General features: G+C 71.6%; 51 protein-coding genes, 1 tRNA gene and 4 pseudogenes (2 of these 56 running past the window's edge). 39 read left to right on the forward strand and 17 right to left on the reverse strand.

The features are described from left to right. A protein-coding gene (gene fdnG / locus FPZ22_RS12535; protein WP_144893468.1) for a formate dehydrogenase-N subunit alpha crosses the window boundary here: on the reverse strand, nt 1–2,696 show its 5' portion. 373 nt of this gene lie to the left of the window's left edge; 2,696 of the gene's 3,069 nt are visible here — the first part of the coding sequence; the start codon lies at nt 2,694–2,696; its stop codon lies off the left edge, out of view. 278 nt (nt 2,697–2,974) lie between these two features. Between fdnG and FPZ22_RS12540 the strand changes: the two genes are divergently transcribed. After that, nucleotides 2,975–4,009, forward strand: coding sequence for a histone deacetylase family protein (locus tag FPZ22_RS12540; RefSeq protein WP_144893469.1), 1,035 nt, complete (start codon nt 2,975–2,977; stop codon nt 4,007–4,009). 21 nt (nt 4,010–4,030) lie between these two features. Here the strand turns inward: FPZ22_RS12540 and yghX are convergent, their stop codons facing one another. After that, complete coding sequence (yghX, locus tag FPZ22_RS12545; RefSeq protein WP_144893471.1) at nt 4,031–4,918, reverse strand: YghX family hydrolase; 888 nt, start codon at nt 4,916–4,918, stop codon at nt 4,031–4,033. A gap of 203 nt (nt 4,919–5,121) precedes the next feature. Here yghX and FPZ22_RS12550 point away from each other — a divergent pair, with 203 nt between their 5' ends. Next, complete coding sequence (locus FPZ22_RS12550) at nt 5,122–5,358, forward strand: hypothetical protein (RefSeq protein WP_144893473.1); 237 nt, start codon at nt 5,122–5,124, stop codon at nt 5,356–5,358. Nucleotides 5,359–5,457: 99 nt separating this feature from the next. Next, nucleotides 5,458–5,988 (forward strand): riboflavin biosynthesis protein RibA, encoded by a 531-nt coding sequence (locus FPZ22_RS12555; RefSeq protein WP_144893475.1) that lies wholly within the window; start codon nt 5,458–5,460, stop codon nt 5,986–5,988. Nucleotides 5,989–6,025: 37 nt separating this feature from the next. On the opposite strand, the gene FPZ22_RS12560 is transcribed toward FPZ22_RS12555, so the two are convergent. Then, the gene (locus tag FPZ22_RS12560; protein WP_144893477.1) at nt 6,026–6,943 is read right to left on the reverse strand and encodes a LysR family transcriptional regulator; all 918 of its coding nucleotides are present in this window, start codon (nt 6,941–6,943) and stop codon (nt 6,026–6,028) included. Nucleotides 6,944–7,027: 84 nt separating this feature from the next. Here FPZ22_RS12560 and FPZ22_RS12565 point away from each other — a divergent pair, with 84 nt between their 5' ends. Further along, the gene (locus FPZ22_RS12565; protein WP_210412676.1) at nt 7,028–7,885 is read left to right on the forward strand and encodes a DODA-type extradiol aromatic ring-opening family dioxygenase; all 858 of its coding nucleotides are present in this window, start codon (nt 7,028–7,030) and stop codon (nt 7,883–7,885) included. After that, nucleotides 7,870–8,059 (forward strand): annotated as a pseudogene (locus FPZ22_RS14145) (aldo/keto reductase); the annotation flags it as partial. The gene FPZ22_RS12565 and the pseudogene FPZ22_RS14145, both read left to right, overlap by 16 nt. Here the strand turns inward: FPZ22_RS14145 and FPZ22_RS14250 are convergent. Both FPZ22_RS14250 and FPZ22_RS12580 read right to left on the reverse strand, forming a co-directional pair. Then, the gene (locus tag FPZ22_RS14250; RefSeq protein ID WP_342779184.1) at nt 8,005–8,298 is read right to left on the reverse strand and encodes a DUF6522 family protein; all 294 of its coding nucleotides are present in this window, start codon (nt 8,296–8,298) and stop codon (nt 8,005–8,007) included. The pseudogene FPZ22_RS14145 and the gene FPZ22_RS14250 overlap by 55 nt on opposite strands. A 95-nt stretch (nt 8,299–8,393) precedes the next feature. Beyond that, a complete protein-coding gene (locus tag FPZ22_RS12580; RefSeq protein ID WP_210412677.1) occupies nt 8,394–9,239 on the reverse strand; it encodes a patatin-like phospholipase family protein in 846 nt (281 codons plus the stop codon). 63 nt (nt 9,240–9,302) lie between these two features. On the opposite strand from FPZ22_RS12580, the gene sstT reads away from it, so the two are divergent. Then, nucleotides 9,303–10,550: a serine/threonine transporter SstT gene (gene sstT, locus FPZ22_RS12585; RefSeq protein ID WP_144893481.1), complete on the forward strand. Its 1,248-nt coding sequence runs from the start codon at nt 9,303–9,305 to the stop codon at nt 10,548–10,550. A 49-nt stretch (nt 10,551–10,599) separates the two neighbouring features. Here the strand turns inward: sstT and FPZ22_RS12590 are convergent, their stop codons facing one another. Both FPZ22_RS12590 and FPZ22_RS12595 read right to left on the reverse strand, forming a co-directional pair. After that, nucleotides 10,600–10,881, reverse strand: a complete 282-nt coding sequence (locus tag FPZ22_RS12590; RefSeq protein WP_246120750.1) for a hypothetical protein — start codon at nt 10,879–10,881, stop codon at nt 10,600–10,602. 242 nt (nt 10,882–11,123) lie between these two features. Then, a complete protein-coding gene (locus FPZ22_RS12595) occupies nt 11,124–12,839 on the reverse strand; it encodes an EAL domain-containing protein (RefSeq protein WP_168199007.1) in 1,716 nt (571 codons plus the stop codon). Nucleotides 12,840–12,972: 133 nt separating this feature from the next. Here FPZ22_RS12595 and FPZ22_RS12600 point away from each other — a divergent pair, with 133 nt between their 5' ends. Both FPZ22_RS12600 and FPZ22_RS12605 read left to right on the forward strand, forming a co-directional pair. After that, nucleotides 12,973–13,641: an AzlC family ABC transporter permease gene (locus tag FPZ22_RS12600; RefSeq protein WP_144893486.1), complete on the forward strand. Its 669-nt coding sequence runs from the start codon at nt 12,973–12,975 to the stop codon at nt 13,639–13,641. Beyond that, entirely contained in the window at nt 13,641–13,943 is a 303-nt protein-coding gene (locus FPZ22_RS12605; RefSeq protein WP_144893488.1) for an AzlD domain-containing protein, read from the forward strand. Before FPZ22_RS12600 ends, FPZ22_RS12605 begins: the two co-directional genes overlap by 1 nt. 4 nt (nt 13,944–13,947) lie before the next feature. Here the strand turns inward: FPZ22_RS12605 and FPZ22_RS12610 are convergent, their stop codons facing one another. Beyond that, nucleotides 13,948–14,496 carry a peroxiredoxin gene (locus FPZ22_RS12610; RefSeq protein WP_144893490.1) on the reverse strand — a complete coding sequence of 183 codons (549 nt, stop codon included), beginning with the start codon at nt 14,494–14,496 and terminating at the stop codon, nt 13,948–13,950. 113 nt (nt 14,497–14,609) lie between these two features. Here FPZ22_RS12610 and FPZ22_RS12615 point away from each other — a divergent pair, with 113 nt between their 5' ends. Together FPZ22_RS12615 and FPZ22_RS12620 are read left to right on the forward strand one after the other, a co-directional pair. Further along, on the forward strand, nt 14,610–17,450 hold the full coding sequence (locus tag FPZ22_RS12615; RefSeq protein WP_144893492.1) for a cation-translocating P-type ATPase: 2,841 nt from the start codon (nt 14,610–14,612) through the stop codon (nt 17,448–17,450). After that, on the forward strand, nt 17,447–18,439 hold the full coding sequence (locus FPZ22_RS12620; protein ID WP_168199008.1) for a calcium/sodium antiporter: 993 nt from the start codon (nt 17,447–17,449) through the stop codon (nt 18,437–18,439). The genes FPZ22_RS12615 and FPZ22_RS12620 overlap by 4 nt, the downstream gene beginning before the upstream one ends. A gap of 69 nt (nt 18,440–18,508) precedes the next feature. Here FPZ22_RS12620 and FPZ22_RS12625 read toward each other — a convergent pair whose 3' ends face one another. Next, a complete protein-coding gene (locus FPZ22_RS12625; protein ID WP_144893496.1) occupies nt 18,509–19,117 on the reverse strand; it encodes a mechanosensitive ion channel domain-containing protein in 609 nt (202 codons plus the stop codon). A 208-nt stretch (nt 19,118–19,325) separates the two neighbouring features. Between FPZ22_RS12625 and FPZ22_RS12630 the strand changes: the two genes are divergently transcribed. Then, nucleotides 19,326–21,458 (forward strand): M13 family metallopeptidase, encoded by a 2,133-nt coding sequence (locus FPZ22_RS12630; RefSeq protein ID WP_144893498.1) that lies wholly within the window; start codon nt 19,326–19,328, stop codon nt 21,456–21,458. Between the two features lie 111 nt (nt 21,459–21,569). On the opposite strand, the gene FPZ22_RS12635 is transcribed toward FPZ22_RS12630, so the two are convergent. After that, nucleotides 21,570–22,385: a BON domain-containing protein gene (locus FPZ22_RS12635; protein ID WP_144893500.1), complete on the reverse strand. Its 816-nt coding sequence runs from the start codon at nt 22,383–22,385 to the stop codon at nt 21,570–21,572. A gap of 193 nt (nt 22,386–22,578) precedes the next feature. Between FPZ22_RS12635 and FPZ22_RS12640 the strand changes: the two genes are divergently transcribed. Genes FPZ22_RS12640 through FPZ22_RS12650 form a run of 3 tightly spaced genes read left to right on the forward strand, consistent with a single transcriptional unit; the run spans nt 22,579 to nt 24,580 of the window. After that, nucleotides 22,579–22,860: a hypothetical protein gene (locus FPZ22_RS12640; RefSeq protein ID WP_144893502.1), complete on the forward strand. Its 282-nt coding sequence runs from the start codon at nt 22,579–22,581 to the stop codon at nt 22,858–22,860. Nucleotides 22,861–22,920: 60 nt separating this feature from the next. Continuing rightward, the gene (locus FPZ22_RS12645; protein WP_144893504.1) at nt 22,921–23,265 is read left to right on the forward strand and encodes a zinc ribbon domain-containing protein YjdM; all 345 of its coding nucleotides are present in this window, start codon (nt 22,921–22,923) and stop codon (nt 23,263–23,265) included. Between the two features lie 7 nt (nt 23,266–23,272). Continuing rightward, a complete protein-coding gene (locus tag FPZ22_RS12650) occupies nt 23,273–24,580 on the forward strand; it encodes a TIGR03862 family flavoprotein (RefSeq protein ID WP_144893506.1) in 1,308 nt (435 codons plus the stop codon). Here the strand turns inward: FPZ22_RS12650 and FPZ22_RS12655 are convergent. From FPZ22_RS12655 to FPZ22_RS12665, 3 genes are all read right to left on the reverse strand, one after another. Further along, nucleotides 24,577–24,810, reverse strand: a complete 234-nt coding sequence (locus FPZ22_RS12655; RefSeq protein WP_144893508.1) for a hypothetical protein — start codon at nt 24,808–24,810, stop codon at nt 24,577–24,579. The two genes, FPZ22_RS12650 and FPZ22_RS12655, sit on opposite strands and share 4 nt — an antisense overlap. Before the next feature lie 201 nt (nt 24,811–25,011). Further along, nucleotides 25,012–26,367 (reverse strand): mechanosensitive ion channel family protein, encoded by a 1,356-nt coding sequence (locus tag FPZ22_RS12660; protein WP_144893510.1) that lies wholly within the window; start codon nt 26,365–26,367, stop codon nt 25,012–25,014. 46 nt (nt 26,368–26,413) lie between these two features. Then, nucleotides 26,414–29,524, reverse strand: a complete 3,111-nt coding sequence (locus FPZ22_RS12665) for a ligand-binding sensor domain-containing diguanylate cyclase (RefSeq protein ID WP_144893512.1) — start codon at nt 29,522–29,524, stop codon at nt 26,414–26,416. 110 nt (nt 29,525–29,634) lie between these two features. Between FPZ22_RS12665 and FPZ22_RS12670 the strand changes: the two genes are divergently transcribed. From FPZ22_RS12670 to FPZ22_RS12690, 5 genes are all read left to right on the forward strand, one after another. After that, nucleotides 29,635–29,901 (forward strand): DksA/TraR family C4-type zinc finger protein, encoded by a 267-nt coding sequence (locus FPZ22_RS12670; protein ID WP_144893514.1) that lies wholly within the window; start codon nt 29,635–29,637, stop codon nt 29,899–29,901. A 79-nt stretch (nt 29,902–29,980) separates the two neighbouring features. Further along, a complete protein-coding gene (locus FPZ22_RS12675; RefSeq protein WP_144893516.1) occupies nt 29,981–30,760 on the forward strand; it encodes a spermine/spermidine synthase domain-containing protein in 780 nt (259 codons plus the stop codon). Then, nucleotides 30,748–31,380 (forward strand): HD domain-containing protein, encoded by a 633-nt coding sequence (locus FPZ22_RS12680; protein WP_144893518.1) that lies wholly within the window; start codon nt 30,748–30,750, stop codon nt 31,378–31,380. Before FPZ22_RS12675 ends, FPZ22_RS12680 begins: the two co-directional genes overlap by 13 nt. Before the next feature lie 65 nt (nt 31,381–31,445). Continuing rightward, nucleotides 31,446–31,823: a DUF6164 family protein gene (locus FPZ22_RS12685; protein ID WP_144893520.1), complete on the forward strand. Its 378-nt coding sequence runs from the start codon at nt 31,446–31,448 to the stop codon at nt 31,821–31,823. Nucleotides 31,824–31,921: 98 nt separating this feature from the next. Beyond that, nucleotides 31,922–32,542, forward strand: a complete 621-nt coding sequence (locus tag FPZ22_RS12690; RefSeq protein WP_144893522.1) for a hypothetical protein — start codon at nt 31,922–31,924, stop codon at nt 32,540–32,542. Nucleotides 32,543–32,551: 9 nt separating this feature from the next. Here FPZ22_RS12690 and FPZ22_RS12695 read toward each other — a convergent pair whose 3' ends face one another. After that, the gene (locus FPZ22_RS12695; protein WP_144893524.1) at nt 32,552–33,733 is read right to left on the reverse strand and encodes a BaiN/RdsA family NAD(P)/FAD-dependent oxidoreductase; all 1,182 of its coding nucleotides are present in this window, start codon (nt 33,731–33,733) and stop codon (nt 32,552–32,554) included. Between the two features lie 915 nt (nt 33,734–34,648). Here FPZ22_RS12695 and FPZ22_RS13710 point away from each other — a divergent pair. Continuing rightward, nucleotides 34,649–34,825 carry a hypothetical protein gene (locus FPZ22_RS13710; RefSeq protein ID WP_168199009.1) on the forward strand — a complete coding sequence of 59 codons (177 nt, stop codon included), beginning with the start codon at nt 34,649–34,651 and terminating at the stop codon, nt 34,823–34,825. A 63-nt stretch (nt 34,826–34,888) separates the two neighbouring features. Here the strand turns inward: FPZ22_RS13710 and FPZ22_RS12700 are convergent. From FPZ22_RS12700 to FPZ22_RS12710, 3 genes and pseudogenes are all read right to left on the reverse strand, one after another. Continuing rightward, nucleotides 34,889–36,710 (reverse strand): annotated as a pseudogene (locus FPZ22_RS12700) (DEAD/DEAH box helicase). A gap of 69 nt (nt 36,711–36,779) precedes the next feature. Next, nucleotides 36,780–37,625: an archaetidylserine decarboxylase gene (gene asd, locus FPZ22_RS12705; RefSeq protein WP_144893526.1), complete on the reverse strand. Its 846-nt coding sequence runs from the start codon at nt 37,623–37,625 to the stop codon at nt 36,780–36,782. Beyond that, on the reverse strand, nt 37,622–38,266 hold the full coding sequence (locus FPZ22_RS12710) for an SCO family protein (protein WP_144893528.1): 645 nt from the start codon (nt 38,264–38,266) through the stop codon (nt 37,622–37,624). Before FPZ22_RS12710 ends, asd begins: the two co-directional genes overlap by 4 nt. Nucleotides 38,267–38,374: 108 nt before the next feature. On the opposite strand from FPZ22_RS12710, the pseudogene prmB reads away from it, so the two are divergent. The 19 genes and pseudogenes from prmB to FPZ22_RS12805 form a co-directional block, all read left to right on the forward strand. Further along, nucleotides 38,375–39,290 (forward strand): annotated as a pseudogene (gene prmB / locus FPZ22_RS12715) (50S ribosomal protein L3 N(5)-glutamine methyltransferase); the annotation flags it as partial. Nucleotides 39,291–39,405: 115 nt separating this feature from the next. After that, nucleotides 39,406–40,515 carry a chorismate synthase gene (gene aroC / locus FPZ22_RS12720; protein WP_144893530.1) on the forward strand — a complete coding sequence of 370 codons (1,110 nt, stop codon included), beginning with the start codon at nt 39,406–39,408 and terminating at the stop codon, nt 40,513–40,515. Next, nucleotides 40,508–41,497 (forward strand): 2-hydroxyacid dehydrogenase, encoded by a 990-nt coding sequence (locus FPZ22_RS12725; protein WP_144894183.1) that lies wholly within the window; start codon nt 40,508–40,510, stop codon nt 41,495–41,497. Before aroC ends, FPZ22_RS12725 begins: the two co-directional genes overlap by 8 nt. A gap of 9 nt (nt 41,498–41,506) precedes the next feature. After that, nucleotides 41,507–42,249, forward strand: a pseudogene (locus FPZ22_RS12730) (sulfurtransferase). Nucleotides 42,250–42,295: 46 nt separating this feature from the next. Further along, nucleotides 42,296–43,312, forward strand: a complete 1,017-nt coding sequence (locus FPZ22_RS12735; RefSeq protein ID WP_144893532.1) for an aspartate-semialdehyde dehydrogenase — start codon at nt 42,296–42,298, stop codon at nt 43,310–43,312. Nucleotides 43,313–43,396: 84 nt separating this feature from the next. Continuing rightward, the gene (locus FPZ22_RS12740) at nt 43,397–45,289 is read left to right on the forward strand and encodes a FimV/HubP family polar landmark protein (RefSeq protein WP_144893534.1); all 1,893 of its coding nucleotides are present in this window, start codon (nt 43,397–43,399) and stop codon (nt 45,287–45,289) included. A gap of 51 nt (nt 45,290–45,340) precedes the next feature. Then, complete coding sequence (truA, locus tag FPZ22_RS12745) at nt 45,341–46,174, forward strand: tRNA pseudouridine(38-40) synthase TruA (RefSeq protein ID WP_144894184.1); 834 nt, start codon at nt 45,341–45,343, stop codon at nt 46,172–46,174. 1 nt (nt 46,175) lies between these two features. Continuing rightward, nucleotides 46,176–46,862 (forward strand): phosphoribosylanthranilate isomerase, encoded by a 687-nt coding sequence (locus tag FPZ22_RS12750; protein ID WP_144893536.1) that lies wholly within the window; start codon nt 46,176–46,178, stop codon nt 46,860–46,862. Next, a complete protein-coding gene (gene trpB, locus FPZ22_RS12755) occupies nt 46,859–48,073 on the forward strand; it encodes a tryptophan synthase subunit beta (protein ID WP_144893538.1) in 1,215 nt (404 codons plus the stop codon). Before FPZ22_RS12750 ends, trpB begins: the two co-directional genes overlap by 4 nt. Next, nucleotides 48,070–48,912 carry a tryptophan synthase subunit alpha gene (trpA, locus tag FPZ22_RS12760; RefSeq protein WP_144893541.1) on the forward strand — a complete coding sequence of 281 codons (843 nt, stop codon included), beginning with the start codon at nt 48,070–48,072 and terminating at the stop codon, nt 48,910–48,912. The genes trpB and trpA overlap by 4 nt, the downstream gene beginning before the upstream one ends. 45 nt (nt 48,913–48,957) lie before the next feature. After that, entirely contained in the window at nt 48,958–49,848 is an 891-nt protein-coding gene (gene accD, locus FPZ22_RS12765; protein ID WP_144893543.1) for an acetyl-CoA carboxylase, carboxyltransferase subunit beta, read from the forward strand. Further along, entirely contained in the window at nt 49,845–51,224 is a 1,380-nt protein-coding gene (glmM, locus tag FPZ22_RS12770; RefSeq protein ID WP_144893545.1) for a phosphoglucosamine mutase, read from the forward strand. The genes accD and glmM overlap by 4 nt, the downstream gene beginning before the upstream one ends. A gap of 87 nt (nt 51,225–51,311) precedes the next feature. After that, the gene (locus FPZ22_RS12775; protein WP_144893547.1) at nt 51,312–52,265 is read left to right on the forward strand and encodes an isopenicillin N synthase family dioxygenase; all 954 of its coding nucleotides are present in this window, start codon (nt 51,312–51,314) and stop codon (nt 52,263–52,265) included. 112 nt (nt 52,266–52,377) lie between these two features. After that, nucleotides 52,378–53,130, forward strand: a complete 753-nt coding sequence (gene tpiA, locus FPZ22_RS12780) for a triose-phosphate isomerase (RefSeq protein WP_144893549.1) — start codon at nt 52,378–52,380, stop codon at nt 53,128–53,130. A gap of 27 nt (nt 53,131–53,157) precedes the next feature. Then, complete coding sequence (gene secG, locus FPZ22_RS12785) at nt 53,158–53,607, forward strand: preprotein translocase subunit SecG (RefSeq protein WP_144893551.1); 450 nt, start codon at nt 53,158–53,160, stop codon at nt 53,605–53,607. Nucleotides 53,608–53,671: 64 nt separating this feature from the next. After that, nucleotides 53,672–53,756, forward strand: a tRNA-Leu gene (locus tag FPZ22_RS12790). 87 nt (nt 53,757–53,843) lie between these two features. Next, nucleotides 53,844–54,200 (forward strand): NADH-quinone oxidoreductase subunit A, encoded by a 357-nt coding sequence (locus tag FPZ22_RS12795; protein WP_144893553.1) that lies wholly within the window; start codon nt 53,844–53,846, stop codon nt 54,198–54,200. Further along, a complete protein-coding gene (locus FPZ22_RS12800) occupies nt 54,191–54,778 on the forward strand; it encodes a NuoB/complex I 20 kDa subunit family protein (protein ID WP_144893555.1) in 588 nt (195 codons plus the stop codon). The genes FPZ22_RS12795 and FPZ22_RS12800 overlap by 10 nt, the downstream gene beginning before the upstream one ends. Beyond that, a protein-coding gene (locus FPZ22_RS12805) for an NADH-quinone oxidoreductase subunit C (protein WP_144893557.1) crosses the window boundary here: on the forward strand, nt 54,771–55,429 show its 5' portion. It continues 130 nt past the right edge of the window; only the first 659 of its 789 coding nucleotides appear in the window; the start codon lies at nt 54,771–54,773; its stop codon lies off the right edge, out of view. Before FPZ22_RS12800 ends, FPZ22_RS12805 begins: the two co-directional genes overlap by 8 nt.

Below are 55,429 nucleotides of genomic sequence, written 5' to 3' on the forward strand. Positions count from 1 at the left end.
CCCACGTACGGGAACTCGTCCACCGTGCCCATGGTCGCCATGTCGGAGTCGAACACGCGCGCGGCCGGGTTGCTGGTGGCGGCGGGCGTGTCCGGGTTCAGCGGGTTGTAGCCCAGCGGAGTCTCGAACGGCTCGTAGTGCTCCGGGAACGGACCCTCGGCCATGCCGCCGCGGGCGAAGAACCGTGCCACGCCCTCGGGGTTCATGATGAAGGGCCCCATGCCACCGGCGGGATCCTCGTCGCCCTTGAAGTCGGGGACGTCGGAGCCGGTCCAGGAGGTTCCGTTCCACCACACCAGCGGCCGCTTCGGGTCGAAGGGCTTGCCGGACGGGTCCGCGGAGGCGCGGTTGTAGAGGATGCGGCGGTTGGCCGGCCACGCCCAGGCCCACTTCAGGGTCTGGCCGATGCCGGTCGGGTCGCTGTTGTCGCGCCGCGCCATCATGTTGCCGTCCTGGGTCCAGGCACCGGCATAGATCCAGCAGCCGCTGGACGTGCTGCCGTCGTCGCGCAGCTCGCCGAAGCCCGACACCTGCTCGCCGCGGCGGCGGGCGATGCGGGTCGGGTCGCGCGGGTCCGCGAGGTCGGTCAGCGCCCGGCCGTTGTACTCCATCGCCAGCTCGGCGGCGGAGGGGTGCAGGGGCTGGGCATGGTTCCAGGTCAGGTTCAGGACCGGATCGGGGAAGGCGCCGCCTTCGGTGCGGTACATCTCCCGCATCCGCATGAACAGCCGGGCCATGATCTCGATGTCGGTCTTCGCCTGGCCGGGCGGCTCCGCGCCCTTCCAGTGCCACTGCAGCCAGCGGCCGGAGTTCACCAGCGCGCCTTCCTCCTCGGCGAAGCAGCTGCTTGGCAGGCGGAAGACCTCGGTCTGGATGGCCGAAGGGTCGACGTCGTTGGCGTCGCCGAAGTTCCTCCAGAACTCGGAGGTGTCGGTGGCCAGCGGGTCGATCACGACCATGAACTTCAGCTTCGACAGCGCCGAGATCATCTTGGCCTTGTTCGGCGCCGCCGCCAGCGGGTTGAAGCCCTGGCAGATGTAGCCGTTGACCTTGCCCTGGTCCATCAGCTCGTAGGTCTGGAGCATGTCGTAGGGCTTGTCGAGCTTGGGCAGGTAGTCGAAGGCCCAGTCGTTCTCCGCGGTGGCGGCGTCGCCGTACCAGGCCTTCATCAGGCTGACGTGGAACTTCGGGTAGTGCTGCCAGTAGCTGAGCTGGTTTTCCCGCAGCGGCTTCTGCGTGCGCGAAGCGATGTACGTGCCGTACTCCTGCTCGTGCTCGCCGGGCAGGGTGAGGTAGCCCGGCAGCAGGTTGGACATCAGCCCCAGGTCGGTCAGGCCCTGGATGTTGGAATGCCCGCGCAGCGCGTTCATGCCGCCGCCGGCGATGCCGATGTTGCCCAGCAGCAGCTGCAGCATCGCGCCGGTGCGGATGATCTGCGAACCGATCGAGTGCTGCGTCCAGCCCAGGGCGTAGAGGATGGTCGCGGCACGGTCGGCGCGGGCGGTGGACGCCAGCATGTCGACCACGGTGTGGAACTGCTCCTGCGTGGTGCCGCAGACGCGCTCCACCATCTCCGGCGTGTAGCGGGCGTAGTGCTTCTTGAGCAACTGGTAGACGCAGCGCGGGTGCTGCAGCGTCGGGTCGGTGACGACGTAGCCGTCGGCGCCGCGCTCGTACTCCCAGGTCGCCTTGTCGTAGCGGCGGCGCTCGGCGTCGTAGCCGGAGTAGATGCCGCCCTCGAAGGCGAAGTCCTCGCGCACCACGAAGCTCATGTCCGTGTAGTTGCGGACGTACTCGTGGTGGATGCGGTCGGTCTCGAGCAGGTTGCTGATCGCCGCGCCCAGGAACACGATGTCCGTGCCCGTGCGGATCGGGGCGTAGTAGTCCGCGACCGACGCCGAGCGGTTGAACCGCGGGTCGACCACGATCAGCTTGGCGCCATTATTCGCCTTGGCTTCGGTGACCCACTTGAACCCGCAGGGATGGGCCTCGGCCGCGTTGCCGCCCATGATCAGCACAACGTCCGCGTTCTTGATGTCGACCCAATGGTTCGTCATCGCTCCACGGCCAAACGTCGGGGCAAGACCTGCCACCGTCGGGCCGTGTCAAACGCGGGCCTGGTTGTCGAATGCGAGCAGGCCGAGCGCGCGCGCGACCTTGTGGGTGATGTAGGCGGTCTCGTTGCTGGTGGCCGAGGCCGCGAGCATGCCGGTGGTGAGCCAGCGGTTGACCGTCCTGCCCTCGGGCGTCTGCGACACGAAGTTGGCGTCGCGGTCGTCCTTCATCAGGCGTGCGATGCGCTCGAGCGCGTCGTCCCAGCTGATCGGCTCCCATGTGTCGGAGCCGGGCGCCCGGTATTCCGGCTGCTTGAGCCGGTTCGGGCTGTGGATGAAGTCGACCAGGCCGGCACCCTTGGGACACAGTGTGCCGCGGTTGACCGGATGGTCGGGATCGCCCTCGATGTGGACGATGCTTGAGGCGGCGTTCTTGGCGCCGTCGCCGAGGCCGTACATCAACAGGCCGCAGGCAACCGAACAGTAGGGACAGGTGTTCCGGGTCTCGGTCATGCGCGCCAGCTTGAACTGGCGGACTTCGGCCATGGCCGGTGCAGGACTTGCACCGAGCAGCGCCAGGCTGGAGCCGGCGAGGCTGGTGCCCGAGACCTTGAGGAACTGCCGTCGATTCATGCTGACCATGAAGCGATCCTCGAGTCGTGGTGGCTGGACGGCCCGGACGATTCCGGGCCCGTCTTGCTGGGATTCCGCGTTCGGCGCCGGGGCGCGAAGAGTGGAATTCCAAAAGGCAGCATAGTCCTCGTTCGAGACAAGGTAAACCGCGGTCGGCGCGTCCAATCGGTCGCATATATGAGGTCGCCGGACGCCATAGGCGGCGCCCCGTCCGGCCGCCTGGACGCGTATTGGAGCGACTCCGCCAGCGGCTAGAATCGCGGGTCCCCGTGCGCTCCGGAAACCCGATGCAGATTGTCCATTCGCCCTTGCACGTCCGCCACTCCGACGGAGTGGAACTCCATCGCGGCGAGCTCGTGCCGTGCTACGAGAAGCCCGAGCGCGCCGAATATATCCGCGAAGCCCTTGTCGACGCCGGGCATGCCTTCGTCGAGCCGCGCAACTTCGCCGTCGAGACGCTGCATCGTGTCCACGACCCAGCCTTCGTCGCCTTCCTGAGCACCGCCCACGCGCGCTGGCGCGAAGAGGGGCGCGACGGGTCCATGCTGCCCAGCGGGTTCCCCGCTCGCAGCCTGCGCCGCGACCGCGTGCCCGAGGGCATCAACGGCGCGATGGGCTATTACGCCTTCGACGCCGGCACGCCGATCGTCGAAGGCACCTGGGACGCGGCCTTCGCCTCCGCGCAGTGCGCGATGACCGCGGCCGCGCTGGTCGCCGAAGGCATGCCGGCCGCCTATGCGCTGTGCCGGCCGCCCGGCCACCACGCCGCGCGGGGTGCCTACGGCGGCTACTGCTTCCTCAACAATTCGGCGCTGGCTGCGCAGGAGCTGCGGGACCGCGGCTTCGGCAGGGTCGCGGTGCTCGACGTCGACTATCACCACGGCAACGGCACCCAGGACATCTTCCAGGAGCGCGGCGACGTGTTGACCGTGTCCATCCACGGCACGCCCGAAACCGAGTACCCGTACTTCCTGGGCTTCGCCGACGAGCGTGGCAGCGGGGAGGGCGAGGGCTGCAACCTCAATCTGCCGTTGCCGCGTGGGACCGGCTGGGAGGCATGGTCGGCGGCCCTGGACACGGCGCTGGAGGCGGTCGCTGCGTTCCGCGCCGAGGCACTGGTGGTGCCGCTGGGCGTGGACACCTACGAAGGCGACCCGATCAGCGCCTTCGGCCTGCGCGAGGAGCACTTCCCCATGATCGGCGCCCGGCTGGCGGCGGCCGGCCTGCCCACGGTGCTGGTGCAGGAAGGGGGCTACGCGGTGAGGGAGATCGGCACCAACGTGGCGGGCGTGCTGGGGGCGTTCGAGCGTGGCGCCGGCTGACGCGGCCATGCCGCGCCGGCTTCAGGCCAGGTGGCGCCGGAACCAGGCGAGCGTACGCTCCCAGGCGAGGTTCGCCGCGGCCTCGTCGTAGCGCGGGGTGGAGTCGTTGTGGAAGCCGTGGACGGTGCCGGGATAGAAGTGCGCCTCGTACGGGGTGCCCGCCGCCTTCAGCGCGGCCTCGTACGCCGGCCAGGTGGCATTGATCTGGGGATCCTCCTCGGCGAAGTGCATCAGCAGGGGTGACTTGATCTTCGGCACGTCGGCGGGATCGGCCTGGCGGCCGTAGAAGGGCACGGCCGCGGCCAGTTCCGGATAGGCGACGGCAGCCGCGTGGCAGACGCCGCCGCCGTAGCAGAAGCCGGTGATGCCGACCCTTGCCGTGGTCCGCGGTTCGCGCAGCAGGAATTCGATCGCGGCGAAGAAGTCGTTCATCAGCTTTTCCGGATCGACCTGGCGCTGCAGTTCGCGGCCGCGGTCGTCGTTGCCCGGATAGCCGCCCACGGAGCTGAGGCCGTCGGGCGCGAGCGCCGCGTAGCCGGCCTTGGCCACGCGTCGCGCGACGTCCTCGATATACGGATTCAGGCCGCGGTTCTCGTGCACCACGACAACGCCGGGCACGGGAGCTTTCGCGCCGGCGGGCATGACCAGGTAGCCGCGCACGTCGCCGTGGCCGTTGGGCGAGGGGTAGGTGATGTACCGGGCCACGATCGCGGGATCGGTGAACGACACCTGGGCCGCCAGCGCGTAGTCGGGGCTGAGCGCGGCCAGCACGGCGACGGCGGACATGCCGCCCAGGGCAAGCGCAGCGGCGCGGTCGAGGAACTGGCGCCGGCTGATGCGGCCGTGCACGTAGCCGTCGTAGAGCTCGAGCAGTTCGGGGGAGAAGTCCTTCGCCGTCAGACGGGTCATGCGCGTGCTCCTCCGGGTCTGGCGATGCCGGGCGGCCCCTTATACCGCGCCGGCGGGCACGGAATCGTCACCGGCGCGGTCTCGCGGTCGGGCAGCGCCGGACCGGACCGCCCCGCGCTTGATCCCGGTCAATGACCTGGCGAGCGCCCGACGCCGATCATCGCGGCGGCCGGGCATGCCGGCGACATCCCCAGGAGATCCCGATGCAGTTCGAACTCACCGGCAAGCCGGACCCCGCCATGCTCGCGACCGCCCTGCGCCCGCTCGACCCCGGTGCGAAGCTCGCCCTCGACGCGGAGAGCGGCCGCCTGGAAGTGCTTGCGAACGCGAGCAGCGAGCAGGTGGTGGCGGCGCTGCGCCAGGTCGGCTACACGGCCACGCCGCTGGAGCACGACGTCCACATCAGCGGCGGCAGCACCTGCTGCGGCGGCTGCGGCTGAGGGACCTCAGGGGGAGGGCGCGTGCGATGCGCGCGCCCGCTCACGCCGGAGGGACGGGCGTCCTGCAATGATCGGTCCGGGCCATCAGGAACCCGGGCCGTGTCCGACAACCCCCTGACCGGAGAGGTCTCGAACAGCAAGCTCGCGGCGGTCTTCGACAGCGCCGCGGCGGCGCGGGATGCGGCCGCGGCCCTCGTCGCCGATATCGGCCTGCAGCAGATGCAGGTCAAGGTGATCGAACCCGACGAGCCCGACGCCAACATCAAGCTCGAGCCGGAGGGCCGCGGCATCTGGCGCACCATCCTGATCGCGCACCTGAGGCTGGGCATCGCCGGCGCGGTGGCCGGCGCCATCGCCTTCGGGATCATGATGTGGGCCGGGCTGCCGTTCGTGACGCGTTCCCCGGTGGCCGCGGCGCTGGTGACGATCTTCTTCGCGACCGTCGGCGGGCTGATGCTTGGCGGCCTGGTCTCGATACGGCCCGACCACGACCGCTATGTCCAGGCCACGCACGACGCGATGGATGCGCGCCGCACCACCGTGGTCGTGCATGCGCTGTCGCACGACGAGCAGCAGCGGGCCCGGTCCTTCCTGGTGCAGCGCGGCGGCGAGGTGACCGGCACGCTCTGACGGCGGAGGCCGGCCCCGTGCCCGGGCACGGAGGTGCTCAGCCCGGTGCGGGAATCACGGGCCTGCCGTTGGCGAAGGCTTCGGCGAGGTAATCGATCATGACCCGCACCTTGGCCGGCGGCCGCCGGTCGGGCGGGTAGAGCACGTGGATGCCGCCGAGATCCATCGCCGGCCGGTCCAGGTCGAGCCTCACCAGTTCGCCGCGCGCCAGCGCCGCGCCGACGATGAATTCCGGCTGGTAGACGATTCCCTGGCCGCGGACGGCCGCGGCCAGCAGGGCGTCGCCGTTGTTCGCAAGCAGGTTGCCGCGGACCGGCACGCGGACTTCGCCCTTGCTGCCGAAGGCCCAGTGATCCCGGCTTTGGGTGCCGGACAGGGTGTAGCCCAGGCAGTTGTGCTGGACCAGTTCGGCCACGCGGCGCGGCACGCCGCGCCGGTCCAGGTAGGCCGGGGAGGCGCAGACCAGCATCGGACTGTCGCCCAGCTTCCGCGCCTGCAGCGGACTGTCGGCGAGGCGCCCGATCCGGACCGCCAGGTCCCAGCTGCCCGCGATCAGATCCAGTTCGGCGTCGCTCAGGCCCAGTTCCACCGTCACCTCGGGGTGGCGCCGGCAGAACCCGGGGATCAGCGGCGCCACGAAGCAGCGGCCGAAGGAGAGCGGCACGTTCATGCGCAGCAGTCCGGTCGCCTTGGTGCGCTGCGAGGCCGCGGCGGCCTCGGCCTCGTCGATCTCCGGAAGGATGCGCAGGCAGGCGTCCAGATAGTCGCTGCCGGCCTCGGTCAGGGCCAGGCGGCGGGTCGTGCGGTGGAACAGCTTCACGCCCAGCCGGGCCTCGAGCGCGTTGACATGCTTGGTCGCCATCGCCGGCGACATGCCGAGGTGGCGCGCGGCCGCGGAAAGGCTGCCATCGGTGGCGGCGCGGACGAAGACGCGCATGCTGGTGATCCGGTCCATGCGGCAATCTAACACTCAGAGTGTGAGGTGTTGCTGCCTGCTGCCGGGTTCTCTTGCCCTGGGGCGGAGCAGATACTGTCCGTCATGAACACGAACATTCTTTCGCCGCAGATCCCTGGCAGCACCCCGGCCCCGGGCGGCGGCACGCGCATGCCTGTCCTCTTCGTCCCCCATGGCGCCGGTCCCTGCTTCTTCATGGACTGGAATCCCGCCGACACCTGGGATCGCATGGCCGCCTTCCTCAAGGGCGTCGCCGGTACGCTGCCGGCGACGCCGCGCGCGATCGTGCTGGTGTCCGGTCACTGGCTGGAGCCGGGTTTCAGCGTCACCGGCCATGCCCGGCCGCCGCTGATCTACGACTACAGCGGTTTCCCGGCGCATACCTACGAACTGACCTATCCCGCGCCGGGCGAACCGGCCCTGGCCGAACGTATCGCCGGGCTGCTCGGCGATGCCGGGACCGAGACCCGCGTCGATCCGCAGCGCGGTTACGACCACGGCGTCTTCATCCCGCTCAAGCTGATGTTCCCGAAGGCGGATGTGCCGGTGGTGCAGCTCTCGTTGCGCCGCGACATGGACCCGGCCGCGCACATCGAAGCCGGTCGGGCCCTGGCCGGGCTGCGCGACGAAGGCGTGCTGATCGTTGGCAGCGGCATGAGCTTCCACAACATGCGTGGCTACGGCGACCCGCGATACACGCCGGTCTCGGCAAAGTTCGACGAGTGGCTGACCGCAGCGGTCGAAAGCGACACGCAACAGCGCGAGGCCTTGCTGCTCCAGTGGGCGTCCGCCCCGCATGCGCGCGACAGCCATCCGCCCGGTGGCGAGGAGCATCTGCTGCCGCTGCTGGTCGCCGCCGGCGCCGGCGCCGCCTCCGAAGGCCGCAAGGTCTACTCCGAGGAAGTCATGAAGACCACGCTTTCCGCATTCCGCTTCGGCTGATCGCACCGCTCGTTTTCGGCGGCAATGTCTTCGGCTGGACCGCCGACGAGGCCACGTCGTTCACGCTGCTCGACCGTTTCGTCGAGCGCGGCTTCCAACGCCATCGACACCGCCGACGTCTACTCGTCCTGGGGCCCGGGCCTGAGCGGCGGCGAGTCCGAGACCGTCATCGGCTCGACCGGGCGTCCGTCGGCGTCCACGACCAGGCGCATGCGCCGGCCCTGGTGGTAGAAGCTCGCGCGGTACAGCCCGTCATCCTCGCCGGTGCCGCGCTCGCACAGCACGCTGATCTTCCGGATTTCCATCAGCCGGCGGAACTCGGCCACGTCAAGTCCGAGGCCGCGTGCCACCAGGGCGCCGTCGACCTCGATGGACGGTTGTCCGGCAAGCTCGATCGGAATGGGATTGCGCACGATGATGCCTCCCTGCGGATTCCATCCAGACTCGCCGCGGCGGCGCCGCGGCGCATTGACCTGGGTCAGCCGCTCCCGTCGCTGGCGCCCGTCCTTCAGGCGTCGGGGGCATCCAGGCCCAGACGCGGGCGCAGCGCCGGCAGCGCTTCGCGCACCGCCTGCCGGCCGGCCTCGATCGCCTCGGGGGCGCGGTGGAAGTCGAGGATGCCGATGTGCGCCACGCGCGGGCGGATGATCGCGTCCGGCGGGTCGCCGGCCATGCGGCTGCGGCTGATGCGGATCTGCATGATGTCGATGCTGGACGCGATCACGGCCATCATCGATGGCCAGCCCGCGGCGTCGGTCGCCGCATCCGTCGCACCCTGGGGGGCGCCGCGGGCGGGCAGCTCGCTGGCCAGGTCCACCGCGATCACGACGTCGGCCTCCATCGCCCGCGCCAGCGACACCGGCACCGGGTTGACCAGGCCGCCGTCGACCAGCAGGCGGCCGCCGTACAGGACCGGCGTGAACAGCCCCGGCAGGGCGATCGACGCGCGCACGGCGTCGAGCGTCGAGCCGCTGCGCAGCCAGACCTCGGCCCCGGTGTGCAGTGCGGTGGCGGTGGCCGCGAAGGGCAGTCCCAGGTCCTGGATGTCGCGGTCGTGGAAGCGTGTGCGGAAGAAGTCCATCAGCCGCGAGCCCTTGAGCACGCCGCCGCCGAACTGGAAGTCCATCAGCGAGAACACGGTCTTGCGCGTGAGCCCGGTGACCCAGGCCTCGAACTCGCCCAGCTGGCCGCCGGCGTGGATCGCGCCGACCAGGGCGCCGATGGAGGTCCCGGCCACGAGGTGGACCTCGATCCCGAGTGCTTCCAGCTCGCGGATGACGCCGATGTGCGCCCAGCCGCGCGCCGAGCCACCGCCCAGTGCAAGGCCGACGCAGGGCCGGATACGGTCAGGCAAGGGAAACTCCGCGGGCGCCGAAGCCATATCATGGCGGATTGCTTACCGTCTGGCAGGTCGAACATGCTCCTCCCCGGTGTCCTGCGGCGGCCCAGCCTGGTCACGCAGATCGTGATCGGCCTCGCCGCCGGCATCCTCCTGGCCCTGGCTTCGCCCCGCGCCGGCGCGGCCGTCGGCCTGCTCGGCACGGTCTTCATTTCCGCGCTCAAGGCGGTGGCGCCGGTCCTGGTGCTGGTGCTGGTGACGGCCTCGATCGCCAACCATCGCCAGGGCCGGGACACCCGCATGCGCCCGATCCTTGCGCTCTACCTTCTGGGCACGGTGGCGGCGGCACTGGTGGGGGTGGCGGCGAGCTTCCTGTTCCCGACTGCGCTCACGCTTGCCGTGCCCGCCGACACCGCGCTCAGCGCGCCCGGCGGCATCGGCGAGGTGCTGCGCAGCCTGGTGCTGAAGGTCTTCGACAATCCGCTGGCGGCGCTGGTCGACGCCAACTACATCGGCCTGCTGGCCTGGGGCGTCGCCCTCGGCCTGGCGCTGCGCCAGGCGGGCGAAGGCACGCGCCGGGTGCTGCTCGACGTGTCCGATGCGATCACGCGCGTGGTGCGCATGGTGATCCGGCTGGCGCCGCTGGGCGTGTTCGGCATCGTGGCCTCGATCCTGGCCGAAAGCGGCCTGGCGGCGCTGCTCGACTACGCCCACCTGCTGACCGTGCTGCTCGGGGCGATGCTGTTCGTGGCCCTGGTGGCCAATCCGGCGATCGTGGCCGTGGTGACGCGGCGCAATCCCTACCCGCTGGTGCTGCGCTGCCTGCGCGAGAGCGGGATCACGGCGTTCTTCACCCGGTCCTCGGCAGCGAACATCCCGGTCAATCTGGAGCTGTGCCGCAGGCTCGGCGTGCACCAGGAGACGTGTTCGGTGGCGGTGCCGCTCGGGGCGACCATCAACATGGCCGGCGCGGCCATCACCATCTCGGTGCTGACCCTGGCCGCGGTGAACACCCTCGGCATCGCCGTGGACCTGCCCACGGCGATGCTGCTCAGCGTGGTCGCGGCGATCGGGGCCTGCGGCGCCTCCGGCGTGCCCGGCGGCTCGCTGCTGCTGATCCCGCTGGCCTGCGGTCTGTTCGGGATCGGCGACGACATCGCCATGCAGGTGGTGGCGATCGGCTTCATCGTGGGCGTCGTGCAGGATTCGGCCGAAACGGCGCTGAATTCGTCGACCGACGTGGTGTTCATCGCCGCCGCCTGCGGTGCGACCTCGGGGCGCGACGCGACCATGGCCGGGACCGACGGGGCGGCCGCGGAGGCGTAGGCCATCCGCGGCGGCCCGCGCGGCGAGGCGGGGGGCGGAGGACGCCGGGTCAGGACTTCTTCGCGGCCTTCGCGGCCGGGGTGGCGGCCGTCTTGCGGCTGGCGGTGCGCGAGCTGTAGGGCCGCAGCGGCGTGTTGCCCAGCACCTCGATCCGTCCGCCGGCCTTCTTGAAGGCCGCGAGATCGGACGCGATGCGCTGGCTCGTGAGCTGGGCGGCGGAGGTGGCTGCGGCGCCGCTGGACTTGCGGCGGAGCGGTGCGGTGGCGCGCGCGCGCGTGGGCGCGGGCGTGGTGGTGGCGGTGGCGGTCTTCTTCCGGGTGTTGCTGGACATCTCGACTCCTGTGGTTGGGGATCCCGTACGGCGGCGGCCGGCGGGCCTGCGAAGGGCGGCCATGGGCAGTCGGGGGCGCGGAGCCCCTGGGAAACGGTGCGAAAGGCACCCTGGAAGGTGTACTGCCAGACCTGGACGCGACCCGCAGCGGGCGCGTGCTTGACGTACATTTTACAAATCGCGCATTAACAAAGCGTTGCCGAGGGCTTGACACGACCCTCCGGGGCTGCCAGCGCGCGCGTTCAGCCCAGCAGTTCCATGAATCGGGCCGCCGGCATCGGCTTTGCGATGCCGAATCCCTGGCCGCTGTCGCAGCCGGCCGTGGCGAGCCAGGCGCGCGTGGCCTCGTCCTCGATGCCTTCGGCCACCACGCTGGCGCCCAGTTCGTGGCCGAGCTGGATGGTCGCCCGCACGATCGCGCGATCGGAGGCGGAGTCCAGCACCGCCGCCACGAAGGAGCGGTCGATCTTGAGTTCGTCGGGTGCCAGACGCCGCAGGTTCACCAGCGAGGAATGGCCGACCCCGAAATCGTCGACCGAGATCCGGATGCCGTGCGCGCGCAGGCGGGGCAGCGCCACGGCGACCCGCTCGGGCTCGCGCATCACTGCGGTCTCGGTGATCTCCAGCATCAGGCAGTGGCCCTGGCTGCCGGTGGCCTCGATGATGGCATCCACCAGCCGCGGGTCGGCGAGGTCGTTGGCGGAGACGTTGACCGAGACGTGCAGCCGCTCGCCGGCAGCGGCCCATCGGCGGCACTGCTCAAGGCCGCAGCGTGCCAGGTAGAGCGTCATTTCACCGATGGTGTCCGTCTGCTCGGCGATCGGGACGAAGGCGTCGGGCTCCAGCGGCCCGAAACGCGGGTGCTCCCAGCGCACCAGCAGCTCGGCGCCGAGCAGGCGCCCGCTGCGGAGGTCGATCTTCGGCTGCAGGCAGTATCCGAGTTCGCCGCGGGTGATCGCGTCGCGCAGCTCGGCCATCAGCATCGTGTCCCCGGCGGCGGCGTTGCGCATGGCCCCGGCGGTGAGGCGGGAGGACGAGGCCGGGATGGCGTCGGCGACGCCACGGCGCCGGGTCAGCAGCACGACACCGGCGACCGCCGCCGCCAGCAGTGCGATCGCTCCGCTCGGGCGGACGGCCTCGCCGGCGAAACCGGGCGCGCGTCGCGGGGCCGGGTGTCCGATCCACTCCTCGTACAGCCGGTTCTGCACCCCGTCCCGCCGCAGGCGCTGGAGCGAGCGGTTGATGCGGGCCACGAGTGCGGTCTGTCCGGGCCGGACCGCGAACACGTACCGGCGCTCCAGCAGGGGCGGACTCAGCGCCACCACGTCGGACAGGCGCTGATGCCGGAGCATGTAGTGGCCGATCCCGGTCGGCACCAGTGCGTAGTCGGCTTCGCCACGCGCAACGAGGTCCAGGGTCGCGGCTTCGTTGTCGAGCGCGACCACGGTGACCCCGGTGCGGTCGAGCTCGCGCAGGGCCTCCCAGGCCAGGCCCGAGCGCTGCACGGCCACGCGCACGTTGGCGAGCCCGTCCAGCGACTCGACGGTCGGGGTCTCGTAGTGGCCGAAGAGGGCGTGGTGGCGGAGCAGGATGGGCTCGGTGAAGAGGTAGCGCTGTTCGCGTGCCTCCGACCAGAACATCGGTACCGCGTCGAGTTCGCCGCGGGCGAGGCGTTCGAGGGTGGTACTCCAGTCCCCGAGTTCGAACACCGCCTCCATGCCCAAGTCGGCGGCGACCGCGCGGACCAGCTCGACATCGAAGCCGTCGGCGCGGCCGAGCGCGTCGAGGAAATGATAGGGCGGGTAATCGGCGTCGCCACCCACGCGCAGGCGGCCCGGTGTCACCTCGCTTCCAGCCGCCGCCGCTGCAGTCGTACTCGTGACCGCCGTCACGCTCCCTTCCGTCTTCGCGCCAGCCGCGGCGGACAGCAGCAGGGCCAGTCCGAGCAGCGCGTTCAACGCGGACCGCGCCTGGCGGTGCCTTTGTCCGGTGCACTTGCCTTCCATCTGTCCCCCATGGATGGACCGCATCCGGACTATTAGCACGGTTTGTCCGCGTTTTGATCCAGGGGGTGCCGATTAAGATGGCCGCATGAACTTCCAGCCCACACCTGCGGTGCGGATCGGCCTGTCGGTATCCGCCGCCACCGGCTTGTACGGCGTGTCCTTCGGTGCGCTCGGCGTGGCCGCGGGGCTGGACGTGGTGCAGGTGGTGGCGCTGAGCGCCCTGATGTTCACCGGCGGTTCGCAGTTCGCCTACATCGGCGTGGTCGCGGGCGGCGGCAGCGGAGCCGCGGCCTTCGGCGCGGCCACGCTGCTGGGAGTGCGCAACGCGGTGTACGGAATGCAGGTCAACCGCATGCTGCGTCCGCGCGGCTGGCGCCGGCTGCTCGCGGCCCAGGTCTGCATCGACGAATCCGTGGCGACCGCGGTCGGCCAGCGCGATCAGGACGAGCAGCGGCGGGGATTCTGGACCGCCGGGCTCGGCATCTACCTGCTCTGGAACCTCTGCACGGCCGCCGGCGCGCTGCTGGGCGACGCACTGGGCGATCCGCGGCGCTGGGGCCTGGATGGTGCGGCGGTGGCGGCGTTCCTCGGCCTGCTCTGGCCACGACTGTCGGCGCGCGAACCGATCGCGATCGCCGTGGTGTGCGCGCTGGCCACCGTGCTGGCCGTGCCCTTCGTTCCGCCCGGAGTGCCGATCCTGATCGCGGCGTCGGTCGCGGCCGCATGGGGCTGGCGTGGCGGGGAGACCGCCTGATGTCGCCATGGGGCTGGATCCTGCTGGCCAGCGCGGCGGCATACGCGACCAAGTTCGCCGGCTTCCTGGTGCCGCCGCGCTGGCTTGACGCACCGCGCGCGCGCGCCGCGGCGATCGCGCTGACCATCGGCCTGCTGGCCTCGCTGACCGCGGTCAACACCTTCGCCAGCGGGCAGGCGCTGGCCTTCGACGCGCGCATCGCGGCGCTGCTGGCGGCCGGGGTCGCGCTGGCGCTGCGCGCGCCGTTCCTGCTGGTGGTCGTGACAGGTGCGGTGGCGGCGGCGGTGGTGCGGCTGTTCTGAAGCGTCAGTCCGGATCGCCCGGAATGCTCTCGAGCATACGCTTCACGTGCTGCGCCGGGTTCATGTCCGAATGCACCGCGAGTACCCGCCCGTTCCGGTCGATCAGGTAGGAGGTGCGGCTGGACCTCTCCGGATTGCGTTCCATCACGGCGGAATACCGGGCGGAGATCTTCGCGCCTTCGTCGGCGGCGACCGGGAACCGGCCTGCGCAGGTGGCCGTGTCGGCGGAGAACGCGCGCAACTGGTCGATGTTGCCTGCGGTCACTCCGATCACGGACACGCCGCGGGCCTTGAAGTCGTCGATGGCCTGGGAGAACAGTGCGGCCTCCACGTTGCAACCGGGGGTGTTCGCGGCGGGAAAGAAGTACAGCACCACCGGGCCGTCGCGCAGTGCCCTGGACAGCGAGTATTCGAAGGGTTCGCCCGCCAGCCAGGCCGGCGCGGTGAAGTCGGGCGCGGCATCGCCCGGCTGCAGCGTGGCGCGCGCCTGGAACGAACAGGCCGATGCCAGGGCCAGCGAGGCGATGACGAGGCTGCGCTTGAAGCGGTTCATGGTGGGCTCCTCAGGGGGTGGCGGATCGATTATGGACCGGGGCGCGCGCATCGCATCCGGCCGGGATGCGCAGGGATGCGCAGGATGCCACCGTGAGCGGTTATCGTCCGGTCATGGACCCCATCGGGACCGTTGCGCACCCATGGTCCGAGGCTCCGGACGGACTGGCCGCCCGCCTCGGTACCCGGCTCGACGCCGGCCTCTCCGAGGCGGAGGCGGAACGACGCCTCGCCGCGCACGGCCCGAACGAACTCGCCGCCGAGCCGCCCGTGCCTGCGTGGCGCCGGTTCCTGGCCCGGTTCCGCGACCCGCTGGTCTATCTGCTGCTGGCCGCGATCGCGATCTCGGCCGGGGCCTGGCTGGCCGAAGGGGCGCCCGGCTGGCCGGTCGACGCCCTGGTGATCGCGATGATCGTGCTGCTCAACGCGGGGCTCGGCTTCGTGCAGGAGGCGAAGGCCTCGAGTGCGGTCGCCGAACTGGCGAAGATGTCCGCGGTGACCTCGTCGGTGCTGCGCGACGGCGTCGTCCATCGCGTTCCCAGCCGCGAGCTGGTGCCCGGCGACGTGCTGCTGCTGGCCGAAGGCGATGCCGTCGGCGCGGACGCGCGGCTGGCGGTGGCCACGGCGCTGCGTCTGCAGGAGGCCTCGCTGACCGGCGAAAGCGCCCCGGTGACGAAAGACGCCGCCGCGCTGCCGGCCGATACCGCGCTGGCCGAACGGCGGTCCATGGTGTTCAAGGGCACTGCGGTCGCGCAGGGCACCGGCCGCGCGCTGGTCACCGCCACGGGCATGGGCACGGAAATGGGCGCCATCGCCGGCATGCTCGAGGCGACCGGAGACGAGCCCACGCCGCTGCAGCGCGAGGTCGGCCGCCTGGGCAAGGTGCTGGGTGTCGCCGTGGTCGCGGTAGCGGTCGTCGTGATGGCGACACTGTTCCTGTTCGCGGACATCGGCAGCCTCGGCGATGCGGTCACCGTGCTGCTGCTGGGCGTCTCGCTGGCGGTGGCGGCGGTGCCCGAAGGCCTGCCGGCGATCCTGTCGGTGGTGCTGGCGCTGGGCGTGCAGCGCATGGCGCGGCGCCGGGCGATCGTGAAGCGGCTGGCCTCGGTCGAGACCCTGGGATCGGCCTCGGTGATCTGCTCGGACAAGACCGGCACCCTGACGCGCTCGGAAATGACCATCCAGCGGGTGGCGACGGCGTCCGGCACCAGTCGCGTCACCGGCGTCGGCTACGTCCCTGAGGGCGAGGTGCTGGCTGCCGATGGCGAGCTTCCGCCCGCGCAGCGCGCGGAGGGCATCGTGGTCCTCAGCGGCGGCAGCCTGGCCGGCAACGCTCAGCTGAGCGAGGACGACGAAGGCGGCTGGGAGATCCAGGGCGACCCCACCGAGGCCGCCTTCCTGGTCGCCGAACGCAAGCTTGGCGTGCACGAGCGCCGCGGCCGGCGCTTCGAGAGGCTCCGCGAGATCCCGTTCTCGTCCGAGCGGAAGATGATGTCGACCATCGAGGTCGACCATGAGCACGGCGGCGAGCGGGTCCTGATCGCAAAGGGCGCGCCCGACGTGCTGCTGCGCCGCTGCAGCCACGAGCGCGTGGGCATGGCGCTGGTGCCGCTGGACGAGGCCGCGCGGGCGCGGATCCTGGGCGAGGTGGCGGCCATGGGTCGCGATGCGCTGCGCACGCTCGGCGTCGCTTACCGGGCACTGGCCCCGGGCGAGGAGGAGGCCGGTGACGCGGAGCTGGAGCAGGGCCTGGCCTACGTCGGCACCGTCGGCATCATCGACCCGCCGCGCGAGGAGGCGGCGGTGGCGATCGCCGAAGCGCGCCGCGCCGGCATCCGTGTGGTGATGATCACCGGCGACCATCCCGACACCGCCGCGCGCATCGCCGCCGACCTCGGCATCACCGCCGGAAGCGAGGAGTGTGCGCTCACCGGCCGCGACCTGGATGCGCTCGACGACGCCGGTTTCGACGAGGCAGTGCGGCGGGTTTCGGTGTTCGCGCGCGTGGCGCCGGCGCACAAGCTGCGCATCGTCGACGCGCTGCAGGCCCAGGGCAACGTCGTGGCGATGACCGGGGACGGCGTCAACGACGCGCCGGCGCTGAAGTCGGCCGACATCGGCGTGGCCATGGGCCTCACCGGCACCGAGGTCAGCAAGGAGGCGGCCGACATGATCCTTGCCGACGACAATTTCGCGACCATCGTCGACGCCGTGCGCGAGGGCCGCGGCATCTTCGACAACATCCGCAAGTTCCTGCGCTATCTGCTGTCGTCGAACATGGGCGAGGTGCTGACCGTGTTCCTGGGCGTGGTGCTGGCGGGACATATCGGGCTGACCGGCGCCGACGGTGCACTGGTGCTGCCGCTTCTGGCGACCCAGATCCTGTGGATCAACCTGGTCACCGATGCCGGCCCGGCGTTGGCGATGGGCCTCGACCCGGCGGACGACGACGTGATGGCGCGTCCGCCTCGAAGGCTGGACGAGCGCGTGATCGACGGCCGCATGTGGTCGGGGGTGCTGCAGGTCGGCCTGGTGATGGCGGCGGCGACCCTGCTGACGCTGGACATCCATCTGCCGGGCGGCCTGATGGAGGGCTCGCGCGACTTGGACAACGCCCGCACCGCGGCCTTCACCACGCTGGTGTTCGCCCAGCTCTTCAACTGTTTCAACGCGCGTTCCGGCTCGGCCAGCGCGGTCCACGCCCTGTTCACCAACGCCTGGCTGTGGGGCGCGGTGGCGCTGTCGGCGCTGCTGCAGGTGGCCGTCGTCCACCTGGGCGTCCTCAACACCGCCTTCAACACCGTGCCGCTCGACGCAGGGCAGTGGGCGGGATGCATCGCGATGGCGAGCTCGGTGCTGTGGTACGGCGAGCTGCGCAAGCTGGTACTGCGCTCAGTGGCCGCAGGACGCGGCGGCGATGCCGGTCGACGGGGGAGCGCGGGGGCGGGTGCGTGATCGCGAACGTCCTGTGGCTGTCGACCGGGTTGGCGGCGCTGATCGCCGGTGCCGAGCTGCTGACCCGCGGCGGCACCCGCCTGGCCTGGCGCCTCGGCATCCGTCCCGTGCTGATCGGCCTGACCGTGGTCGCGCTGGGCACCAGCATGCCGGAGCTCGCGGTCGGGCTCTGGTCTTCGGCCGACGGAGAGGGTTCGTTGGCGGTCGGCAACATCGTCGGTGCCAACATCATGAACATGCTGCTGATCCTGGGCCTGAGCGCGCTGCTGTTGCCGCTGTCGATCGAGATGCACAGCCTCCGCTTCGACCTGCCGATGATGACCGGCGCGGCCCTGGTGCTGCTGATCGTGGCCTGGGATCTCCACGTCACCCGTACCGAGGGGCTGGTGATGCTGGTGATGGGCGCGGTCTACATCGCGGTGCTGGTGCAGATCTCGCGCAACGAAAGCCGGGCGGTGAAGGCCGAGTTCGAGCGCGAGTACGGCCCGCGGGCGATGGCCGACGTGCGGCCTGCGCCGCGCGGCCGTGTCACGCTGCTCAACGACCTGGCGTGGCTGATGGGCGGGATGGCGATCGTGGTGGTGGGCGCGGAATGGCTGGTGGAGGGCGCATCGGGCATCGCCCGTGCGCTGGGCGTGACGGAGGCGGTGATCGGGCTGACCATCGTCGCCCTCGGTACCTCGTCGCCGGAGCTCGCGACCACGGTGGTGTCGACGCTGCGCCAGGAGCGCGACATCGCTATCGGCAACCTGCTCGGCAGCTGCGTGCTCAACACCCTGGTGATCCTCGGCGCTACCGTGGTCTCGGTGCCCGGCGGCATCGGCGTCGATCCGCTGCTGGTGCGGGTCGACATCCCGGTGATGGTGCTCGCGACGATCGTCTGCATCCCGGTGTTCGTGACCGGGCGCAGGGTGGGGCGCCTGGAGGGCCTCGCCCTGCTCGCGGCCTACCTCGCCTACATGGCCTACCTGCTGGCCGTGCGCGCCTGACCGCGCGACGACGGTGCCCGGATCACCGGGCTTCGCCCGAGGTCGGTCCCGCCGGACGGAGCGCCCGGATCAGACGCCGGGCTCCGGTGCCGGTCGCCTGCGTGCGAGGGCCTGGCGCCGGTGCTCGGCGCTGCTCCAGCGGCGCACGCTGCGCTGGAAGAACAGGCTGTTGGGCACGCGCAACACGCTGCCCGCCGGCTCGCCGGCGTCGTCGACCTCCTGCAGGGTGGTGTAGACAAGGTTGATGTCGGTGACCCGGCCGCCGAGCCCCGGCTTGTCGCCGCCTTCGAGCAGCTCCACGTGGTCGTGCAGCCGGAACGGTCGCGTGGCGAGGATGAGCATCGTGCAGAAGATGTTCGACAGCACGCTCCATGCGGCGAAGAACGCCACCGCGGCCACCGCGGCGAACCCTGTGAAGGCAGTCCACAGCACGGTGCCGGACACGCCCAGGCGTTGCAGGATGAGCAGCAGGGCCGCGGCCGAGATCAGGAAGGTGACCACGCGCCGCGAGCCCACGACAAGTTCCCGTGGGGCGTCGTAGCGCTTCCAGAGGCGGTCGCCCAACCGGCGGGCGGCCAGCCGCAGCAGCCAGGCCAGCAGGATGATCAGGACCACGTGCACGAACGGCACGATCACGCCCAGCCATTCCTGGATCCAGACGGGAAGATGTTCCTTCATGCCGGCTCCATGCGGCGACGCGGCGGCTGATTCTCGCAGATCGGTCCGCGGGCGTGGCGCGCGGCGCCGGCCCGCGGGAGTCCGGGAGCATGGCGCCGGGGCATGACCACGGGCACGTCCGGCGGTTCAGGCGCGGGCGGTAGACTGGCCGGCGGCCCCGCCTCCGCGGGGCATCCCACCCGCATCCCTTGCGCCGGAGATTCCCGCCTTGAAGAAGTCGATCCTCAGCCTCGCCACCGTCCTCGCGCTCAGCATCGGCGCCCCAGCGGCCGCGCATGACCGGAATGGGTCCTGCCTTGACGACGCCTGCAGCATGAGCCTGCTGTTCGCCGCCACCGAAGACGGCGCCGCGGGTGCCGCGGGCGCCGCCACGGTCGCCGCCACCCGCTATGGCAGCTGGGGCATCGACACCGCCGGCATGGATACCGGGACGAAGCCGGGCGCCGACTTCTTCGCCTACGTCAGCGGCACCTGGGCGGAAAACACCGGAATCCCGGCCGACAAGTCCATGTACGGCTCCTTCCTGATCCTGCGCGACCTGTCCGAAGCGCGCGTGCGCGGCCTGGTCGAGGGCTACGTGGCCCAGGGCGATGCGGCCAGCGGCGACGCCGCCAAGGTCGCGACCCTCTACCGCAGCTACATGGACGAGGCCGGGATCGAGGCGAAGGGTGCCGCACCGCTGGTCCCTCACCTCGATGCCATCCGTGCCGCCGCCGACAAGGACGCGCTGGCGGACCTGATGGGCAAGGCCGCCGGCGGCGCCGGCGCCACCCTGTTCCGCCTGGGTGTGTCCGACGACCAGCTCGACCCCGACCGCTACACGCTCTACATGAGCCAATCCGGCCTGGGCCTGGGCGACCGCCAGATGTACCTGGACGACAAGTTCGCGCCGCAGCGCGAGCGCTACGTCGCCTACATCGCGCAGATGCTCGAGCTGGCCGGCTGGGTCGACCCGAAGGGCAACGCGCAGCGCGTCTTCGACTTCGAGAAGGCCGTGGCCGGAGCGCACTGGACCCGCGCCGAGAGCCGCGACCGCAGCCGCACCTACAACCCGGTCGAGCGTGCCGCGTTCGCGACCACCGCGCCGGGCTTCCCGTGGGAGCGCTACTTCGTCGCCTCGGGCGTGGGCCAGGCCACGCGTGCCGTTGTCCGCCAGGACAGCGCGATCCCGAAGCTGGCGCAGATCTTCGCCGACGCCGACCTCGGCACGCTCCAGGCCTGGCAGGCCTTCCACGTCACCGACCAGGCCGCGTCGCTGCTGTCGAAGGACTTCGTCGACGCCCACTTCGACTTCCGCTCGAAGTTCCTCTCCGGCCAGCCGGAACAGCGCGAGCGCTGGAAGCGCGCGGTGGCCCACGCCGAGGGCGCCATGGGCGAGGCCATCGGCCGCGACTACGTGGCCCAGTACTTCCCGCCGGACGCCAAGGCCAAGATGGACGCACTGGTCGCCAACGTGAAGGCGGCCATGGGCGCACGTCTGGACCAGCTGGAATGGATGGGCGAGGACACCAAGGCCGAGGCTCGCGCCAAGCTGGCCGGGTTCGGCCTGAAGATCGGCCACCCCGACACCTGGCGCGACTACGGTGCGCTCGAGGTCGTGGCCGGCGACGTGGTCGGCAACGCGCTGCGCTCGGCGCAGTTCGAGTGGGACTATCGCCGCGCGCGCATCGGCCAGGAGGTGGACAAGGCGGAGTGGGGCATGACCCCGCAGACCGTCAACGCCTACTACAACTCGGTCAAGAACGAGATCGTGTTCCCGGCGGCCATCCTGCAGCCGCCGTTCTTCGACCCCGAGGCCGACCCGGCGGTGAACTACGGCGGCATCGGCGGCGTGATCGGCCACGAGATCATCCACGGCTTCGACGACCAGGGCCGCAAGTCCGACGGCGCCGGCCTGCTGCGCGACTGGTGGACCGCCGACGACGCCGCCAAGTTCGAGGCCCAGGCCGCGAAGCTCGGCGCACAGTACGAGGCCTACGAGTTCCCGCAGCTGCCCGGCATGCACATCAACGGGAAGGTGGCGATGGGCGAGAATATCGGCGACCTCGGCGGCCTGACCATCGCGCTCGAGGCCTACCGTCGTTCGCTCGGCGGCAAGGACGCGCCGGTGATCGACGGCTTCACCGGAGAGCAGCGCTTCTTCATGGGCTGGGCGCAGGTGTGGCGCACGCTCTGGCGCGACGATGCGCTGCGCCAGCAGCTGGTCAACGGCACGCACTCGCCGGGCCACATCCGTGCGTTCGCGCCGCTGCGCAACATCGACGCCTGGTACGAGGCCTTCGGCGTGAGCGAGGCCGATCCGCTGTGGATCGCACCGGAGGACCGCGTCCGCATCTGGTGACCGGTCCCACGGCGCCGGGCAGGTCCGGTTCCATGGACTGCTGAAGACGGGAGGCAGGCGCGAGCGCCTGCCTCCCGTTGCCTTTGCGGCGGCCCGGGTGGAGGCTCCGGGCTAGGTGGACGCGCCCGGCCTGACGCTGGAGCCCGCGCGCCCGGCGCCGGGCGTCGTGGCGCTGCCGCTGCCGCGCTCCATGGTCCTGGCGTCCGACGACATGGCGGCGCCGGCACCGCGGGATTCGCCACTGCGGGTGACGCGGATCCTGTTCTCCACGTCGCGCACGCCGGCACAGGCCTCGGCCATGTCCTCGGCGCGGTGCTTCATCCAGCGATTGGTGACGGTGCCGGTCAGCGTGACCACGCCGTCCTTGACCTGCACCTCGATGTCGCCGGCGTCGACCGCGTCGTCGTCGGTCAAGCGCTCGTTGAGGTCTTCGGTGATGCGCTGGTCGGTGCGCATGTAGTTCTTCGGGCCCTGGCCGCGGTAACCGCCGCCGCGCGCCTCCCACTGCGGCCGCATGTGCTCGCTGCCGCGGCCCAGATAGCCGCCGCCGGCGTAATCGCTGCCGTAGTCGGAGCGCGCACCAAGAACGCTTTCCCGCTGGTACCGGCCGCCGGAGCGGTAGTCCTGTTCGGCGCCGCCCATGAACACGCCGGTCCTGAAGCGGTCCTCGCCCTGCGAGGCACCGAAGCCGCGGCCCTCGCCGTAGCCGCGATCGCCGAACGCGCCGCGCCAGCCCCGGCCCCTGGTGGCGAGCCCTTCGTCCTCGCGGCCGTAGTCGTCGTCCTGATCCCGGCCGCGCATCCTGTGCGAGCGGCCCTGCTCGCGGTCGGTGTACGGATCCTCGTCCAGCCAGGATGCGCGCATGCGCTCTTCGCGTCCGTGGTCGCGCGGATGGTCTCGACGCGGATGGTCTCGATATGTCGCCATGTCATGCTCCGTCGTTGGGGAAACCGCATCGTCGCCCCGGCCGTGTACGGCGGATGCATTGGAAACGTACAGATTCCGTTGCCGCCGGCTGCCCCCTTTCCCTGCGCGCCCGTTTCATGGCGTAATCGGGACACCCACGTCGTCCATCCATCCGAGGTACGCAGTCCGAACAGCCACGGGAGCCAGGCACGCAATGGAGCCGGAAGTGATCAGCGAGGAGTACGGGATTCCCGCAGCGCAGGCGCGGGAGATCATCTGGCGGGAAACGCGGCGCGCGCTGCTGCGCCGCTGGCAGGCATGGGCATGGCTGGGGACGACCCTGGGGCTGGCGCTGGTGCTGCATCTGGCCCAGCCGGGCAACGGCGTGTATGCGCTGCTGATCGGTGCCGGCGCGCTGCTGGTCTGGTACCAGGTCGGCCGCTTCCTGGCCGAACCGGCGGTGCACGCTGCGGCCCGGAGCCGTTCCGCGGCCTGATCCCGGTCACGGGCCTCCGGCCGTTACAATGAACGGCCCCACGCGTCCGCTGGAGCCGCCATGTCCGCCATTCCCGCCTGCCCGCAATGCGGCCTCGAGAACACCTATCCCGACGGCGCACTGACCGTCTGCGCGGACTGTGGTCACGAATGGGCCGCCGGAGATGCCGCGGCAGGGAGCGGTGGTGGCACGGTGGTGCGTGACGTCAACGGCAATGTGCTCGAGGCCGGCGACAGCGTGGTGGTGATCAAGGATCTCAAGGTCAAGGGTTCGTCGATCCCCCTCAAGCAGGGGACGATGATCCGCAACATCCGCCTGGTCGAGGACGACGCCGAGCACATCGAGGGCCATTCCGACCGGATCCGCGACCTCGTCCTGAAGACCTGCTTCCTGCGCAAGGCCTGAGGCGGCCATGGAGCAGGCGCCCCCGGTACAGGGCGCGTCCGCGGCGGGCAGGCGGGTGGCCGTCGTCGGTGGCGGACCGGCCGGCCTGTTCGCGGCCGAGACCCTGCGCGCGGCCGGCTGCGAGGTCCACCTCTTCGAGGCCAAGGGTTCGGTGGGGCGCAAGTTCCTGGTCGCCGGCAAGGGCGGGCTGAATCTCACCCACTCCGACCCGCCGGCGCTGTTCGCCAGCCGCTACCGCGAGCGCGCCGATGCGGTCGCGCGCTGGCTGGCGGCATTCGACGCCGGCGCCCTGCGGGAATGGGCGCTGGGGCTGGGCGTGCCGACCTTCGTCGGCAGCTCCGGGCGCGTGTTTCCCGAGGACCTGAAGGCGGTGCCGCTGCTGCGCGGCTGGGTGCGCCGGCTGCGCGCGCAGGGCGTTGAGATCCATGTCCACCATCGCTGGCTCGGCTGGGACGGCGACGGTGCGCTGCGCTTCGCCACGGACGCCGATGAACGCAGGTTCGTGCCCGAGGCCACGGTGCTCGCGCTGGGTGGAGGCAGTTGGCCGCAGCTGGGATCCGACGGGACCTGGCAGGAGATCCTGCGCAGGGAGGGGATCGAAGTCGCGCCGCTGCGGCCGGCGAACTGCGGCTTCGACGTCGCCTGGTCGGCGTATTTCGCACAGCGCCATGCAGGCGCGCCGCTCAAGCCGGTGGTCGCGCACTGGCGCGACGCCGCGGGGCGCTGCCACGCCCTGCAGGGCGAATGCGTGGTGTCCGCGCACGGGATCGAAGGCAGCCTGGTCTATGCGATCTCGGCGGAACTGCGCGAGGCCATCGCCCGCGACGGCCATGCCCTGCTTGAACTCGATCTCGCACCGGGCCGCGAGCTTGACCGGTTGCGGCGCGAGCTGTCGCGGCCACGCGGCAAGCGCAGCGTGTCCGAACACCTGCGTCGCGCCGCGGGGCTCGATGGCGCCAAGGCCGGGCTGCTGCGCGAAGTGCTCGATGCCGGCGCCATGCACGATGCCGACGCCGTCGCCAGGGCGACCAAGCGCCTGCCCTTGCGCCTGTCGGCGCCGCGACCGCTGGCCGAGGCCATCAGCAGCGCCGGGGGCCTGCGCCTGGAGGCCCTGGACGATGACCTCATGCTGCGCGCGCGCCCTGGCGTGTTCGCCGCGGGCGAGATGCTCGACTGGGAAGCGCCCACGGGCGGATATCTGCTCACCGCCTGTTTCGCCGCTGGCCGGGTTGCGGCCGAAGGCGCGCTGCGCTGGCTTCGCGTGTCCGCCCGGCCTGCCCCGGGAGGAGAGTCCGGCGCCCGGGCGGGCAGCTAGTCGAGGCGTCGGGTCGCGCGGCCGTCGGCGGCCGCCGGCCCGGGCCCGACCAGCACCATCCCGCCCCAGCCCCGGGGCACCACGATGGCGACCGGATGGCCGCATGCCGTGGCGTCCCCGAGCGCCACGGCGTGCGCGGCCATGGTGGCCTTGAAGCGGCTCTGGAAGATCTCGTCGAAGCCCGGACCCGACACCTGGAACCCCGCTGCGACTTCCTTGATCTCGACCATGGATCTGTCCCGCTGTTGAGGGGGTGCCCCGGCCCAGCTTCACGACTTGCTCAAGGTCGCGGCCAGTTCCGTTGCTGAGCGGCATCCGTGACCGATGCAGGGCCGTGCTGCCGGGGCGGGCAAAGCATGCGCCGACGGCGAAGAAAGGCCCGTCGGTGAGCGGGCGATAGAAGGGTAGGAAAATTCCGAAAATGTGCCTGACTAGCGGTCTCGGCCCGGCCCGGCCTCTCCCGGGAGCAGGTCCTCGCCGGCGTGGGCACGCTGCTCGGCGGCCAGGTGGGCATCGAGGTCGCGGTTGACCGAGGTGTCGCCGCGGCTGGTCCCGTCCGCGGGTGCCTGCGTCATACCGGCGACCGGCGGTGCGGCCACCTCGGCTGCCGGGAGGCTGGCAGTGAACTGGATGTTTCGCGGCGGGCTGATCCCGGCCTGCTGCAGGCGGGTGCGCACTGCGTGGATCGCCTCGCTGCGCACCTTGCCGAGGTCGCTCTCGCGCTGGTCCACCCAGGCGAAGAAGCGCAGGGTGATGGCCGTCGCGTCGTAGCCGTCCACGGTCCACGACGGCCCCGGGTCGGCGAGCACGCCGTCCGTGCCGCGGATCGCCTCCATGGCCAGCTCGTGCACGCAGCGTATGGATTCGGACACGTCCACCGGGACCGCGAATTCGAGCCGTCTCCTGGCATTGCTCGAGAAATTGAGCACCACGGATTTGAACACCAGCGCGTTGGGCAGGGTCAGGCGGTTGCCGTCGTGGGTGACCAGGACCGTGGCCCGCGGGGTGAGCGCGGCCACGCGGCCCTCGTGGGTGTTGTCGATGCGCAGCAGTTCGCCGGGTGCGAACGGGCGCCGGATGCTCAGCAGCACGCCGGCGACATAGTTCTCGGCGATGTCCTTGAACGCGAAGCCCAGGGCGAGGCCGATCACGCCGGCCGAGCCCATCACCGCGCCGACCAGGGCCGTCGCCCCGAGCAGGTCGAGCGCCACCAGCACGCCGCCGAGCAGCGCGAGCCACTGCACCAGCTGCTGCATGAGGCTGGCGAAATAGGGATTCTCGGACTGCCAGTTGCGCCGCGCGATGCGCTGGCCGGCGCGGCGGCCCAGCCACCTGCCGGCCCACCAGGCAAGCGCCACCACCAGCAGGGCCACCAGCAGCAGCGGCAGCGCGGCGATCAGGCGCGTCAGCTTGTCCATGGCGAGCGTGGTCGCCAGGGCGAGGCGTTCGGACAGCCGCGTGCTCAGGATCACGCGGTTCTCGACCCGGGAGATCCCGGGCTGCTGGCTGGCCACCTGTTCGGCTCGTTCGCGATCCCCGGCGTCCAGGACCACGCCCTCGAGCTCGGCCACGCCATCGCGCACGGTGACGGTGACATCGCGCAGCCCGTCGGTCTCCCGCAGCCGGCGCGCCAGATCCCGGCTTCCGGCGAGGTCGGCGTCCGTGGAGGCCTCCGGCGCCGGACCGGCGCCGGCATCGCGGGCCAGTACGTGCACCCCCGCGGCGGACGCCAGCGCCAGGAGCAGGATCAGCAGCGCGGGACGGACGTGTCGCAGGTACGGTCGCATGCCCGGAATGGTCGCATGGATGCGCGAGGCGGATGAGCGCGGCGGCTCAGCACCCGAGCCGGGGCGGCTTCTCGCCCGAGTACAGCATGCGCACCGTGTGCTCGCCGACGTCGTCGGGATGTGCCCCGGCCAGCAGTGCCTGGATCGCCTCGGCCTTCGGGGCGTCCCCGGGCACCACGCCGACCCAGCCGTTCTTGCTGCCGCGCTTGACCGTATACAGGCAGCGGTCGGCCAGGCCCACGCAGGCGCTCCAGTCGCCGATGTCGGGCCATTCGATCGAGAACGGCCAGGGCGCGAAGCCGATCGAGCAGGTCAGCTCCAGCGATACCCCCCGCCCGATGCGGACCGGCTGCCCGGCGATGGCGGCGCGGATGCGCTCGGCCAGCTGGGGGGCGTCCTCGAGGTGGGCGAAGCGCGAGATCAGCAGGAACTCCTCGCCACCCCAGCGCACCAGCAGGTCGTCGTCGCGGCTGAGCAGGCGCAGGCGGTCGGCGAGATGCACCAGGACTTCGTCCCCCGCCTGGTGGCCATAGACGTCGTTGACCTGCTTGAAGTCGTCGATGTCGATCATCAGGAACACCAGGCGGTCGCCGCCGCCGTTGGTGTCCTCCAGCCGGCTGCGCAGCGCAGCCGCCTCGCGGCCCAGCCATTCCTGCAGATCGCGGCGATTGGAGATGCGGGTCAGCGGATCGCGGCGGGTATCGATGCTCAGGCGGGCGTTGGCCCGGCTCAGGCGCTGGTTGGCCAGCTGCAACTGTGCGGTGCGCTCGGCCACGGTGCGCTCGAGCAGCTCGACCTGCCTGCGTTCCCGGCGCACCGCGGCGTCGACGCGGCGCACCACCAGGCCCAACAGCAGCAGCAGGGCCAGGGCGTAGGCGACATAGGCGACGGGATGGCGCCACCACGGCGGCGCCATCTCCAGCCCGAACCTGCGCGGCTGGCCGAACCGGCCGTCGCGACCGGCGGCCTCGACTTCCAGCACGTAGCCGCCGGGTGGCAGGCCGGTCACCGAGAACTCCGCCGTCGGCGCGTGCGGATACACCCAGTCGTCGTGCAGGCCGAGCACGCGGTAGCGGAGCCGGGCCGCGTCCGGCGCGGCGAAATCGATCGCGGTCATGCGCACCGTGATCATGCGGTCGCGATGCGCGAGCTGCGCGGCGCTGTCGTAGACGATGCCGATCTCCCGCGGGCCGCCGCCATCGGCGTCCAGCGGCGACGTGCGCAGCGTGGTCAGGACCGGGCGTGCCGGAGCGCTGTGCCGGGGCAGGCCGGACGGATCGAGGACGTCGACTCCACGGGTGCCGCCGAAGTAGAGCAGGCCGCGGGCATCGCGGTACGCTGAACCGCTGTTGTACTCGCGGTTCGCGAGACCGTCCCGCGGCCCGAGCACCTGGATCGAGCCGTTGCCGGGATCGATCACCGACAGACCGTTGTTGGTGCTGGCCCACAGCCGGCCCAGGTCGTCGGTCAGCATCGAATAGATCACGTCGTTGCCCAGGCCGTCGCTGTGGCGGATGTTGGTCACGGCCGATGTGGCGAGGTCGATGCGGTAGATGCCGCGCGCGTAGCTGCCCGCCCAGAGCGCCCCGTCGTCCGCCAGCAGCGACCACAGCGAGTTGTGCAGGGCCTCGGGGAACACGCGCGCCGGGGCCTGGCCCGGATCCAGTCGCCAGAGGCCGTTGGCATTGGTCGCGATCCAGAGCCGCGGGCCCATGCGCAGCAGCGCCGTCACTTGGCTGTCGCGCAGCGGCGCCAGCGCCGGATCGTCGACGATCTTCCCGGCCTGCATCCGGACCAGGCCGCCGTGGGTGCCGATCCAGCCGTCGCCGCCAGGCTCCAGCAGCAGGGTTTCGACCCGATTGTCAGGCAGCCCGTCCATCGCCCGCGCCGGACCCCGGCCCGACCAATGGAACAGGCCGTCATGGGTGCCGATCCACCAGCCGCCGCGGCCTTCGCCTTCGCGGGCGATGGCGCGCACCGAATGGCCGTCGAATCCGGGCACCTCCCGCCAGTCCACGGCGGTGCCGCGGCGCTCGAGGAGGCCGCCGTCGGTGCCCAGCAGGATGTGGTCGCCGGCGCGCCAGATCGCCCGCATGCTCGCCTTCGGCCAGCCGCCGGGGGCGCCCGCCTCCGAGCGGCCGACGCGGACGGTCGCGGACAGCGGGCGGGCGTAGTGCAGTCCCGAGGTGTAGGTGCCGATCCACAGCGAGCCGGCAGCGTCCTCGTGCAGCGTCGTGACCGAGCTGTCCAGCCGGCGGTCGAGCGACAGAGGGAAGGGTGCGTCGGCCGTGGCGCTGTCCAGCCGGGCCACCCGCCCGTCGCGGAAGCCGATGAGCAGGCTGCCGTCGCCGCGGCGCAGCAGGGTGGTGACCGGCGCGGCCTGCTGCAGCGGCAGCGACCGGCGCATCTTCCCGTCGGCCACGGCGAACAGGAACACGCCGGCGTGCGCGCTCGCCGCCCAGGCGCCCTCGGGACCGGCCTGCAGCGCGACGCAGTCGTCCGCGGGCGATGGCAGGGTGGCGAGCAGGTCCAGGCTGGTGCGGGTCGCGCGCCAGAGTCGGCAGTCGCGGCCCAGCGCGAGCGCGACGCCGGAGCCAGGCAGTGCGGCGAGGCCCGCGATCTCGCCGCCTCCGAGCGACGTCACTGCGCCCGTCTCCGCAACGACATGGTCGAGCCCGCCCCGGGTGCCGATCCAGGCGCCGTCGTCGCCGTCGAGTGCGATGCCTTCGATCTGGTTGTGCGCCAGCCCGGAGCGCGCGTCGAGCCGGACCTGGTCCCAGGTGGGCAGGTGCACCACCTCGAGGCCGCTGTCGTTGGTTCCCAGCCACAGGCGGCGCGTCGCCGGGTCGAAGGCCATCGAGTCGATGCTTCCGCTGGCGAGGTCCTGCGCGTCGTCGCCGGCGCGCCAGACCTGGAACCGGTGACCGTCGAAGCGCGCCAGTCCGTCCTGGGTCGCGACCCAGAGGAATCCCTGGTCGTCATTGGCCAGGGCCCGGACCGTGGATTGCGGCAGTCCTTCGTCGGGGCCGTGGGACTCCAGGCGCAACAGTCCGGGGTCGGCCGCCTGCGCACCGGAGCACGCGGCCAGCGCCAGCAGCGCGAGCGCGACGGCCGATGGCCGGCGGACAGTGGCTTCATTGGTCTGGGTGCAGATCATTGGATATCCACTCCAGCAAGGAACATGCCACGCGGTCCGGAAGCCGGCCTTGCGAAGCGGCCCATGCGCCCCGATCAAGTATCCACCAGGACAGCAGTGGAGCAGACATCATGGCCACCGGTTGGGCCGGCGACGGCGCGGTACAGGACCAGATCGACGCCACCGTGAAGGACGCCATCCAGCGCGCGCGCAGCCGCCTGGGCAGCGGGCCCGGGCGCGAGGACTGCGAGGAGTGCGGCGAGCCCATTCCCGAGGGCCGGCGCAAGGCCGTGCCGGGCGTCCGCCTGTGCCTGGCCTGCCAGTCCGCGCGCGACGCGGAGGAGGCGGCCGCTTCCGGCTACAACCGGCGCGGCAGCAAGGACAGCCAGCTGCGCTAGGCTTCCGGGGATCGCGGCGGAGGTGCAGGTGACAGAAAGCACAGGCTGGTTCCGGAGGTTGGCGGAGCGGTTCGCGCGGATGCGCGGCACGGGACCGTTGGATCCGGACGGCAAGCGGCTGCCACCGGCCCGTCTGCACCGGCATGGCGAGTATGTCTCGCTGCAGTTCCGCCGCGGACAGACCCAGAGCCGGATGCGCGGCGACGCTCCCGAGCGCCTGCTGATCGACTACACGCGGACCATGCTGGCGGCGCTGCTGTGGCAGCCGCGCCCGGCGCACATCGGCATCGTCGGACTGGGGGGCGGCTCGCAGGTGAAGTTCCTCCACCGGCACGTTCCCGGAACCCGGCTGGAGGTAGTGGAAAACCATCCCGGCGTGATCGAGCTGCGCCGCGAATTCGGCATTCCCGACGACGACGGCCGGCTGCAGGTGGTATTCGACGACGGCGCCCGCTTCGTCGCCGCGCGTCCGGGCCGCTACGACCTGCTGCTGATCGATGGCTATGACGCCGGGGGTATTCCGGAGGCGCTGTCGACGCCGGCCTTCCATACCGCCTGCCGCGAGGCGCTGGCGCCCGGCGGCGTGATGGCGACCAACCTCCATGGCGACGATCCATCCCACCATGTCGAACGGCTGCGCGCGACCTTCGGACGGGACCGGGTGCTGGTGCTGGCCGAGCCGAAGATGAGCAACCGCGTCGCCTTTGCCTGGATCGGGGCCACCCCGGCCGGCGATGCCGCCACGGTCGAGGCCGCGCGCGCCGCGCTCGGCGAACAGGGGCGGCGGGAACTCGCCCCGGCCCTGGAACGGGTGGCGGGCGCGCTGCGCCAGCGCCGGAAGGCGGAATGCGCGAACTGATCCCGCTGCCTCCGGACATGCTCGCGGGCCTGCGCGAGGCCCATGCGACGCCGCCGCGCGCCTACCACCACTTCGGCCATGTCCAGGCGGTCCTCGCGCATTACGGGGCGGTGGCCGCCGGGCCGGGCTGGGCACGGCCGCGCGAGGTCTGGCTGGCGGTGCTTTACCACGATGCGGTGTACAAGGCAGGGCGCCGCGACAACGAGGCGCGCTCCGCGGCGCTGGCCGCGGCGGACATCGCGCGCTGGCTGTCCGGCGCGGGCCTGGACACGGGATTCGTGGTCGAGCTGATCGAACTGACCGCGCGCCACGGCGCGCTCGCGCCCGGAGATCTCGGCCCCGGCGCGGAAGGCGACGACCGCCGCCACTTCCTCGACTGCGACATGGCCATCCTCGGTGCCGATGCCGCGACCTTCGATGCCTACGACCGGGCGATCGCCGAGGAATACCGGAGCGTGGTGCCGGCGTGGCTGTTCCGCATCCGGCGCCGCCGCTTCCTGCGCGGGCTGCTGCACAGCGAGCGCATCTACCTGAGCGCCTTCTTCCACGAACGCCTCGACGCTCCCGCCCGCGCCAACCTCCGCCGCGTCCTGGGCGACCCGCCCACCGCCGCGGCCTGACCGCCATCACCCCGGCACGGAGAGCCGCGCCGACCGATGCACGCGGCGCCCGGTATCCTGTGCGCATGGCGAAGCTGCTCCTCAACATGCGCATGGTCCCCGACGACGAGGCCGACGACGTCCGCGGCTTCCTGGACGCGAACGGCATCGGCTGGCACGAGACCCGGCCGAGCCGCTGGGGCATCTCCCACGGCGGCATCTGGATCTCCGAGGACGGTGACTACCCCCGCGCGAGGGCCCTGATGGACGACTATCAGGCCGGCCGGCAGGCGCGCGCCCGCGCCGAGCGCGCCGCGGCGCTGCGCGACGGAAGCGCCGAGACCTTCGCCGACATGCTGCGCCGCGAGCCGGTGCGCGTCGTGGGCCTGCTGCTGGGCATCGCGCTGGGGCTGGCCCTGGTGGCGCTGCCGGTGCTGCTGCTGTGGCGTGCGGGCGGCGGCTGAGCCCGACACGGGGGCTGGCAGCCGCGGACGGCCCCGCTGACGCGCAGTGAATGCCCGGTGTTTATCATCGGCCGTTGCACGAACCCACGGATGCCGACTTGGACCTGCCGATCCGCCGCTTCGCTCCGGCCTGTCTCGCGATCGCCTGCCTCGCACTCGGGAGCTGCGTGCGCGACGACCGGGCGGTCGCTCCCGGTGCGGACCAGCCGCCGGCCACCAGCGCGCCGCCGCCGACGCCCCGCGCGTCGCTCGAACCCGATCCCGCCAATGCACCGATCGAGCGCGCCGCACCGCCGACGCTGCAGGCCGTGGCCCTGGGCCGCTTCGAACCCGTCGATCCGGTGGCCGGGGCGATGACGGGTGCGCTCGAGATCGGGGACTCGCGGATCGCCTGCGACAGCGGCATCGTCTTCGTCACGGAGCGCGTGGCCATCGTCCGTGGTGGCGACGAGTTCAGTGCCGGCCAGCGCTACGCCGACGTGATGATGGTCGACGCCCTGCAGCCGGTCGAGCTGCGCCGGGTGCTCGACGAGACCCGGGCCGACGACGGTCGGGGCCTCTGCGGGAGCATGAAGACCGGCTTCCTGGCGCTGTCCAGCCAGGTCGAGCAGGACGGGCGGGTGGTCAAACTGGTCGCGCTGCAGGGCGACGGCATTCCCGCGGCCACCGCCGAGGACACGGCCCTGTGCGCAGCGGTGACCTACGTGAGCGAGGACTGAGCCGCCGGCTCAGGCGACTCCGCCGGCCGCGTGGCCGGAGGCCCAGGCCCACTGGAAGTTGTAGCCGCCGAGCCAGCCGGTGACGTCCACCACTTCGCCGATGAAGTACAGGCCGGGTACCAGGCGCGACATCATCGTCGATGAGGACAGCCCCCCGGTGTCGACGCCACCGAGCGTGACCTCGGCGGTGCGGTAGCCCTCGGTGCCGCTGGCGACCACCGGCCAGGCGTGGAGTGCCGCGGCCGCGTGCGCCAGCGCGGGTTCATCGAACTGTCGCAGCGGACGGTCGCCGAGCCAGTGCTCGCACAGGCGCTGGGCGAAGCGCCGCGGCATGCATTCCGCGAGTACGGTGCGCAGCTCGCTGGCCGGACGCGCCGCGCGCTGTTCGCGCAGGAAGGCGAGGGCGTCGATACCCGGCAGCAGGTCGATGGCCAGGGGCTCGCCGGCGTCCCAGTACGACGAGACCTGCAGGATCGCGGGGCCGCTGAGGCCGCGATGCGTGACCAGCATGGCATTGCGGAAGGACTGGCCGCGGCTGCAGGCCTCGACCTCGAGCGAGACGCCGCTCAGCCCCTCGAGCCGTTCGGCGTGGCTGCCGGTGAGCACCAGCGGCACCAGGCCGGCGCGCGTGGGCAGCACGGTGTGGCCGAACTGCCGCGCCAGCGCGTAGCCGAGGCCGCTGCCGCCAAGGCTGGGGATCGACAGCCCGCCACTGGCGACCACCAGCGAGTGCGCCACGACGCGGCCGTGCGCGGTGTCGACCTGGAAGCCTTCGCCTTCGCGTGCCACGGCGGACACGTCGCAGTCGACATCGACCGCGACGCCGGCGTCGGCGCACTCGTCGAGCAGCATGCGCACGATCTGCTTCGAGGAGTCGTCGCAGAACAGCTGGCCCAGCTCCTTCTCGTGCCAGGCGATGCCGTGACGGTCGACCATGTCGATGAAGTCCGCGGGGGTGTAGCGCGCCAGGGCCGATTTGCAGAAGTGCGGGTTGGCCGAGATGAAGTTCGCGGGCGTGGTACCGGTGTTGGTGAAATTGCAGCGGCCGCCGCCGGACATCAGGATCTTCTTGCCGGGGCGGTTCGCGCGCTCGATCACGCGCACGCTGCGGCCGCGGCGGCCGGCGGTCATCGCGCACATCAGTCCGGCGGCGCCGGCCCCGATGACCAGCACGTCGCAGGAAATCGTCATCGCGACAGGATAGCGGCAGCGTGCGCCCGCTGCGCCTTGCGGTTGCGCGGCTGCGCCGATGTTCTGTGTCGTGGCGTCCGGTCTCCGGGGCACGGACGTCCTCTTCCAGGGAGTCGGGGAAATGGGCCATCCATGGCCCACTCTCCGCACTCCGCCGCCAGCCACCTCCCGCCCGATCGTCCGCGGCTTCGTGAAGATTCCTCTCCCGACTCGGGGTGGTGGCGTGCAGTTGGCGCGTTGTCGCACTTCTGGCGCACCGTCGCGCCTTGAAATCGCTTCGTCGGGGTCCGCGCAGCCGGTCCCGCGCTCAGGAGCGGCTCCGTTGTGGCCCGCGCAGCCCGTCCCCCGCACAGGAGCGGCTCCGTTGTGGCCCGCGCAGCCCGTCCCCCGCACAGGAGCGGCTCCGTTGTGGTCCGCGCTGCCCGTCCCGCGCACAGGGGGTGTGCTCCCCCGGCCGTCTCCGCGTCCTGCTCCCATCGGCCGGCCGCCGGCCATCCATGGCCGGCTGTCCGCACACCCCCTGTGCGCGGGACGGGCTCCAACGTTCTGCGGCTTCGGGACGGAAGATCAAAAGCGGCGGAGCCGGGCAGCTCCCGGTCATGACGCCCCGTTTCAACGTCGACGTCGACGTGGCCCTCTTCCCGACCGCACGAAAGGTCGTGCCCGCCGCGGATGCAGGGGGGATGCCCAGAGCCGGCCATGGATGGCCGGCGGCCGGATCTGGGAGCAGGACGCGGAGAATCCGCTGGGCATCCCCCCCTGCGTCCGTGGCGGGCGGCCAGGACTCGAACGGAGCGTCAGTGGCGGCCGGCCAGGACTCGAACGGAGCGTCCCCCCGTAGAATGCGCGGATGCGAAACGCAGCCCGACATTCCCTGGAGCCCCCTGCAGCCGCGACTCCCTGCGGAGCGCACGCATGAGCTGGCTCGGCCTGGTCGCGATCATCATCGGCCTCTACCTGGCGTTCAAGGTCGCCGGCATGGTGCTGAAGCTCGCGCTGTGGCTGCTGATCGTGGTCGCCGCCTACTGGTGGCTCGCGCCGCTCTTCGGCTGGCCGGCGCTGGAGGAAGTCATCCACGTCCTCGGTCCCTGAGCGGGATCGCCGCGATGGCGGCTCCCACCCCGCCAGGGCGGCTGCAGGATCGCGGAACAGCGCTTATTCCGGGCGGGGACCCTTGCGGTGCGGCTTGCGTGGCGGGAAGGGCTTCTTGCCGAATCCCTTCTTCGCGAACGGTTTGCGCGCCGGCGCCTTGCCGGCGGTGTCGGGCGCTTCGCCATCCGGGGTGATGCGCAGCTGCTGCCCCGCGCACCGCACGCCCTTGAGATGGGCCATGGTCTGCGGCGGCATGCCCTCGGGCAGGTCGATCAGGCTGTGGTCCTCGAAGATCTCGATGCGACCGATGTGCCGGGAATCGATGTTGGCCTCGTTCGCGATCGCGCCGACGATGTTGCCCGGCTTGACGCCATGGTCGTAGCCGACCTCGACCCGGAAGGTCTGCATGCCCGGCTGCGGCGGACGCGGCACGCGCTCCTTCTTCGGGAAGGCGGGGCGGTCGCCGCGGTCGGCGTACTCGCCGCGTTCGTGGCGGCCCGGACGCTCGCGGAAGCCGCGCTCGTCGCCGAAGGGCGCGGCGGGGCGTGGCTCGCGCTTCGGCGCCTCCATCAGCAGCGGCACGTCGCCGCGGGCCATCTTCGCCAGCGCCGCGGCGATCTCCACCGCCGGCACGTTGAATTCCTGCTCGTAGTCCTCGACCAGGGACTGGAACAGCGCCAGTTCGCCGGCCGCCAGGGTGTCGGTGATCGCCTGCTTGAACTTTCCGATGCGGGCGTCGTTGACGTTCTCCACGGTCGGCAGGTCCATCTGCTCGATCGGCTGCCGGGTCGCGCGCTCGATCGCGCGCAGCAGGTTGCGTTCGCGCGGAGCGATGAACAGGATCGCCTCGCCGCTGCGCCCGGCGCGGCCGGTGCGGCCGATGCGGTGGACGTAGCTCTCGGTGTCGTAGGGCACGTCGTAGTTCAGCACGTGGCTGATGCGGTCGACGTCCAGGCCGCGCGCGGCGACGTCGGTCGCGACCAGGATGTCGATCTTGCCGTCCTTGAGCTGGGCGATCGTGCGCTCGCGCTGGACCTGCGCGATGTCGCCGTTGATCGCGGCGGCGGCGAAGCCGCGCGCCTGCAGCTTCTCGGCCAGTTCCTCGGTCGCGATCTTGGTGCGCGTGAACACGATCATGCCATCGAAGGGTTCGGCCTCCAGGATCCGCGTCACCGCGTCAAGCTTGTTGGTGCCGCTGACCATCCAGTAGCGCTGGCGGATGTTGCGTGCGGTCGTGGTGGCGGCCTTGATCGAGACCTCCACCGGATCCTTCAGGTAGGTCTGGGCGATGCGCCGGATCGGCGGCGGCATGGTGGCCGAAAACAGCGCGACCTGGCGGGTCTCCGGGGTGCGCGCGAGCACCGCCTCGACGTCGTCGATGAAGCCCATGCGCAGCATTTCGTCGGCCTCGTCGAGCACCAGCATGCGCAGCTCGGAGAGGTCCAGCGAGCCCTTCTCGATGTGGTCGATCACACGCCCCGGGGTGCCCACGATCACCTGCACCCCGCGGCGCAGCGCCTGCAGCTGTGGGCCGTAGCCCTGGCCGCCGTAGATCGGAAGCACCTGGAAGCCGGGCATGAAGGCGGCGTACTTCTGGAAGGCCTCGGCGACCTGGATCGCCAGTTCGCGGGTGGGCGCGAGCACCAGCACCTGGGGCTTGCGCGCGGCCGGGTCGAGGCGCGCCATCGCCGGCAGGGCGAAGGCGGCGGTCTTGCCGGTGCCGGTCTGCGCCTGGCCGAGCACGTCGCGCCCTTCCATGAGCGGCGGGATGGTGGCGGCCTGGATCGGCGAGGGGGGATTCATAGCCGACCGCGGCCAGCGCCTGCAGCAGCGGCTGCGGCAGGCCAAGGTCGGTGAACAGCGGAGTGGGGGTGTCGGAACTCATCGGCGGCCTCTTGCGGGCCGGATGGCCTGGCGGGGTGGGGATTCTACGCGCGACGGCGCGCGTGCGCCGTCAGGAGGTGCGCGTGGCCAGTCGCTGGCCGAGCTTCACGGGTGTTTCCGCGCCCAGCCCCGGCGCGAGCGCGGCCACGCCCGGCGGCAGCAGCACGATCACGGTCGAGCCGTAGTTGAAGCGGGCCATCTCGTCGAAGCGCGCCAGTTCGACCGTCGAGTCCGCGTAGTCCTTGCCGGTCACGCGATCGCCGTAAGCCGGGATCTCCTCTCCGCTCCAGACCGTCTCCACGCCCGACACGAGAAGCGCGCCCACCATCACCACCGCCATCGGGCCGAAGTCGGTTTCGAAATGGCAGACCAGGCGCTCGTTGCGCGCGAACAGCCGCGGCACCTTGGCCACCGCGCGTGGTCCCACGCTGAACAGGCGGCCGGGCACGTGCACCGTGCGCAACAGCCGCCCGCTCCAGGGCATGTGCACCCGGTGGTAGTCGCGCGGCGAGAGATAGACCGTGGCGAACAGGCCCCCGTCGTAGGGCGCGGCGGCGGCACCTTCGCCCAGCAGTTCCGCGGCGGTGAACCAGCGTCCCTTGGCCTGGAAGATCCGCCCGTCCTCGATCGGTCCGCACTGGCTGATGCGGCCGTCGGCCGGCATCAGGATCGCGGCCGGATCGGGATCGGGCACGCGCGCGCCGGGACGCAGGGCGCGGGTGAAGAAGGCGTTGAACGTCGGGTAGGCGGCAGGGTCGGCGTCCGCCGCTTCCTCCAGGTCCACCCCGAAGCGCCGGACCACGGTGTCGATCAGCCAGCGGCTGACGCGGGGATGGTCGGACCAGGCCAGGCGGCGTGCCATCGATGAGAGCAGCCTGTGCGGCAGCACATGGGTCAGCGCGGTGACCAGGCTCATCTCGCGGGCGCCCCGGTGAGCGCGATGAGATCGGCGGCGATCGCGGCCGGATCCAGGGGGCCCTGCACCACGCCGGCCATGCGTCCTTCGGGATCCAGTACGGCGAGCGCGGCGGAGTGGTCGATGGTGTAGGCATCCGCCGGCGCACCCTCTGGCCCCGGCGCCTTCATGAACACCAGCGACAGCGAGCGCGCGAAGTCCTCCAGCGCCGGGATGTCGGCGGTGGCCGCCAGGGTGTCACGGTGGAAGAAGGCGGCGTACTCGCCGATGCGGTCCGGGCTGTCGCGCTCGGGGTCCACCGAGACGAACAGCACCCGCGGCCGCTGCGCCTCGGGCAGCGGTTCCCATTCCTTCTGCGCGCGGGAGAGGTCGGCCAGCGTGGTCGGGCAGACATCGGGGCAGTGGGTGAAGCCCAGGAAGACCAGGGTCCAGTGGCCGTGCAGCTCGCCCGGCACCAGCTGGGTGCCGTCGGACTGTTGCAGGGCGAAGGGCGGCAGCTCGCGCGGCTGCGGGAACAGGCGCACCGCGGCGAGTTCCGGGGCGGGCGCGCTCTCGCGGCCGAACCACTGCTGCGACGCCACCAGGCCGAGGCCTGCGGCGAGGGCGACCACGAGCACGATCAGGACGCTACGGTTGAACATGTGGCCTCGGCGGAACGGCAAGGCCGGCCATGATAGCGGCTGCGCGCAGGCCCGGCAGCGGCTCGCCTATACTGCGGAACCCGGCGAAAAGGGCCGCGAACGCGCGCCATGACCACGCACCAGCTCCTGACCATCATCGACCTGATCCGCTATGGCGCCAGCCGGTTCAACGCGGCGGGCCTGACCTTCGGCCACAGCTACGACAACGCCCTGGACGAGGCGACCCAGCTCACCCTCCACGCCCTGCACCTGCCGCACGACCTGAGTCCGGTCTACGGCCAGGCCCGGGTGACCGAGGCCGAAAAGGAAGAGGTGCTGGGCCTGTTCATCCGCCGCATCGAGGAGCGGATCCCGGCCGCCTATCTCTGCGGCGAGGCCTGGTTCGCGGGGCTGAGCTTCAAGAGCGACCGCCGAGCCCTGGTGCCGCGCTCGCCGATCGCCGAACTGATCGAGTCCGGCTTCTGAACCCTGGCTGGCCGGGCGCGAGGTGCGCCGGGCGCTCGACCTCTGCACCGGCTCGGGCTGCATCGCCATCGCCATGGCGCACTACAACCCGGACTGGCACGTCGATGGCGTCGACCTGAGCCCCGAGGCGCTGTCGCTGGCGAAGGAGAACGAGCGCAGGCTGGGGGTACGCAACGTCCGCTTCCTCGAGTCCGACCTGTTCTCCTCGCTGCAGGGCGAACACTACGACCTGATCGTCAGCAACCCGCCCTACGTCACCAATGCCGAGACCGACGCGCTCCCGCGGGAGTATTCGTACGAGCCCGAGATGGGCCTGCGCGCCGGCAACGACGGCCTGGACCTGGTGCTGAGGATCCTGCGCGACGCTCCGCTGCATCTGTCCGAGGACGGCCTGCTGGTCTGCGAGGTCGGCGAGGCCGAGCGCGCGCTGTCGGCCCTGCTGCCGGAACTGCCGCTGATGTGGGTGGAGTTCAAGGTCGGGCAGATGGGCGTGTTCGTGGCCGAACGCCACGACCTGGTGACGCACAACCGGCGCATCGCCGCGCTGGCGGCGGAGCGCCAGGGCGGCGTGGCCGCCGGCGCCGCGGCTCCGGCTCCCGCCCCGGCCAGCGGGCCGGACGGCCTGTTCTGATGGGCGCGCCCGCGGGCCGGTCGCGGCGCCACGGGGCGCGGCCATGAACACCTTCGGGCAGCTGCTGCGGGTCACGACCTTCGGCGAGTCGCACGGACCGGCCATCGGCTGCGTGGTCGACGGCTGCCCCCCGGGCATCCCCCTGGCTCCGGAGGACTTCGCGCGCGACCTCGAGCGCCGCGCCACCGGGCGCACGCGCCACACCTCGGCGCGGCGCGAGGAGGACGCGATCGAGATCCTCTCCGGCGTGTATGAGGGCCTCACCACCGGCACCCCGATCGCGCTGCTCGTCCGCAACACCGACGCGCGCAGCCGCGACTACGCCGCGATCGCCGGGCAGTTCCGTCCGGGCCACGCCGACTACGCCTACTGGCAGAAATACGGCATCCGCGACCCGCGCGGCGGCGGCCGCAGTTCCGCGCGCGAGACCACCATGCGGGTCGCCGCGGGGGTGATCGCGAAGAAGTGGCTGGCCGACCGTCACGGCGTGCGGGTGCGCGGCCACCTGGCGCAGATCGGCGACATCATGCCGCGAAGCCACGACTGGGATGCGGTCGAAGGCAATCCGTTCTTCTGGCCCGACGCGGCCCAGGTGCCGGAGCTGGAGGCGTACATGGACGCACTGCGCAAGTCCGGTGATTCGGTGGGCGCACGCGTCGCCGTGGTCGCCGACGGCGTGCCGCCCGGATGGGGCGAGCCGGTCTACGGCAAGCTCGACGCCGGCATCGCCGCGGCGATGATGTCGATCAACGCGGTCAAGGGCGTGGAGATCGGGGACGGTTTCGCCAGCGTCGCGCAGAGGGGCAGCGCCCACCGCGATCCGATGACGCCCGCGGGCTTCCTGTCCAACCATGCAGGCGGTGTGCTCGGCGGCATCAGCAGCGGCCAGCAGGTCGTCTGTTCGGTGGCGTTCAAGCCGACCTCGAGCCTGCGCCTGCCGGTGGCAGGCCTGGACGTCGACGGGCAGGTCGTGGACATCGTCACCACCGGCCGCCACGACCCCTGCGTCGGCATCCGCGCGACGCCGATCTGCGAGGCCATGCTGGCGCTGGAGCTGATGGACCAGGCGCTTCGCCACCGCGCCCAGTGCGGCGACGTCGGCGAGGTCGCGCCGCGCATCCCGGCGTCGGCCGGCGGCCGGGATGATGGCTGAGCCGCGTCCCCGGGTCTGGGTGTCGCAGCCGCTGTACGCGGACCTCGAGGCGCGGCTGGACGAATGGTTCGAGGTCGCGCGCACGCCGCGGGTCACCGACCACGCGCCCGGGGCGATCGCCGCAGCGCTCGCCGATGCCGATGGTGCCCTGGTCACGCTCAACGACCGGATCGGCGAAACCGAGGTGGCCGGCGCGTCGCGGCTGCGCGCGGTGGCCAACGTCGGCGTCGGCTACGACAACCTCGATGTCGCGGCGCTGGCGGCGCGCGGCATCGTCGCCACCAACACGCCCGGCGTGCTCACCGAAACCACCGCCGACTTCGGCTTCGCGCTGATGATGGCCGCGGCGCGCCGCATCACCGAGGCCGAACACTGGCTGCGCGACGGGCGCTGGCAGGGCTGGGGCTTCCATGAGCTGCTCGGCGCCGAGATCCACGGCAGCACGCTGGGCATCCTCGGCATGGGCCGGATCGGCCAGGGCATCGCCCGGCGCGCGCGCGGCTTCGGCATGCGCGTGCTGTACCACAACCGCCACCGGCTGCCCGAGGCCGTGGAGGAGGCCTGCGCCGCGACGTGGACCACGCGCGCGGCGCTGCTGGCAGACTCCGACCACCTCGTGCTGGTGCTGCCGTACACCGCGGACAACCACCACATCATCGACGCCGGGGCGCTGGCCGCGATGAAGCCGACGGCCACGCTGACCAATATCGCCCGCGGCGGCCTGGTCGACGAGGGCGCGCTGGCCGAGGCCTTGCAGTCCGGCCGCCTGGCCGCCGCCGGGCTCGACGTGTTCGAGGGCGAGCCGGCGGTGGATCCGCGGCTGCTCGCGTGCCGCAACGTGGTGCTGACGCCACACGTCGCGAGCGCCAGCCTGCCCACGCGCCGCGCGATGGTGGCGCTGGCGGTGGACAACCTGGTCGCGGCGATGGGATTCGGCCCCGATGCCGGACATCCGCCGAGCCCGGTGACGCGCATTCCGTAGAATGCGGCGATGTACACCAGCATCGCCGCCTACCACTTCGTTGCCATCGACGACCCGGCCGCGCTCGCGGCACGCCTGCGTGTCCTCGCGGAGGAGCGCGCGCTGCTCGGCACCGTCCTGGTCGCGGGCGAGGGCATCAACCTGTTCCTCGCGGGCGATGGTGGCGATATCGATGCCTTCCTCGCCCGCCTGCGGGGGACGCGCGCTTCGCGACCCTGCATGCGAAGGTCAGCCACAGCCGCACCCGGCCGTTCGCGCGCCTGAAGGTCAAGGTCAAGCCGGAGATCATCAGCTTCCGGCGCGAAGGCACGTCGCCCCTGGGCGGGCGGGCGCCCGCGGTGCCCCCGGAGGACCTCGCGCGCTGGATCGCGAAGGGCCATGACGATGACGGACGGCGCCTGGTCCTGCTCGATACCCGCAACCGCGAGGAGATCGGCCACGGCAGCTTCGCCGGCGCGCTGACCCTGCCGATCGATAACTTCACCGACCTGCCGGCGGCGCTGGAGCCGCACCGGGACGCCCTGGCCGACGCCACCGTGGTTGGCTTCTGCACCGGCGGCATCCGCTGCGAGAAGGCGGTGACCTGGATGCGCGCGGAAGGCTATGCCGGCGCAGTGCAGCTCGAAGGCGGGATCTTGGGCTATTTCGAAGCCGTGGGCGGTTTCGGCTATGAGGGGCGCTGCTTCGTCTTCGACGAGCGGGTGGCCCTGGATCCGGACCTGCGCGCCGCGGCCGACCTCGACGCGCGATAATGGCGTGCTGCGCGGCACCGTCGCGCGACCAGTCAACGGAGTTCCGATGGACAGGAAGTACAAGGTGGCCGTGGTCGGCGCGACCGGCGCGGTAGGCGAGACCATGCTTTCGATCCTGGCCGAGCGCGGCTTCCCGGTCGGCGAGCTCGTGGCCCTGGCCAGCGAGCGTTCCGCCGGCGGCATGGTCGCCTTCGGCGACGACGAGGTGATGGTGCGCGACCTCGCGGGCTTCGACCCCGCCGGCGTCGACATCGCGCTGTTCTCCGCGGGCGGCGCGATCTCGAAGGAATACGCGCCGAAGTTCGCCGCCGCCGGCGCGGTGGTGATCGACAACTCCTCGGCCTTCCGCCTGGACCCGGACGTGCCGCTGGTGGTCGCGGAGGTCAATCCGGAGATGGTGAAGCAGCGCCCGCGCGGCATCATCGCCAATCCCAACTGCTCGACCATGCAGATGGTGGTGGCGCTGGCGCCGATCCACCGCCGGGCCGGCATCGAGCGCATCAACGTGGCGACCTACCAGTCGGTGTCGGGCGCGGGGCGCTTGGCGCTGGAGGAGCTCGGACGGCAGACCGCCAGCCTGCTGAGCTTCCAGGGCGCGGAGCCGGAGCGGTTCCCGGTCCAGATCGCCTTCAACCTGATCCCGCACATCGACGAATTCATGGACAACGGCTACACCCGCGAGGAGATGAAGCTGGTGTGGGAAACCCGCAGGATCCTCGGCGACGAGCGCATCCAGGTGAACCCGACGGCGGTGCGGGTGCCCGTGTTCTACGGCCACGCCGAGGCGTTGCACATCGAAACGCGCGAGAAGCTCACCGCCGGGGAAGCGCGCGCGCTGCTCGAGGCCGCGCCGGGGGTGGAAGTGGTGGACGAGCGCGCGCCGGGCGGTTATCCGACGCCGGTGACCCATGCCTCGGGCAGGGACGCGGTCTTCGTCGGTCGCATCCGCGAAGATCTCTCCCATCCGCGCGGCCTGGACCTGTGGGTCGTGGCCGACAACATCCGCAAGGGTGCGGCCCTGAACGCGGTGCAGATCGCGGAACTGGTCGCAGGCGAAGGCTGATGCGCGGCCTCGCGTTGCCATGCATGGCCCGGGACCGCTAGAGTCCACGCGATGCAACCGGGGGAACGAGTGGCCAATCCGCGCATGAAGCGAGCGATCCGCTGGGCGGGCCTGTGCGGCCTGCTGCTGGTGCTGTTCGCCGGCCAGGCGCTGGCGCTGGGGCTGGGCCGGATCGAGGTCAGGTCGCGCGCCGGCGAGCCGCTGTTGGCCGAGATCCAGGTGATCTCCGGAGATCCCGCGGAGCTCGACGCGCTGCGCGCTCGCCTGGCATCGCCGGACACCTTCCGCCGCATCGGCCTGCCCGCGCCTGACGCGATGCTCTCGGAGCTCGAGTTCGCAGTGGCGATGGACGTCCGTGGCAACCCGGTGATCCGCGTCACCACGCGCGAACCGGTCACCCGGCCCGCCCTGACCTTCCTGGTGGAAGTGGACTGGGGACAGGGCCGTCTGGTGCGCGAATACTCGGCGCTGATCGACACGCCGCAGACGGTGGCCGCGCCCTCGCAGCCCGCCATCGACGCCCCGGTCGCGGCGCCTTCGAACACCATCGTGCGCGGTCCCGCTCCGGCGCCCGCGCCCGCCGCACCCGAAGAAGCCGGGCCGGGGCCGGCCCAGGGACCGGTCGCGGTCGGCGACGCCCGGCAGGGCTCCGCCGGCAAGGACAGGGCTGCTGCGGCGCCCGTGCCAGCGCCCGCCGCGCCCCGGACCGTGCCGGCACCGCCCACGGCCGCCGCCCCGGCGCCGGCCCCCGGAGACCGGCGGGTCGCTGCCGGCGAGACGCTCGGCGAGATCGCCCGGCAGTTGGTCGACGACGGCATCCGCCGCGAGCAGGCCATCGTGGCCCTGTTCCGCGCCAACCCCGAAGCCTTCATCGCCAACAACCTCAATCTGGTGCGCGAGGGCGCCGTGCTGCGCATTCCGGACCGCAGCGAGATCGCGGGGCTGGACCTGGGCGAGTCGCGCGCGCTGATGCGCGAGCAGATCGCGGCATGGCGCGCCATGGCGGGGCCGGCGCCGCAGCCCGAGGCGGCTGCGCTGGCTGACGAAGGCGCTTCCGGACAGTCCGCAGATGCGGATCCGAGGAGCCGGGCGGCCGCGTCGCCGGTCGCGGACGCGCGCCTGGAGATCGTGCCGCCATCGGCCGCCGGCGCGCGGCAGGCAGGCATACGATCCGGCATCCAGGCCGGTGGCGAGGGCGAAATGCTGCGACAGGAACTGCAACAGGAACTGCAACAGGAACTGCAACAGAGCCGCGAGACGCTGGCGGCGAGCAACGCCGAGGTGGAGGAGCTCAAGGCCCGGGTCGCCGACCTCGAGCGACTGCAGGCGCAGCAGGCCCGGCTCATCGAACTCAAGGACAGCGAACTGGCCGCGGCCCAGGAACGGTTGGCGGAGACCGGCGAAGCCGCGGCCGCCGCACCGGAGACGGGGGCCCCGGGCGGCGGCGCGCTGCCCTGGTCCTGGATCGGCCTGGGCCTGGTGCTGGTGGCGGTAGTGGCCTGGCTGCTCGCGCGCCGCGCGCCGAAGCCGACGCCGCGGCCGCGCTTCGATTCCGCGACCCTGGACGCGGCGGCACAGGCCCCCTGGGGTGCGGCCGGGCTGTCCGGTGCAGGCGAGGCGGCGGTCGCCGACAGCGCGATCGAGCCGGGCACCACGCCTTCTCCGCAGCCTGCGGAAGTCGCGGAGCCGGGGCCGGCATGGCATTCACGGGTCGCGGTACCCACTGGCGTCTCCGTCCCGCCCCCGGCGGGCGAAGCGCTGCACGCTTCAACCGCAGCGGCTGGCGAAGACGTTGCCGGCAGCCGCTCCGCTTCGCCGGGAACCCTCCAGGGAGGCAGCGAGCGCATCGAGCTGGCGCGTGCCTACCTCGATCTCGGCGACATCGATACCGCGCGCGACCTGCTGCGCGAGGTCGCCCACGCCGGCGACCCGGTCGACCGTGCCGAGGCTTCGCGCCTGCTGGACGGGATCGCCTGAGGCCGGTTCCGCGCCGCGGCGGTCCGCGGTGCGGCCGGTTCCGTGGACGCCATGCGCTACGCCCTGGGCATCGAGTACGACGGCGGCGGTTTCCTGGGCTGGCAACGCCTGACCCAGCCCGGCGTGGAAAGCACGCAGACCCTGCAGGCGGCGCTGGAAACCGCCCTGTCCAGGGTGGCCGATGCGCCGGTGGCGACCACCTGCGCCGGACGCACCGATGCCGGCGTGCATGCCCGCTGCAACGTGGTGCACTTCGACAGCGATGCCGGGCGCAGCCCGCGCAACTGGATGCTGGGCACGACCTCGCTGCTGCCGCCGTCGATGTCGGTGCGCTGGTGCCGCGAGGTCGCCCCGGACTTCAACGCACGCTTTTCCGCGCGCGCGCGGCGCTATCGCTACAGCATCCTGAACCGCCCGGTCCGGCCAGCGCTCGGCCGGCAGTATCTGGCCTGGACGCGCAGGCCGCTCGACGCCGGGGCCATGCACCGCGCGGCCCAGGCCCTGGTCGGCGAGCTGGACTTCTCCTCGTTCCGCACCGTGCACTGCCAGGCCCCGCACGCGCGCCGCGACCTGCAGGAAATCAGCGTCAGGCGCGAGGGCGACGTGGTCGTGGTCGAAGTGCAGGCCAACGCTTTCCTGCATCATATGGTCCGCAACATCGTCGGCTCCCTGCTCGAGGTCGGTGACGGATCCCGTCCTGGGCACTGGATCGCCGACGTGCTGGCCGCGCGCGACCGCAGGCGCGCCGGGCCCACCGCACCCGCGGGTGGCCTGGTGTTCCTCGGGCCGCTGTACCCGGCCGGATGCGACCTTCCCGCGGAGGTCACGCTGGGCGCCGAAGGCGCCGGCGCGTCGGCCGCTTTCCTGCCGTTTCCAACCCCCTGACATGCCACGCACCCTGTTCCGCACCCGCATCAAGTTCTGCGGCCTGACCCGCGCCGGCGACGTCCGCCTCGCCGGCGAGCTCGGCGTCGACGCCGTCGGATTCGTGTTCGCCCACGGCAGCCCGCGCCGCGTGCACGCCCGCGAGGCGCGCGCCCTGCGCGAGGCCCTGGCGCCGCTGGTGGACGCGGTCGCAGTGTTCCGCGACAACACCGCGGACGAGGTGCGCGAGGTGGTGAGGGAGGTGAAGCCGAGCCTGCTGCAGTTCCATGGCGACGAGGACGATGCCTTCTGCAGCCGCTTCGACCTGCCGTACGTGAAGGCGGTGGCGATGGGCGCGGGTGCGCGGGTCGGCGGAGCGGAGCTGGCGGCCGCGCATCCAGGCGCCTCGGCCTTCCTCTTCGACAGCCACGGCGGGGGCCACGACGGCGGCAGTGGCCGCCGCTTCGACTGGTCCGCGCTCCCGACGGACCTCGAGCGTCCATTCCTGCTTTCGGGCGGCCTGGCGCCGGACAACATCCATGATGCGGTGGCCGCGATCCAGCCCTGGGGCGTGGACGTGAGCAGCGGCATCGAATCCTCGCCGGGGCGGAAGGACGGCGACCTGATGCGCGCCTTCGTGAGCGAAGTGCGCCGCGCGGACTGCCGACCCGACCACGCCCCGGCGGCTGCCCACGGAGCCCTGCGATGACCGACATGCCCACCGACTTCCACGCCTTCCCCGATGCCCGCGGCCACTTCGGCCGCCATGGCGGCCGCTTCGTGGCCGAGACCCTGGCCGGCCCCCTGCAGGAACTGGCCGCGGCCTACGACGCCGCGCGCGCCGACCCGGCCTTCGTCGCCGCCTTCGAAGCCGACCTCGCCGACTACGTCGGTCGTCCGAGCCCGATCTACGAGGCCGTGGGCCTGTCCCGCCACGTCGGCGGTGCGCGCATCCTGCTCAAGCGCGAGGACCTGAACCACACCGGCGCGCACAAGATCAACAACACCATCGGCCAGGCCCTGCTGGCAAGCCGCATGGGCAAGACCCGGATCATCGCCGAGACCGGGGCCGGCCAGCACGGCGTGGCCAGCGCCACGGTCGCGGCCCGCCTGGGCCTGGAGTGCGTCGTCTACATGGGCGCGACCGACATCGAGCGGCAGAAGATCAACGTCTACCGCATGAAGCTGCTGGGCGCGACGGTGGTGCCGGTGACCAGCGGCTCGGCCACGCTCAAGGACGCGCTCAACGAGGCCATGCGCGACTGGGTCACGAACGTGCGCGACACCTTCTACATCATCGGCACGGTGGCGGGTCCGGATCCGTATCCGCGCATGGTGCGCGACTTCAATGCCGTGGTCGGAAAGGAGGCGCGGGCGCAGATGCTGGCGCGACACGGCCGGCTGCCGGACGTGGTCACGGCCTGCGTCGGCGGCGGCAGCAACGCCATCGGCATCTTCCACGCCTTCCTCAACGACCGCGACGTGCGCCTGGTCGGCGCCGAGGCGGCGGGCGAGGGCATCGCCAGCGGACACCACGCCGCTTCGATCTCGGCCGGGCGCGTGGGCGTGCTGCACGGCAACCGCACCTATGTGCTCTGCGACGATGACGGCCAGGTGATCGAGACGCACTCGGTGTCGGCCGGCCTGGACTATCCCGGCGTCGGCCCAGAACACGCCTTCCTCGCCGACACCGGTCGCGCGCAGTACGTGGGCGTGACCGATGACGAGGCCCTGGAGGCCTTCCACCTGCTGGCGCGCACCGAGGGCATTCTCGCCGCGCTGGAATCGAGCCATGCCGTCGCACAGGCGATCAGGCTGGCGCGCGAAATGCCGAAGGACGCGATCGTGCTCTGCAACCTGTCCGGGCGCGGCGACAAGGACGTGCACACCATCGCCGCGCGCGAGGGGGTGGAGGTATGAGCGCCGCGGCCGAGGTCGCACCGCGCATCGCGCGCCGCTTCGCCGCGCTGCGCGCCGCCGGGCGCAAGGCCCTGGTGCCCTTCATCACCGCCGGCGATCCGGGCCTGGACGACACCGTGCCGGTGATGCATGCGATGGTCGGGGCCGGGGCCGACGCAATCGAGCTGGGCGTGCCGTTCTCCGATCCGATGGCCGACGGTCCCACGATCCAGCGCAGCTCCGAGCGCGCGCTGGCGCGCGGCGCGGGCATGGCCTGGGTGCTGGAGCGGGTGCGCGAGTTCCGCCGGCGCGACGACGACACGCCGGTGACCCTGATGGGCTACCTGAATCCGATCGAGATCCGGGGCGCGGAGACCTTCGCCGCCGCGGCCGCCGATGCCGGCGTGGACGGCGTGCTGCTGGTCGATTTGCCGCCCGAGGAGGCCGCGGAGTTCCGCGACGCCTTCTCCGCCCACGGCGTGGCCCTGGTGCTGCTGGCTTCGCCGACGACGGACCCGGCGCGCCTGGAGATGCTCTGCGGCCTGGCCCAGGGCTACCTCTACTACGTGAGCATGGCCGGGGTGACCGGCGATCCGGCCCGTCTGGACACCGCCGCCGCCGCCGCCCACCTGCGCGCCATCCGGGCCCGCAGCCCGGTGCCGGTGGTCGTCGGCTTCGGCATCCAGGACGCCGCCAGCGCCGCCGCCATGGCCGTCGACGCCGACGGCGTCGTGGTCGGCAGCGCCCTGGTCAAGGCCATGGACGCGGCCGGAAGCGGCCTGGCCGCCGCCGCGGCCGCCGACTTCCTCGCCCCGCTGCGCCGGGCGCTGGATGCCGGCGCACCCGGGTCGGTGGGCTAAACTCCCCGGGTTCGCGGCCCGGCCCGCAAAGGATCAGAGCAACGCATGTCCTGGCTGAAGAAACTCATGCCCGCCCGCATCCGCACCGAAGGCGGCCCCTCACGCAAGCGCAGCGTGCCCGAGGGGCTGTGGGAGAAGTGCGACGGCTGCGGCGCGGTGCTTTACCGCCCGGAGCTCGAGGAGAACCTCGAGGTCTGCCCGAAGTGCGCCCACCACCGGCCCATCCGCGCCCGCGCGCGGCTGGCGGCCTTCCTCGACGCCGGCAGCGGCCGCGAGATCGGCGCCGCCCTGGGGCCGGTCGACGTGCTCCGCTTCCGCGACCAGAAGAAGTACGGCGACCGCATCAAGGCGGCGCAGAAGGCCACCGGCGAGCGCGATGCGCTGGTCGCGATGGAGGGCCGGCTCAAGGGCAGGCCCATCGTCGCCAGCTCGTTCGACTTCGCCTACATGGGCGGTTCGATGGGGTCGGTGGTCGGCGAGCGCTTCACCCTCGGGGCCGAGCGCGCACTCGAGATCGGCTCGCCCTTCGTCAACTTCTCCGCCAGCGGCGGTGCGCGCATGCAGGAGAGCCTGTTCTCGCTGATGCAGATGGCCAAGACCTCGGCCGCGCTCGGCCGCCTGCGCGCGGCGGGCCTGCCCTACATCTCGGTGATGACGCACCCGACCACCGGCGGCGTCTCGGCCTCGTTCGCGATGCTGGGCGACATCAACATCGGCGAGCCGAAGGCGCTGATCGGCTTCGCCGGCCCGCGCGTGATCGAGCAGACCGTGCGCGAGACTCTGCCCGAGGGCTTCCAGCGCTCGGAGTTCCTGCTCGAGCATGGCGCCATCGACCAGATCTGCGACCGGCGCGAACTGCGCGAGCGCATCGCCACGCTGCTGGCGATGCTGATGCGCCAGCCGGCTCCGGAGCCCGACGAGGCGGCGGCGACGTGAGCGCGGCCGGGGACGGGACCGGCAGGCGCCGCTGGTTCGGTACCGACGGCATCCGCGGTCGCGTCGGCGAGGGCCCGATCTCGGCGGACTTCATGCTGCGGCTTGGCAACGCCTACGGCCATGCGCTGACCGCGGCGGTCAAGAACGGCGGCGAGTGGCGCAAGCCGATGGTCATCATCGGCAAGGACACGCGCATCTCGAACTACATGTTCGAGGCCGCGCTCGAGGCGGGCCTGGTCGCGGCCGGCGTGGACGTGCAGCTGATGGGGCCGATGCCGACGCCGGCGGTCGCGCACCTGACGCACTCGATGCGCGCCGACGGCGGCATCGTCATCTCGGCGTCGCACAACCCGCACCACGACAACGGCATCAAGTTCTTCTCCGCCGAGGGCGAGAAGCTCGACGACGCCACCGAGCTGGCGATCGAAGCGGCGCTGGAACAGCCTTTCCGGACCGTGGCTTCCGGTGCGCTGGGCAAGGCGGTGCGCACCCGCGACGCCGTCGGCCGCTACGTCGAAGCCTGCAAGGGCTCGGTGCCGCGCAGCTTCGACCTCGGCGGCATGCGGATCGTGGTCGACTGCGCGCACGGCGCGACGTACCAGATCGCGCCTATGGTGCTGCGCGAGCTGGGGGCGCGGGTGGACGCGATCGGCGTGGACCCTGACGGCACCAACATCAACGACGGCGTCGGCTCGACGCACCCGGAGGGCCTGGCCGCGCGCGTGCGCGAGACCGGCGCGGAACTCGGCATCGCCTTCGACGGGGACGGCGACCGGGTCATGTTCGTCGACGGGGACGGCGTGGTGCGCGACGGCGACGACCTGGTCTATCTGCTGGCCTGCGACTGGCAGGACAGCGGCCGCCTGCGCGGCCCGGTGGCCGGCACGCTGATGACCAACTTCTCCCTGGAACAGGCGCTGGCGAAGCGCGGCATCGGCTTCATGCGCACCCGGGTCGGCGACCGCTACGTGCACCAGGCGCTGGTGGAGCACGGTGGCATCCTCGGCGGCGAGGCGTCGGGCCACCTGCTGTGCCTGGACCGCGCCACCACCGGCGACGGCATCGTCAGCGCCCTGCAGGTGCTGGAGGTGCTGCGCCGGCGCGGCGTGCCGCTGGCCGAGGCCCTGCGCGAGCTGCGCAAGGTGCCGCAGCGCACGGTCAACGTGCGCGTCACCAAAGGCGCGCGGCCGACCGAGGATGCGGGCGTGATGTCGGCCCTGGCCGAGGCCGAGCGCGCCGTCTCCGGGCGGGGCAGGGCGTTCCTGAGGCCTTCCGGCACCGAGCCGGTGGTCCGGGTGACCGTCGAAGCCGACGACGAGGCGCTGGTCTCCGCCACCCTGGAGCGGCTGGCGGAGGCGGTGCGGGCAGCCGTTTGACCGGCGGGATCCGCAGGGCTGCCGCCGCCGTGCGGGGTATCATGTGCGGCCCGTTTCCCGCCGAAACCGCACGTCCCCGAGCACGCCATGGCCCCGCGCATCCCGACCCTCGACATCCGCCGCTTCACCCATCCCGCCGGCCCTGCGGAGCGCCAGGCCTTCGTCGATGAGCTCGGCGCCGCGTACCGGGAGTGGGGCTTCGCGGGCATCCGCAACCACGGCATCCCGCAGACGCTGATCGACGAGGCCTACGCGGCCTTCAAGGCCTTCTTCGCGCTGCCGGAGGAGACCAAGAAGAAGTACCACGTCCCCGGTGGCGGCGGTGCCCGGGGCTACACGCCGTTCGGCATCGAGACCGCCAAGGACTCGAAGCACTTCGACCTCAAGGAGTTCTGGCACGTCGGCCGCGAGATCCCGGACGATTCGGGCTACCGCGACGTGATGCCGCCCAACCTGTGGCCCGACGAGGTGCCGGAGTTCCGCGCGAAGGGCTATGCCCTGTACCAGGCGCTGGACCACCTCGGTTCGCAGGTGCTGCGCGCGCTCGCGCTGCACATCGGCCTGCCCGAGGACTACTTCGCCGACAAGACCGACTCCGGCAACTCGATCCTGCGTCCGATCCACTATCCGCCGATCACCGCCGACGACATCCCCAACGTGCGCGCCGGCGCCCATGGCGACATCAACCTGATCACGCTGCTGGTCGGCGCCAGCGCCGCGGGCCTGGAAGTGCTGTCGCACGACGGTGAATGGGTGCCCTTCACCTCCGACGAGGACACCATCGTGGTCAACATCGGCGACATGCTGCAGCGCCTGACCAACCACGTGTACCCGTCGACCATCCACCGCGTGGTCAATCCCCCGGGCGAGCTGGCGCGCCAGCCGCGCTATTCGGTGCCGTTCTTCCTGCATCCGAACCCCGACTTCCTGATCGACGTGCTGCCGTCGTGCGTGACCGCGGACAACCCGAGCCGCTATCCCGAGCCGATCACGGCGCAGGCTTACCTCGAGGAGCGGCTGCGCGAGATCAAGCTGGCCTGAGTCGCGGACCGGGCCAGGCACCGCGCGTGCTCCGTGGAAGCGGCGCGCGCATGCAGGAACCCGCGCGAACGCCTAGAATCTCCGGCCCCGCCACACACCCCGAGGTCTGAACATGCGCGCACGCATCGTCGCCGGCAACTGGAAGCTCAACGGCAGCCGCGGCTTTGCCGATGGCCTGCTGTCGGACGTGGCGGCGGGGCTGCCGGTCGCGGGCGTGGAGGTGGTGGTGCTGCCGCCGGCCACGCACCTTGCCGCGCTGGTGGATGCGTATGGCGGCCGTGGCATCGGCTTCGGCGGCCAGGACGTCAGCGAGCACGCGGAGGGCGCGTACACCGGCGAGGTCTCGGCCGCGATGCTGGCCGACGTCGGCGCGCGCTTCGCCCTGGTCGGCCACTCCGAGCGCCGCCAGTACCACGCCGAGGACAGCGCCCTGGTCGCGCGCAAGTTCGCCGCCGCCCTGCAGGCCGGCCTCCGGCCGATCCTGTGCGTGGGCGAGTCGCGGGCCGAGCGCGAGGGCGGCGCGACCGAGGCGGCCATCGCCCGCCAACTCCGGCCGGTGCTTGACCTGGCAGGCGCGGACGGCTTCGCCGATGCCGTGGTGGCCTACGAGCCGGTCTGGGCGATCGGCACCGGCCTGACCGCCAGCCCGCAGCAGGCGCAGGACGTCCATGCCTTCATCCGTAGCGTGGTTGCTTCGCGGGATGCTAAGATCGCGAATTCCCTGCCGATCCTCTACGGCGGCAGCGTGAAGCCCGCCAACGCCGCCGAGCTGTTCGCCAGGCCCGACGTCGACGGAGGCCTCATTGGCGGTGCATCGCTGGTGGCCGCGGACTTCATGGCCATCGTGGCCGCGGCGGCCCGCTGACCGCCCGGCGCAAGAGAACCCGAGAACATGCTGCAGCTCATCCTCAACATCGCCTTCGTGCTCATCGCCATCGCGATGATCGCGCTGATCCTCATGCAGCGCGGCGCCGGCGCGCAGGCCGGCTCAGGCTTCGGTGGCGGGGCTTCGGCCACGGTGTTCGGCGCGCGTGGCGCGTCCAGCTTCCTGACCAAGTCCACCAAGTGGCTGGCCATCACCTTCTTCGCGCTGACCCTGTTCATGGCCTGGCAGGCGACGCGCACGGCGCGAGACGCCGGTCCCGTCGCCACGGACCTGGGCGTGATGTCCGAGGTGCCGGCGGCCCCCGCTGCACCGGCCGCGAACGGCGCGGTCCCCGCGGCGCCCGCCGCCACGCCCGCGCCGGAATCCACGGTCCCGGCCGTGCCCGAGGGCCAGCCGCCCGCCGCATCGCCCCCTGTGCAGGGGGAAGCGGGACAGGAAGTCCCTCAGGGCGGCTGATAGCGATTACAATGTCGCGGCTCCGCGCAGCGATCGCAGCGCGGGGATCAAGAACGAAAAAATTGCCCAGGTGGCGGAATTGGTAGACGCACTACCTTGAGGTGGTAGCGGCTTCGGTCGTGGGGGTTCGAGTCCCCCCTTGGGCACCAAACACAGCGTCGGGCGGACCGGTCACGGTCCCGCCCGGCAAAAGCAAGCACAGGGTCGCGAATGCGGCCCGCAGTCGAGAGAACATCGTGCTGGCCGAGTACCTGCCGTCCCTGTTGTTCCTGTTCGTCGCCACCGGAATCGGTGTCGCCCTGATCCTGATAGGCAATACCCTCGGGCCGAAGTTCCACTTCGACGAGAAGTACACTGCCTTCGAGTGCGGCTTCCCCGCGTTCGAGGATTCGCGGATGCAGTTCGACATCCGCTACTACCTGATCGCCATCCAGTTCATCGTCTTCGACCTGGAAATCATCTTCATCGTGCCCTGGGCCACAGTGTTCCGTGAACTGGGCGTGCTCGGCCTGATCGAGATGGGCATCTTCGTCGGCATGCTGCTGATCGGTTTCATCTACGTGTGGAAGAAGGGAGCGCTCGAATGGGAGTGATCCAGGCTGCGCGCAGCCTTGCGGATGCAGCGAGCAATCCGCTGTCCGAAGGTCGCGTCGACGACATCCTGCGCCCCGAGGGCGAGAACCCGGTGCTGGAGCAGGGCTTCGTCACCACGAGTTCGGACATTTTGCTGAACTGGGCGCGGACGGGTTCGATGTGGCCGGTGACCTTCGGCCTGGCCTGCTGCGCGGTGGAGATGATGCATGCGGGCGCCGCACGCATCGACATGGACCGCTTCGGCGTGATCTTCCGCCCGTCGCCGCGCCAGTCCGACGTGATGATCGTCGCCGGCACGCTGTGCAACAAGATGGCGCCGGCGCTGCGCAGGGTCTACGACCAGATGCCCAACCCCAAGTGGGTGATCTCGATGGGCAGCTGCGCCAACGGCGGCGGCTACTACCACTACTCGTACTCGGTGGTGCGCGGCTGCGACCGCGTGGTGCCGGTCGACATCTATGTGCCGGGCTGCCCGCCGACGGCCGAGGCCCTGGTGCACGGCATCCTGCAGTTGCAGCGCAAGATCCGCCGTTCGACCAACTTCGGCGACGAGAAGACGGGACAGCGCAATGTCTGAGTCCGCGACCGCGTTCGCCGCGCGCCTGCGCGCGCGTTTCCCGCAGGCCTTCGTCGACGTCACGCTGCCGCGTGGCGAGGTCGGCATCGTGCTGGCGGCATCGGAATGGCGCGAGTCCTGCCGCGCGCTGCGCGACGAGTTCGGTTTCGAGGTCCTCGCCGACCTCTGCGGCGTCGACCACCTGGGCTACGGCACCGACGAGTGGGACACCGACGTCTCCTCGGAAGGCTTCAGCCGCGGCGTCGAGGGCAGGGGGCCGGGCCGCTTCCGCTACGGCGAGTCCTTCACCCGGCAGCTCGAGCAGCCGGACGGAGAGGGCGCGATCCCGCTGCCCGAGAACCGCTTCTCGGTGGTGGTGCAACTGCTCTCGATCGGCAACAACCGCCGCCTGCGCGTGACCTGCTTCGCGCCCGACGACGTCCTGCCCGTGGTCGACTCGCTGTGCGACGTCTGGCCGGGCGTGAACTGGTTCGAACGCGAGGCCTTCGATCTGTTCGGCATCGTGTTCCCGGGCCATCCGGACCTGCGCCGGCTGCTCACCGACTACGGCTTCATCGGCCATCCGTTCCGCAAGGATTTCCCGCTGATCGGCAACGTAGAAGTGCGCTACGACCAGGAGAAGGGGCGCGTGGTGTACGAGCCGGTGACGTC

Source organism: Luteimonas granuli (assembly GCF_007795095.1).
GTDB classification, from domain to species: domain Bacteria; phylum Pseudomonadota; class Gammaproteobacteria; order Xanthomonadales; family Xanthomonadaceae; genus Luteimonas; species Luteimonas granuli.

Coding starts and splice junctions, on each gene's coding strand:
- FPZ22_RS12615 (WP_144893492.1), top strand. CDS start 14,610: ATGGACCCCATCGGGACCGTTGCGCACCCATGGTCCGAGGCTCCGGAC.
- aroC (WP_144893530.1), top strand. CDS start 39,406: ATGAACACCTTCGGGCAGCTGCTGCGGGTCACGACCTTCGGCGAGTCG.
- FPZ22_RS12540 (WP_144893469.1), top strand. CDS start 2,975: ATGCAGATTGTCCATTCGCCCTTGCACGTCCGCCACTCCGACGGAGTG.
- FPZ22_RS12645 (WP_144893504.1), top strand. CDS start 22,921: ATGTCCGCCATTCCCGCCTGCCCGCAATGCGGCCTCGAGAACACCTAT.
- FPZ22_RS13710 (WP_168199009.1), top strand. CDS start 34,649: ATGAGCTGGCTCGGCCTGGTCGCGATCATCATCGGCCTCTACCTGGCG.
- FPZ22_RS12560 (WP_144893477.1), bottom strand. CDS start 6,943: ATGGACCGGATCACCAGCATGCGCGTCTTCGTCCGCGCCGCCACCGAT.
- FPZ22_RS12565 (WP_210412676.1), top strand. CDS start 7,028: ATGAACACGAACATTCTTTCGCCGCAGATCCCTGGCAGCACCCCGGCC.
- FPZ22_RS12685 (WP_144893520.1), top strand. CDS start 31,446: ATGGCGAAGCTGCTCCTCAACATGCGCATGGTCCCCGACGACGAGGCC.
- accD (WP_144893543.1), top strand. CDS start 48,958: ATGTCCTGGCTGAAGAAACTCATGCCCGCCCGCATCCGCACCGAAGGC.
- FPZ22_RS12680 (WP_144893518.1), top strand. CDS start 30,748: ATGCGCGAACTGATCCCGCTGCCTCCGGACATGCTCGCGGGCCTGCGC.
- tpiA (WP_144893549.1), top strand. CDS start 52,378: ATGCGCGCACGCATCGTCGCCGGCAACTGGAAGCTCAACGGCAGCCGC.
- FPZ22_RS12550 (WP_144893473.1), top strand. CDS start 5,122: ATGCAGTTCGAACTCACCGGCAAGCCGGACCCCGCCATGCTCGCGACC.
- FPZ22_RS12635 (WP_144893500.1), bottom strand. CDS start 22,385: ATGGCGACATATCGAGACCATCCGCGTCGAGACCATCCGCGCGACCAC.
- FPZ22_RS12800 (WP_144893555.1), top strand. CDS start 54,191: ATGGGAGTGATCCAGGCTGCGCGCAGCCTTGCGGATGCAGCGAGCAAT.
- yghX (WP_144893471.1), bottom strand. CDS start 4,918: ATGACCCGTCTGACGGCGAAGGACTTCTCCCCCGAACTGCTCGAGCTC.
- FPZ22_RS12725 (WP_144894183.1), top strand. CDS start 40,508: ATGGCTGAGCCGCGTCCCCGGGTCTGGGTGTCGCAGCCGCTGTACGCG.
- FPZ22_RS12650 (WP_144893506.1), top strand. CDS start 23,273: ATGGAGCAGGCGCCCCCGGTACAGGGCGCGTCCGCGGCGGGCAGGCGG.
- truA (WP_144894184.1), top strand. CDS start 45,341: ATGCGCTACGCCCTGGGCATCGAGTACGACGGCGGCGGTTTCCTGGGC.
- asd (WP_144893526.1), bottom strand. CDS start 37,625: ATGAGCCTGGTCACCGCGCTGACCCATGTGCTGCCGCACAGGCTGCTC.
- FPZ22_RS12590 (WP_246120750.1), bottom strand. CDS start 10,881: ATGTCCAGCAACACCCGGAAGAAGACCGCCACCGCCACCACCACGCCC.
- FPZ22_RS12750 (WP_144893536.1), top strand. CDS start 46,176: ATGCCACGCACCCTGTTCCGCACCCGCATCAAGTTCTGCGGCCTGACC.
- trpA (WP_144893541.1), top strand. CDS start 48,070: ATGAGCGCCGCGGCCGAGGTCGCACCGCGCATCGCGCGCCGCTTCGCC.
- FPZ22_RS12695 (WP_144893524.1), bottom strand. CDS start 33,733: ATGACGATTTCCTGCGACGTGCTGGTCATCGGGGCCGGCGCCGCCGGA.
- FPZ22_RS12610 (WP_144893490.1), bottom strand. CDS start 14,496: ATGAACCGCTTCAAGCGCAGCCTCGTCATCGCCTCGCTGGCCCTGGCA.
- secG (WP_144893551.1), top strand. CDS start 53,158: ATGCTGCAGCTCATCCTCAACATCGCCTTCGTGCTCATCGCCATCGCG.
- FPZ22_RS12740 (WP_144893534.1), top strand. CDS start 43,397: ATGAAGCGAGCGATCCGCTGGGCGGGCCTGTGCGGCCTGCTGCTGGTG.
- FPZ22_RS12640 (WP_144893502.1), top strand. CDS start 22,579: ATGGAGCCGGAAGTGATCAGCGAGGAGTACGGGATTCCCGCAGCGCAG.
- trpB (WP_144893538.1), top strand. CDS start 46,859: ATGACCGACATGCCCACCGACTTCCACGCCTTCCCCGATGCCCGCGGC.
- FPZ22_RS12655 (WP_144893508.1), bottom strand. CDS start 24,810: ATGGTCGAGATCAAGGAAGTCGCAGCGGGGTTCCAGGTGTCGGGTCCG.
- FPZ22_RS12600 (WP_144893486.1), top strand. CDS start 12,973: ATGAACTTCCAGCCCACACCTGCGGTGCGGATCGGCCTGTCGGTATCC.
- FPZ22_RS12675 (WP_144893516.1), top strand. CDS start 29,981: ATGCGCGGCACGGGACCGTTGGATCCGGACGGCAAGCGGCTGCCACCG.
- FPZ22_RS12735 (WP_144893532.1), top strand. CDS start 42,296: ATGGACAGGAAGTACAAGGTGGCCGTGGTCGGCGCGACCGGCGCGGTA.
- FPZ22_RS12625 (WP_144893496.1), bottom strand. CDS start 19,117: ATGAAGGAACATCTTCCCGTCTGGATCCAGGAATGGCTGGGCGTGATC.
- sstT (WP_144893481.1), top strand. CDS start 9,303: ATGCTCCTCCCCGGTGTCCTGCGGCGGCCCAGCCTGGTCACGCAGATC.
- FPZ22_RS12660 (WP_144893510.1), bottom strand. CDS start 26,367: ATGCGACCGTACCTGCGACACGTCCGTCCCGCGCTGCTGATCCTGCTC.
- FPZ22_RS12775 (WP_144893547.1), top strand. CDS start 51,312: ATGGCCCCGCGCATCCCGACCCTCGACATCCGCCGCTTCACCCATCCC.
- FPZ22_RS12670 (WP_144893514.1), top strand. CDS start 29,635: ATGGCCACCGGTTGGGCCGGCGACGGCGCGGTACAGGACCAGATCGAC.
- FPZ22_RS12710 (WP_144893528.1), bottom strand. CDS start 38,266: ATGTTCAACCGTAGCGTCCTGATCGTGCTCGTGGTCGCCCTCGCCGCA.
- FPZ22_RS12665 (WP_144893512.1), bottom strand. CDS start 29,524: ATGATCTGCACCCAGACCAATGAAGCCACTGTCCGCCGGCCATCGGCC.
- FPZ22_RS12605 (WP_144893488.1), top strand. CDS start 13,641: ATGTCGCCATGGGGCTGGATCCTGCTGGCCAGCGCGGCGGCATACGCG.